Consider the following 57,285-nt stretch of genomic DNA (forward strand, 5'->3'; position numbering starts at 1 on the left):
CCGGTCGCGGCGACCTTCTCGGCGAAGGCGGCGGGGATCGCGTAGCTCACGCGGTGCCCCCGGTCGACGAGCTCGCGGATCACGTCGAGGCTGGGGTTCACATGCCCGTGCGCGGCGATGGAGAACATGGCGATGTGGGAGCGGGGGGTCGTGGTCATGCCCTCCACCCTAGGCAAGACGAAACGTCTCGTCTAATCAATTTCGCTGGTAGCGGGCCAGGACCCGGTTGCCGTCCGACACCAGGCGCTTTCGCAGCTCCGCCAGGTCGATCGCGCCGCTGTAGTACTCCTGGAAGGCGGGGGTGGCGACCTTGTCCTTCCACTCCGGATAGCCCCGCACCGACGGGGCGGGCGCGGGGCGCAGCTGCCGGGCGACGGCCGCGCCGGTGGCCCAGCCGTGTGCGGGGGTGTGCAGGGCGGGGTCGCCGAGGGCCGCGGTGGAGGTGGGGAGCATCCAGTCGCCGCGCGCGAGCCGGACCGCGTTGCGGGGCTGGAGGAAGAAGTCGAGGAACCGGGCGGCCTCCTTCTTGTGGGGGCTGTCCTCGGCGATGGAGAGGGTCTGCGGGCTGACGCCCTGTGCGAGCCCGGCCGCACCGGCGGGCGCGGGAAGGACGACCCAGTCGAAGCCCTTCGGCGCCTGCCGGGCGATCTGCTGCCGGTACGAGAAGCCCAGCGGGACCATCGCGTACCTGCCGCCGAAGAAGCCGGGCAGGGTGTCCGAGCCGCCGCTGCCGAGCGTGGCGCGGGAGGCCGTGCGGTCGGTGTCGGTCATGGCGCGGATGGTGCCGGGCACCACGGCGTCGCCGTCGTCGAAGCGCAGCACGGCCTTGCCGTCGGGCGCCCGGTGGAAGAGCCGGCCGCCGGCCGAGAGACCGAGGTTGAGCGAGACGGAGACCGGCTCCTTGAGCGGCCAGGCGACCGCGTACCGGCCCTCCCCCATCACCGCCGTCAGCCTTCTGCCGATCTCCCGGAACTCCGGCCAGGTCCAGGGGTCCTCGGCGGTCGGGATGCGCACACCGGCCTCCTTCAGGAGCTTCCGGTTGGCCATGATCATGCGCGGTTCCTGGAGGAACGGCACCCCGTAGATCCCGTCGCCGAAGGTGGTCGTCCCCCAGCTGTGCGCGGGGATGTCGGCGCGCAGCCGGGCGGACAGCAGGCCGCGCAGATCGGCGAGATAGCCGCCGTAGGCGAAGTCGGCGAGGTCGTCGGAGGCGTCGTGGATGAGGTCGGGCGCCTCGCCGCCCTCGAAGGAGGTGAGCAGCTGGTCGTGGACGGAGTCCCAGCTGCCCTGGACGTAGTCGACCTGGATGCCGGGGTGGGCCGCGTTCCACTCCTCCACCAGCTGCTTGTTGGCGTCGACGGACTCCTGCTGCCAGGCGAGGGACTGGAAGCGGAGCCGGATCACACCGTCGTCGGCTTCGCGCCCGTCCGGGCCGGAACAGCCGGTGAGGAGCAGCGTGAGCACGGCCGCCGCGGCCGTGAACAGGCTTCCGTATCTCATGACTTCACCGCCCCGGCCAGCATGCCGCCGGTGATCCGCCGCTGGATGACGGCGAAGACGACGAGGGAGGGCAGGGTGGCCAGGAAGGCCGCGGCGGCGAGCGGGCCGAGGTCGGCGACGCCCTCCGCGCCGAGGAAATGGGTGAGGACCACGGGCAGGGTCTGTTTCCCCGGGGTCTTGAGCAGGACCAGGGCGAAGAAGAACTCGTTCCACGCGGTGACGAAGGCGAAGAGCGCGGTGGCGGCGATGCCGGGGCCGAGCAGCGGGGCGGTGACCGAGACGAGGGTGCGCAGCCGCCCGGCGCCGTCGACGGCCGCGGCCTCCTCCAGCTCGACCGGGACGGCCCGGACGTAGCCGGTCAGCATCCACAGCGCGAAGGGCAGCGACCACACCACGTACACCGCCGTCAGTCCGGCGAGGCTGTCGACCAGGTGCAGGTTCTTCAGGACGAGGAAGAGCGGGATGATCAGCAGCACGAAGGGGAAGGCCTGGCTGACCACGACCCAGCCGGTGGCGGCGGCGGTGAGCCGGGAGCGGTGGCGGGCGAGCACGAAGGCCATCGGGGTGGCGAGGAGGACCGCGACCAGGGCGGCGGCGAGCGCCGCCAGCAGGCTGTTCCCGGCGGCCCGCAGCAGCGGCTGCTCGTCGAAGGCCTGCCGGAAGTTGTCGAGTGTGGGGTCGCGCGGGATCCAGGTGGGGTGCAGGGAGCCCAGCTCCGTGGCGGGCTTGAAGGCGGTCGAGACCAGCCACAGGAAGGGGAAGGCGAGGAAGACCAGGTACGCGAGGAGTGCGAGGTACTGGCCGAACCGCGCGGGGCCGCTGGTGCGGAAGGCGCTCACCGGTCCTGGTCCTCCTTCAGCCGTCCGACGAGATACAGGGCGAGGAGTACGGAGACGACGGCGACCATCACGCAGCCCATGGCGGCGGCGTAGCCGAACTGCCCGTAGCGGAAGGCCTCCTCGTAGGCGAAGAGCATGGGCAGCCGGGTGCGGCCGCCCGGTCCGCCGCCGGTCAGCACATAGACCAGGGCGAACGAGTTGACGTTCCAGATCAGGTTCAGGGCGCTGATGGCGAGGGCGACCGGACGCAGCGCGGGCCAGGTGACCGCGCGGAAGCGCTGCCAGGCGCCGGCGCCGTCGAGGGCCGCCGCCTCGTGCAGTTCGCGCGGGGTGTTCTGGACGCCGGCGAGCAGGGCGACGGTGGTCTGCGGCATGCCGGCCCAGACGCCGACCACGACGACGGCGGGCAGGGCGGTGGCCAGTCCGCCGAGCCAGACCCGGCCCTCGCCGAGGCCGAGGTCGCGCAGGGTCTCGTTGAGGACGCCCGCGTCCGGGTTGTAGACGAGCCGCCACATGATGCCGACGACGACCTCCGGCATCGCCCAGGGGACGATCGCGAGGGCCCGGGCCAGCCAGCGCAGCCGGAGCCGCTGGTTCAGCAGCAGGGCGAGGCCGAGGGAGAGCAGGAACTGCGGGACGGTGACGCCGACCGCCCAGACCAGGCCGATGCGGAAGGAGTCCCAGAAGAGGGTGTCGTGCAGCAGGTCCCTGAAGTTGAGGGAGCCGATCCAGCCGGTGGCCTGGGTACGGCCCGACTGCGCGTCCGTGAAGGCCAGCGCGACACCGTAGAGGAGGGGGCCGACGCTCAGGAACAGGATCGGCAGCAGCGCGGGGAGGACCAGGAACCAGGGCCCGTGCAGGGGTCCCGGGCGGGGGCCTGGCCCGCTCCCGGGAGCCCTGCGCCCCGTGGACCGCCCGGCCGCGGTCGTCACCGTCACAGACCTGCCCCCTTCGTCGGGTCGGGCCGGTCGTGCCGCGTGCTCCGGCCGGTCCTCGCCTCGCGTCGGTCATGCCGTCCAGGGCGGTCATCGTCCTGAGGGGCCGCCGGTTCGTCAAGGCGACCTGCGCGGATGCGAGACTTTGGCGGAATCGCACCTGCTGTGGGGAGAGAACGATGGACGAGGCACGGGCACGGGAGATCCTGGCCGCCGTCGGACTGCGGGCGGCCGAGGCGTCGCTGCTCGCGCTGGGCGAGAATGCGGTCTTCGCCCTGGGTGACCTGGTGGTCAAGGTCGGCCGGGACGCCGAGCTGCTGCCGCGCGCCGAGCGGGAGCTGGCCCTGGCCGGCTGGCTGGCGGAAGCGGGCGTCCCCGCCGTACGGGCCGCGGAGCCGAAGCCGCGGACGGCCGAGGGGCACCCGGTCACCCTGTGGCACCGGCTGCCCGAGGCGGTCCGGCCGGCCGAGCCGCGCGATCTGGCGCCGCTGCTCCGGCAGGTGCACGCGCTTCCCGAGCCGGCCGGCCTGGCGCTGCCGCGGCGGGAGCTGCTCGGCGGGGTGGAGCGCTGGCTGCGGCTGGCGGGCGATGCGATCGACCCGGCCGACGCGGCCTTTCTGCGCGAGCGCCGCGACTCCTTCGCGCCGGCGGCCGCCGCCCTCACCCCGCATCTGACGCCGGGCCCGATCCACGGCGACGCCCTGCCCCGCAATGTGCACGTCGGAGCTGACGGCCCGGTCCTGGTGGACCTGGAGACCTTCTCCTCCGATCTGCGCGAGCACGACCTGGTGGTGCTGGCGCTCTCCCGCGACCGCTACGGCCTCGACCCGGCCGCCTACACCGCCTTCACCGAGGCGTACGGCTGGGACGTGCGCGACTGGGAGGGCTGCGCCGTGCTGCGCGGGGCGCGCGAGACCGCGAGCTGCGCCTGGGTGGCGCAGCACGCCCCGACGAACCCGAAGGCGCTCGCCGAGTTCGAGCGGCGGGTCGCCTCGCTGCGGGACGGCGACCCGGAGGTGCGCTGGTACCCCTTCTGAAGATCGACCTGCCATCATGAGCGCCTGTCGAACCGACCGGTAACGAACGGGGTGTTGTGATGCGGATGGAGCTGTCGGACGTCACGCTGGACGTCGAGGTGAGCGGCGAGGGACCGGCCGTGCTGCTGGTGCACGGCTTCCCGGACTCCCACCATCTGTGGCGGCATCAGGTGCCGGCCCTGAACGCGGCCGGGTACCGGACGATCGCGCCGACCCTGCGCGGCTTCGGCACCTCGGACCGGCCCGAGGGCGGCCCGGAGGCGTACTCCCCGGCGGCCTCGGCGGCGAACCTGGTGGAGCTGCTGGACCGTCTGGGGACCGACCGGGCCCATCTGGTCGGCCACGACTGGGGGTCGGGCATCGTCCAGGGCCTCGCCCAGGCGGTGCCGGACCGGGTGCGGAGCCTCGCCATCCTGTCCGTCGGGCACTTCGCGGCGATCCGGGGCGCGGGCTGGGAGCAGAGGATGCGCTCCTGGTACATGCTGCTCTTCCAGCTGCCGGAGCTGGCCGAGAACTGGCTGTCCCACGACGACTTCGCCAACCTCCGCGAGATGCTCGGCGAACACCCGGACGCGGAGGCCGTCTTGGAGCCGCTGCGGGCACCGGGGGCGCTGACGGCCGCGTTGAACATCTACCGTGCTGGCGTCCCGGCCGAGGTGCAGTTCGCCCCCGCGCTGCCGCTGCCGCCGCTGCCGGAGCAGGTCCCGGTGATGGGCGTGTGGTCCACCGGCGACCGCTTCCTCACCGAGCGGCAGATGGCGGGCACGGCCGAGCACGTCGCCGGGTCCTGGCGCTACGAGCGGGTGGAGGACGCGGGCCACTGGCTCCAGCTGGACCAGCCGGCGAAGGTCAACGAGCTGCTGCTCTCCTTCCTCAAGGACAACAGCTAGGGGCGAGACGCCCCCTGCGTCCGGCCCGCCACCGGCGCCGGGGTGCGCAGCGGCCAGACGGGGTCGACGACCGCGTCAGCGCTGCCCTTGCGGCGCAGGAAGGACTGGAAGTCCTCGGCCCACTCGCGGTACCAGCCGATCTGCCGCTCGTGCAGCTCGGCCGGGCCGAGGGCGGCGACCGAGGCGTGCCGCTCGGCTATCGCGACGGCCACCTCGACCGCGGCCAGCGCGTCGGCGGCCGCCTGGTGGGCGCCGGTGAGGACCACCCCGTACTCCGCGCAGACCGCTTCGAGGGTGCGCTTGCCGCGGCGGTAGCGGTCGACGGCGCGGTCGATGGTGTACGGGTCGATGACCGGGCCTATCGAGGCGCCGCCGAGCCGCTCGCTCAGCGAGGGCAGGCCGTGCCGCCGCAACTCGGCGGAGAGCAGGGTCAGGTCGAACGAGGCGTTGTACGCGACGACCGGGACGCCCTCGTTCCAGTACCCCGTCAGCGTGGTGGCGATCTCGTCGGCGACCTCGCGCACCGGCCGGCCCTCGGCCGCCGCGCGCTCGCTGCTGATGCCGTGGATCGCGGAGGCCTGCTCCGGGATGCGGATGCCCGGGTCGGCGAGCCAGTCGTGCCGGCGGACCACCCGGCCGCCGTGGACGCCGACGATCGAGGCGGTGACGATCCGCGCCTCCAGCGGTTCGGTGCCGGTCGTCTCCAGGTCGAAGCCGACCAGCGGTTCCGCATGCCAAGCCATCGGGTCCTCCTTACGTGATCTCCCCCGTGGTGATGCACACCCTCGCACGCGCCACTGACAATCCCGCCCGGGGCCGTCGGGAAGCGGCCCGCCGAGGGCCGCCGGCGTCAGGAAACGGGGCGGGAATCCAGCCACACGGACTCGAATTCCTCACGGTATGTCGGGAAAAGTCCGTGTTCTCCGTCACGGTCGGGGCCCTGCCCCGCGCGCAGCACGTTCCGCCCGCCGCCGCGCAGCACCAGGACCGGCGCTTCCATGCCGCGCGCCTTGCGGAGGTAGGACTGGACGACGGCCACCCCGTCCGGGCCGTCACCGTCGACCAGGTAGGCGGTGAAGCGCGGGGTCTCGTCGAAGACGTGGATCTGGAAGGCGCCCGGGTCGCGCAGCTTGGAGCGCACCCGCCGCATGTGCAGGATGTTCATCTCCACCGAGCGGCTCAGCTCGCCCTTCTTCAGTCCCAGTTCCCGCTCGCGCCGTTTGACCGCGCTGCTGGCCGGATTGAGGAAGAGCAGGCGGATCCGGCAGCCGGACTCGGCGAGCCGGATCATCCGGCGCCCGGAGAAGTTCTGCACCAGCAGGTTCAGGCCTATGCCGGTCGCGTCGAGCCGGCGGGCCCCGCCGAACAGGTCCTCGGCCGGCAGCTGCCGCTGGAGCCGGACCCGGTCGGGATGGACCGAGACCACGTCGGCGTAGCGGTCGCCCACCAGGTCCTCGACGGCGTCGACCGGCAGCCGGTCGGCCGAGGGCACCCCCGCCCCGCTCCCGAGGATCTCCAGGAGCCGGGCGGAGGCACGCTCCGACTGGGCGAGCACGGTCAGCGACAGGGCCCGGTTGCGGGAGACGACGTTGCGCGTCACCTCCAGCTCGTCCAGGGCCAGTTCGACCTCGCGCCGGTCGTCGAAGTAGGGCTCGAAGCAGGGCCAGTGCTGCACCATCAGCTCCCGCAGCTGCGGGAGGGTGAGGAAGCTGAGCACGTTGTCGTCGGCCGGGTCGAGCAGATAGCCCTTGCGCCGCGAGACCTCACGGACGGCCACGGCACGCTGGACCCACTCCTGGCCGGCCGGCCCGGCCGCGGCCACCACCCACTCCTCGCCGTGCACCGGCTCGTAGACCGGCCGCAGCACCGCCGCGACGACGGCCCGCAGCCGCTGCTCGACGAGGTTGAGCCAGATGTAGGCGCGACCGGCCCGCTGGGCCCGGGTGCGCACCTCGCTCCACGCCTCGGCGCCCCAGTCCAGCTCGGCTCCGATCTCGACCGGGCGGGCGACGGAGACCGCGCCGGGCGGTACCTCCACGGGGTCCGCAGGTTCCGATTCGTGGCCCGCGTCCCCTGGGGGCAGCTCCAGCCCTCCCGAGCTCACCCGCGCACCGCCTTCTGTTCCCCTGACACCCAACGATCAAGGAAGGGTACTCCGGGAGCGGGAGGCGATGCAGCAGGATCGACCGGCCCGTTGCTCAACTGCCCTGAACCGGCGCCCCGTTCCGGCCGGCGAGATCTGCCGGAGTGAGCGGATTCATAGCGGTTACGTCCCGGGGTGCGAGCTGGAACCCCTGCCAGTGGACGGGCATCGGCTGCTGGTCCTCGTCCCGGGCGATGTGGTGGAACCCGATGTTGACCCACACGGCCGGGTTGGTCAGGGTCTCGCCGTTGACCCATTTGTCCACGCTGTCCGGGGCGTTGCGGCCGCAGTTCAGGATGTTGTTGCTGGCGAACTGCTCGCAGGCCCGGGCCTGGGTGAAGTAGACGTCGTGCTTCGTGAAGGGGCGGCCGGAGTAGGTGTTGGTGTGCCCCGGCACGATCTCGTACGAGCGGGCGTGGCCGTCCTTGTTCTTGCCGGTCGCGCTCACCACCCGCCACCAGCGCATGTTCTTCGCGTCCCCGGCGAGCTCCTTGGTGACGGGGGTGCGGGTGGTCTTCACGGTCGGGCCGCCGCCCCGGACGGGCGCGGTGACCTTGGAGTCGTACTGCTCGATCCGGCCCTTGGAGCTGCCGTCCAGGCCGAAGTCCAGCTTCCAGAAGACGTTGTGGGCGTGGCTGGTGGCGTAGTCCCGGGCACCCTTGCCGATGGGCCAGCCGCGGCCGTCGGTGGCGTTGTAGTCGACCGGCGAGAGGCTGCCGGTGGCGCCCACGTTGGCGCCTATGGTGCCGTCGGAGGAGAAGCGCCACTCGGTGATGTACTCGTACCAGCCGACCTTGTTCACCGTGTAGACCAGCAGGTCCTTGCCCTGGGCCTGCCACACCTTGCCGCCCTCGTCGGCGGCCATCCGGTAGGCGTGGCCGCGGGCCCGGGTGGTGGTGCACAGGCCGTTGACCTTGCCGACCTCGGGCACCTTCACCGAGGTGATGGTGCCGCCCGGGCACTCGCCGGGCTTGAGGTTCTGCAGGCCCCAGCCGAAGCCGGCGCCGGTGAGGTCGTCGTACTCGGCGTTGCCGTCGTCGTACGGGACGTGGATCTGGGCCAGCTTGGCGCTGTTGAGCACCCGGATCGGGGCGGGCTCGCCGGGCGGCTGGTAGGTGACCTTGTCCAGGACGAGCCCGGAGTCGGTGTCGTAGCGCCAGCACATGCGCCAGACGGTGCCGCCGTCGAGCTTCTGTTCGATGCGGTAGGCGGCGGAGCAGTCGGGGCGCGGCGGCGCGGGTGCGGCGCTCACGGGCGTGGCGGCCGTCGTGGTGGCGACGGCGGTGCCGAGCAGGGCGCCGGCGGCGAGGACGGCGCCTCGCCTGCGGGCACGCCGAAGTCGCGGTACGGACATGGGTGCGTACTCCCTCGGTACGGGTGTGCGGTGGTTCCCGGTCGGTGGTCGGCCGACGCGGGGTGGTGCCGGTCGGGGTCAGCCGACGCGGGTGACGGTCCTGGCGCTGAGGTCGACGATCAGGTTGCGGGTGTCGATCCAGGCGCCGTTGAGGACCTTGGTGACGAGCCGGACGCACCGGTGCTCGCCGCACCCGGCGAGCTGTGCGGGCACGTTCGCCTCGCGGTAGGTGCGGTAGACGTCGCCGTTGAACCAGAGCTGCTCGGGCGAGGTGAGCTCCTTGCCCGTGGCGTCCTTGTAGTCCTCCCTGACGCCCTTGCCCAGCGGGCTCGCCAGGATCAGCCGCAGGGCCTCGCGCAGCTCCTCGGGGTTGGCCGAGGGCTGCACCCCGCGCTGGGTGCCGGACTGCTCGACCTTCCCCGTGGCGAGGTTGACCGTACGGGTGATGAGCTCGTCGCGCCCGTAGTCGTAGAAGCGGACCTCGGCGCGGCGCGGCCCGTCGGACTGCTCGCCCGGCTGGGGGTCGGCCAGCTCGGTGGCCAGGTGCTGGGGGCCGCGGCCGCCCCGCACGTCCCTCTGGGCGTTCCGCTGCGCCGGGCCCTGCGGGGCCAGCGCAAGGGCCTCGGCCCGCTTCAGCTCGTCGTCGGTGAGCGGGTCGGTGCCGATCCCCTTCTCCCCCTCGGGCGGCGCCGAGGCGAGCGCCGCCGGCCCCGGCGCGGGGCCGTCCTCCCCCGCCGCCGATCCGCCGCCCTGCGGCCCGGCCCCGTCCGCCCGCTGCCCGCCCTGGGCCGCGGCGCGGCCGGGGGCCTCGTCGGCGCCCGCGCTGCCCGGCAGGGCCACGGCGACGGCGACGGCGGTCCCCGTCACCGCCATGGCCGTACCCGCCACCACCTTGCCCAGGTGACGGCGCACTATTTCGTACACACTTCCCCCCTTGAAGCAGGATTTCCCCGATTTCTCTGCGGTCACCCGGTAGGACGGGTCGAAGTCCTAGGAGGTTGCGCCTGTTTCGGGCAGGATCTGGCCGGAGTACAGCCCTTGCACCCGGAGCAGAAGTGGAAGAGTGGGTCTATGCAGGTCTGGCCGGGTCAGGCGTATCCCTTGGGCGCCACCTACGACGGCGCGGGAACCAATTTCGCGGTCTTCTCGGAAACCGCACACAGGATCGAGCTGTGTCTGCTCCATGACGACGGCTCGGAGACGGCGGTGGAGCTGCGCGAGACCGACGCGTTCGTGCGGCACGCCTATCTGCCGGGCGTGATGCCCGGTCAGCGCTACGGCTTCCGGGTCCACGGCCCGTACGCCCCGGAGCGCGGACTGCGCTGCAACGCGGCGAAGCTGCTGCTCGACCCCTACGCGCGTGCGGTGTCGGGCACGGTGAACTGGGGCGAGTCGGTCTACGGCTACCACTTCGGGCGGCCGGACTCGCGCAACGACCTCGACTCGGCGCCGGACACCATGACCTCGGTCGTGGTGAACCCCTACTTCGACTGGGGCGACGACCGGCGCCCGCGCACCGAGTACCACCACACGGTGATCTACGAGGCCCATGTGAAGGGCCTGACGATGCTCCACCCGGACCTGCCCGAGGAGCTGCGCGGCACCTACGCGGGTCTCGCGCACCCGTCGGTCATCGGCCATCTGAAGGAACTGGGCGTCACGGCGCTGGAGTTGATGCCGGTCCACCAGTTCGTCAACGACCACCGGCTGGTGGACGCGGGACTGTCGAACTACTGGGGCTACAACACGATCGGCTTCTTCGCCCCGCACAACGCCTACGCCTCCTGGGGCGACCGGGGGCAGCAGGTCCTGGAGTTCAAGTCGGCGGTGCGGGCACTGCACCAGGCCGGCATCGAGGTGATCCTCGACGTGGTCTACAACCACACCGCCGAGGGCAACCACCTGGGTCCGACGCTGTCCTTCCGGGGCCTGGACAACCCCTCGTACTACCGGCTCGCCAACGACCCCCGCTACTACACGGACACCACCGGCACCGGGAACTCGCTGCTCATGCGGTCCCCGCACGTACTGCAGCTGATCATGGACAGCCTGCGGTACTGGGTGACGGAGATGCACGTCGACGGCTTCCGCTTCGACCTGGCGGCGACCCTGGCCCGCCAGTTCCACGAGGTGGACCGGCTCTCGTCCTTCTTCGACCTGGTGCAGCAGGACCCGGTGGTCAGCCAGGTGAAGCTGATCGCCGAGCCCTGGGACCTGGGCGAGGGCGGCTACCAGGTGGGCAACTTCCCGCCGCAGTGGGCCGAGTGGAACGGCAAGTACCGCGACTGCGTGCGCGACCTGTGGCGCGGCGAGCCGCGCACGCTGGCCGAGTTCGCCTCGCGCCTGACCGGCTCCTCCGACCTCTACCAGGACGACGGGCGGCGCCCGCTGGCCTCGGTGAACTTCGTGACCTGCCACGACGGCTTCACCCTGCGCGACCTGGTGTCGTACAACGACAAGCACAACGAGGCGAACGGCGAGGACAACCAGGACGGCGAGAGCCACAACCGCTCCTGGAACTGCGGCGCCGAGGGCGACACCGACGACATCGGCATCGGCGAGCTGAGGGCCCGCCAGACCCGCAACTTCCTGGCGACGCTGATGCTCTCGCAGGGCGTGCCGATGCTCAGCCACGGCGACGAGTTCGGGCGGACCCAGGGCGGCAACAACAACGCCTACTGCCAGGACAACGAGGTCTCCTGGGTGCGCTGGCCGAAGCCGGGCGGCGAACCGGAGTCCACCCTCCTGGAGTTCACCCGGGCGATGGTGAAGCTGCGCCGGGACCACCCGGTCTTCCGGCGCCGGCGCTTCTTCCACGGACGTCCGGTCGAGGGCACCCACGACGAGCTCACCGACATCGCCTGGTTCACCCCGGAGGGCGAGGAGATGACCGCCCGGGACTGGCAGGCGGGCAACGCCCAGGCGCTGACCGTCTTCCTCAACGGCAACGCGATCTCCGAGCCCGGTCCGCAGGGCGAGCGGATCTCCGACGACTCCTTCCTGCTGATGTTCAACGCCTCGTCGCAGGAGCTGGAGTTCGAGGTCCCGGACAGCCACGGCGAGTCCTGGAAGGTCGTCGTGGACACCTCCCACCCGGAGGGGATGCCGCCCGACGTGGGCCCGATGGTGACGGCCGGCGAGCGGGTGACGCTCGCCCCGCTCACGCTGACGGTGCTGCGAAGGCCGGCCTGACCTCCCTCGTACGGACCCGGACCGTCCACGACAGGACGGCGCAGGCCACGGCCGCCCCGGCCGCCACTCCGAAGGCGGCCGGGGCGCCGTGCGTCTCGGCGAGGCGGCCCGAGACGGCCAGCGCGAGGGCCTGGCCGCCGACGATCCCGCTGGTGAGGAAGGCCATGGACTCGGCGAGCCGGGCGGGCGGCACGATCCGCTCGGTGAGGCCGAAGACGGTGATGAGGTGCGGCGCGTAGGCCACCCCGAGGACGACGACGCCCGCGTAGAGCCCGCCGAGCGTGTCCACGAGGACCAGCGGCGCGGCGAGCACCACGAGGGCCGCTGTGGCGGCGCGCCAGCGGGTGGTCAGGGCGATCCGGGCGGGCACGGCGGCCGTGGCGAACCCGGCGGCGGCGCTCGTCACCCCCATGGCGGCGTAGACGAGACCGGCCTGGTCGGGTGCGCCGAGCCGTTCGGTGAGCTCGGTGATCCCGGCCTGGGAGGCACCGAACATGGCGCCCTGGAGGACCATCGTGGCCCGCAGGGCGTAGCCGGCGGCGGGCAGCCGCGTCCGTTCGGCGGCACTCGTTCGGGTGGCCTTGGAGACGGCCGCCGCCCGGGCGGTGGGGTGCAGGGCGAAGGCGGTGCCGCAGCTCGCGAGGAGCGCGGCGGCGGTCAGCAGGGCGGCGGCCGGGTGGGCGAGGGTGGCGGCCAGGCCGACCAGGGCGGGGCCGAGGACGAAGGAGATCTCGTCGAGGGTGCCCTCGAAGGAGAGCACGGTGCCCACCGCGCGGTCGTCGGCGCCGGCCGCGCGGGCCAGGTTCACCGAGCGGGTCCTGGCGAGCGGGCCGATCTGCGGGACGGTCGCCCCGGCGAGGACGCCTAGCAGCACCAACGCCCCGGTGCCGGCCCGGTCGAGGGCGGCGAGCACCAGGGCCGTGACGGCGACGGCGTTGGCGAGGGCGGCGGCCAGCACGACGGGCCGCTGGCCGCGCCGGTCGGCGAGCCGCCCGATCACCGGGCCCGCGAGGGTCTGTCCGGCGGCGAGCGCCCCGCCCGCGAGGCCCGCGGTGGTCAGCGAGCCGCTGGTCTCGGCGACCAGGAGCAGGCTGCCGAGCTGACACATGGCGGTCGGCAGTCGGCCGAGGAAGGAGACGACCGGAAGGACCGGTCCGAGCAGGGACAGCGTGTCGCGATACATCCGGAGCATCACGCGAACGTAACGCGATGCACTCGAACGGGCGCATGCGTCGATGACACAGAAGCCGCCGCGGCGGGTACGTACGTTCGCATGACGTCCTCTTCGCCGGGCGGGCCCGGGCACCTCACCGAGCGGGCGCTGCCCACCGCCACCTACCGGCTCCAGCTGCAGCCGGAGTTCCCGTTCGCCGCCGCCGAGCGGGCCGTGCCGTACCTCGCCGAGCTCGGGGTCTCGCATCTGCACCTCTCGCCGGTCCTTCAGGCCGTGCCGGGTTCGACGCACGGGTACGACGTGACCGACCACCGCGCCGTACGGGCCGAGCTGGGCGGCGAGGCGGGCCTGCGGGCGCTCGCCGCGACCGCGCGGGCGCACGGCCTCGGCCTGGTCCTCGACCTGGTGCCCAACCACATGGCGGCCTCGCCCCGGCACAACCACGCGCTGCGGGCGGTGCTCCGGGACGGCCCGGACTCGCCGTACGCCCGCTGGTTCGACATCGACTGGGCGGCGGGCGACGGGCGGATGCTGCTGCCGGTGCTGCCCGCGCGGCTCCCGGAGGTACGCGACCGGATGACGGTCGCGGACGGCGTCCTGGTCCTGGACGGCCAGGAGTTCCCCCTCCGCGCGGGCACCGAGGGGCTGCCGCTCGACGAGCTGCTCGACGCCCAGTGGTACCGGCTCGCCTGGTGGCGGCTGGCCCGCACCGACCTCAACTACCGCCGCTTCTTCACCATCTCGGACCTGATCGGGGTCCGGGTGGAGGACCCGGAGGTCTTCGCCGCCACCCATGCGAAGGTCCTTGAGCTGGTCGCGGACGGCGTCGTCGAGGGCCTGCGGATCGACCACCCGGACGGGCTCGCCGACCCCGAGGGCTATCTGGAGCGCCTGGAGGCGGCGACGGGCGGACGCTGCTGGACGGTGGTGGAGAAGATCCTCACCGGACCCGAGCCGCTGCCCGCGTCCTGGCCGGTGGCGGGCACCACCGGCTATGACGCGCTGCGGTACGTGGACGGCCTCTTCACCGACCCGCTGGGCGCCGACGAACTGGCCGACGTGTACCGCGAGTTCGCGGGCCGGGCGGGCGACCGGGGCGGCTACTGGGAGGCGACCGCGCGGCGCGCCGCGTACAAGGTGGTCACGCACGAACTGGCCTCGGAGACGGCCGCGCTGACCCGACTCGCCGACCGGATCTGCTCCGCCGACCCGGGCCTGCGCGACCACGCCCCCTGGGCGCTGCACACCGCGGTGCGCGAACTCCTCGTCCGGGTGCCGGTGTACCGGACCTACCGCACGGGCGGCGAGCAGGTGCTCACCCCGGAGGCGGCGCGCGGCGCGAAGGCCGCGTTCGCGGTGCCGGAGGAGGCGACGGCGGTGGACGTGGTGCGGGACCTGGCGCTCGGGCTGCGCGGCGACGGACCCGACGAGCGCGCGTTCCGCGCGCGGTTCGCCCAGACCTCGTCGGCGCTGCGGGCCAAGTCGGTGGAGGACACGGCCTTCTACCGCTACACCCCGCTCCTCTCGGCGAACGAGGTGGGCGGCGACCCGGGCCGCCCCGCGGTGCCGCCGGACGAGTTCCACGCGTACTGCGTGCGCATCGCCCGGGACTGGCCGGGCACGGGCACGGTCCTGACCACCCACGACACCAAGCGCAGCGCCGACGTACGGGCCGGGATCGCCGTCCTCTCCCAGTGCCCGCAGCGCTGGGCCGAACTCCTGCAGGAGGTCTCCGGGGTGCCCGCGCCCGAGCCCCATCTGGCGTGGACGGCCTGGCAGACCGCCTTCGGCTTCGGCACCCCGGACGCGGCCCGCCTGGGCCCCGCCGTCCTCAAGTCCGTACGGGAGGCGGGCCTGCACACCAGCTGGACGGAGCCGGACGAGACGTACGAGCGGGCCGTCGCCGACTTCGTGGCGGCGGGCCCCGGACGCATCCCGCTGCGCACCGCCTCGGCGGCGGCCTTCGCCCTGGAGCCGCACATCCGCACCCAGATCCTCGGGGCGACGCTCGTCCATCTGACGATGCCGGGCGTCCCGGAGCTCTACCAGAACACGGAGCGGGAGTACCGCGCCCTGGTCGACCCGGACAACCGGGCGCCGTTCGCACCGGGCCCGGACGACGACAAGACCGCCCTGGTCCGCGCCGCGCTCCGGCTGCGCCGCAGCCGCCCCGAGCTCTTCGGCGCCACCTCCACGTACACCCCGCTGACCGCGACCGGCCCGGCCGCGCCGCACTGCCTGGCCTTCACCCGCACGGACCGCGTCCTGACCGCCGTCACCCGGCTCTCCCTGAGGCTCGCGGAGTCGGGCGGCTGGCAGGACACCTCGCTCGTCCTGCCGGAGGGCCGCTGGCTCGATCTCCTGGACGGGATGCGGGAGTTCACGGGCGGCACGGAGACCCCGGTGAAACTGGCGGAGCTCTTCGAGGAGCGGCCGGTGGGGCTGCTGGTCCGGGCGGAGTGAGGGGGCCGGAGGCGCGATGACAGACTGTTGATCATGACAAAGGATCAGACCGGCCGGCTCATCGGCGCCTCCTTCGGGCTCTTCTTCGTGCAGGCGAACGCGGGCGCCCTGCCGACGCGGTTCGCCGCCCCGTTGCGCGGTCTCGCCGTGGCAGCGTTCGTCGCCCTGGTCGTCTTCGGCCGCCGCCGCGCGACGGCGGCGCCGGCGGGCGAGGCGCCGGCGGGCGAGGCGCCGGTCTCCCGCTTCGGGCGGCGCTACTGGCTGGTGGTGGCGGCCGAGGTGGTCGCGCTCGCGGCCGGACTCCTGGTGATCAGCCGGGTGCTGCACGCCCCGCACGCCGCCGTGGGGTGGATCGCCTTCGTGGTGGGCGTGCACTTCTTCGGCCTCGCGGCCGCCTGGCGCAGGCCCCGGCTGCACGCCCTGGGCGCGGCCCTCACCGCCTGCGGCGCGGCCGGCCTCGCCCTCGCGGCCGCGACCGCGTCCCCCGCCGTCATCGCGACGGTCGCGGGCATCCTGCCGGGCGTACTGCTGCTCGCCTCGGTGTGGCGGTCGGACCGGGCGAGGGAGGCGGCGGTGGTGGGCGCGTAGGGGGCGCTCGGCGGGTGGGGGCCGGCGCTCGCCGCGTAGGGCTGCCGCTCGCCGCGTAAGGGCGCTCACCGGGTGGGACCGGCGCTCGCCGCGTAGGGGGCGCTCACCCGGGGCCCCGGTCGGCCGGACAGGGCCTGCTCGCCACCGCGCCCCGCCCCACCGCGCCCGGCCCCACCCCCACCGGCCCCGCCCGCGTCGCGCTACCCCGCCGGGCGCACCAGCAGGCTCCTCGGCGCTCTCGTGATGACGCCCGTCCACTCGGGGCGGAAGCCGTCCGCCAGGCGGAGGCGGGGCATGGCCTGGAACAGGGCGCGCAGGGCGTACTCGGCCTCCAGGGCCGCGAGTTCGACGGCGGGGCACAGGCCCGTGCCGTAGGTCAGCTGGCCCGGGTCGGCGCGGAGCGGGTCGAAGCGGTCCGGTTCGCGGAAGCGGTCCGGGTCGCGGCCCGCCGCGCCGATCAGCAGGGCGACCTGGGCCCCGGCGGGCAGGACGCCCGCGCTGGTGCGCACCTCGCCGCGGGTGCGGCGCATGACGATCTGGACCGGCGGGTCGCGGCGCAGCGACTCGGTCCAGGCGCGGGCGACCAGGCCCGCGGGGGCGTCGCGGAGGGCCGCGACCTGGTCGGGGTCGGTGAGGACGGCGGCGAGGAAGCCGGCCAGGGCCTTCTCCCGCACCGCGATCTGGCCCGTGCACTGGCCGGCGAGCGCGGACGCGGCCCGGCCGCGGACCAGTCGCATCATGTCCCGGTAGGGCACGCCGACGGCGGCGGCCACGGTGCCGGCGGGCAGCCAGTGGCAGAAGTCGGCGACGAGGTCGGCCTGCGGGCGGTCGGCGATCCGGTGGGCGAGGACGAACGCGGTGCGTTCGGCGACGGCCCGCAGCTCGGCCTCGTCGACGTCCGTGTGGGTCTGGGCGCAGGGCGGGTCGCCGGGCCGGTGCCCGTGCGTGAAGCGGGCGTCGGTGAGGGCGCTCGCCACGTCGGCGTACCGGCTGAGCACCCAGGCCCCCAGCAGCGGGTCCCGGGTGAGCGGGAACTCCTCCCGCAGCACCCGGTAGGTGCGGTACGGGTCGCGGGTGGCGCCCGGCTCCAGCGGGCTGGGCGCGATCCGGCGGACCGTGCGGTCCGGTGTCCGGGTGACGGCCCCGGCGGGTGCCATCGCGGGCAGGGCGGCCCAGTGGTCCCGCCACGGTGTGCGCGGATGGTTCGGCTCGTCGCTCATCTCGCCCCCTCGTCGGTCAGCGGCGCGCGTCTCCCCAGCCCATCACCGGGCAGACCCGGTCGCAGCAGGTATACCGCCGTTCGGGTGGTTCGTGGAGGTGTCGACGCGTCAGTTCAGCGAGAGTCGGAAGCTCATCTGGCCGAAGCCCACCATGTCGCCGGCCCGCACCACGACCGCGCCGGTGACCCGGCGCCCGTTGACCGTCGTGCCGTTGGTGGACCCGAGGTCCCGCAGCACCCACAGCCCGCCCTGCAGGGAGAGCTCGGCGTGCAGACGGGAGACCGTCTCGTGGCTGAGCCGCAGCCCGTTCACCGGGTCGCGCCCGATCCGCAGCGGATGCGGCCCCGGCACCGGCAGGAGCAGCTTGGGCAGCCGCTCGGCCCGCCAGGCGCGGCGGATGCTGACGGTGAACGCGGACATCCTCTCGACCGCGCCCACGACCCGCCGGGTCCACGGCGACTCGGTCGTGAGGTCGGCCGTGAGCAGGGCGAGTTCGTCGGACCGCCGGGCGGCGAGCGCCCGCTCCATGCGGAAGAGGAAGGTGTCGTGCGACAGACGGCCCTGGGCGGCTCCCTCACGCAGCACCGCGAGCGCGCGGTCGCGCTCGGCGTCGGTGAGCCGAGGCGCGTCCGGCGGATTGGCCGGGAGCTCGAAGGGTGTCGTCACACCGTGATTGTCGGATGGACGGACCCGGGGTGTCCAGAAGGGCCCCGATATCCCGCAGGCGCCCCGCCCACCTGCGTTGATACGGTCTGCCGACTCGACTACCAGGGGGACACCCGTACATGACCGTTGTCGTTCGACCACTCGCCGGACCCGACGAGCTCGATCTCTTCCAGCGCCTCGACTACGTGCTCGACCACGAGCTCGCCGACGATCTCGCCACCGGCCGCCGCCGCCCCGACTGGATGTGGGTGGCGCTGCGCGGCGACCGGCTGCTCGGCCGGATCTCCTGGTGGGCCGGTCGGGCCGGCGCCGATCCGCAGGCGCTCGACTTCTTCGACCTGGACCCCGCACTCGACGCGGACGAGGCGGCCGGGATCGGCCTGCGCCTGTTGGAGACGGCGAGTGCCGCCGTCGTCCCGGCGGGCGCGGCCCGCCCCGAGTTCGGCCGGTTCATGCCGTCGGACTGGCGCGAGGTCCCGGAGACCCGGGCCCGTCTGGAGACCCTCTTCGGGGTGCTCACGGCCTCGGGTGCCCGCCCGCTGGTGGAGCGGCTGCGTCTGGAGTGGCGGGCGGGGTCGCCCGTGCCCGAGCCGAACGGACGGCTGGTCTTCCGGCCGGTCCGGGACCGCGAGGACCTGGTGGCGCTGATGACCCCGGTCATGGAGGGCACCCTCGACGCGCACGGGCAGGCGGACCTGGCGTCCGGGCTCTCCGCGCGCGAGGCGGCCGAGCTGCACTACGACGAGGAGTTGGCGCACTACGTGTCGCCCCGCGCGTGGTGGCGGATCGCGGAGCTGCCGGAGACCGGGGAGCCCGTCGGCTTCGTCGTCCCCGCCCGCAACAACTACCACCCGATCATCGCGTACCTCGGCGTCCTGCCCGCCCACCGCGGGAACGGCTACATCGACGACGTCCTCGCCGAGGGCACCCGGGTCCTCGCCGCCGAGGGCGTGCCGAACATCCGGGCCGCCACCGACGTCGGCAACGTCCCCATGGCCGGGTCCTTCGCCCGAGCGGGGTACGTGAACTTCGAGCGGGCGATCAACTTCGTCTGGGACGCGCCGGGCACGCGGGGCGCGTGACTGCCAGGATGGTCCCGTAGCTGTACGTCGTCGACGAGGGGACCGTCGCGTGCTGTTCGAGGTGTGGGCGCCGCACGCCCGTGACCGGGTGACGCTGGAACTGGACGGCAGCGGGCACCCGCTGGAGCGGGACGCCGAGCGCCCCGGCTGGTGGACCGGCGTCGTCGCCGCCGAGGACGGCGACCGCTACGGCTTCTCCCTCGACGGCGGGCCCGTCCTGCCCGACCCCCGGGCCCGGCGGCTGCCCGACGGCCCGGACGGCCTCGCCGCGGTCGTCGACCACTCCGCGTACACCTGGCGCAACGCCGCCCCCCGGCTGCGGATGCGCAGCGGCGTCCTGTACGAGCTGCACATCGGCACCTTCACGCCCGAGGGCACCCTGGACGCGGCGGCGGAGCGGCTCGGGGAGCTCGCCGGGCTCGGCGTCACCCATGTGGAGCTGATGCCGCTCTGCCCGTTCCCGGGGGTGCGCGGCTGGGGGTACGACGGGGTGGCGCCGTGGGCGGTGCACGAGCCGTACGGCGGGCCCGAGGCGCTCAAGCGCTTCGTCGACACGGCCCACGGTCTGGGCCTGGGCGTGGTCCTGGACGTCGTCCACAACCACCTCGGCCCGTCCGGCAACCACCTGCCGGCCTTCGGCCCGTACTTCACCGACACCCACCACACCCCGTGGGGCGCGGCGGTGAACCTGGACGCGCCCGGCTCGGACGAGGTCCGGGCGTACTTCCTGGGCAGCGCGCTCGCCTGGCTGCGGGACTACCGGATCGACGGCCTGCGCCTCGACGCGGTGCACGCGCTCGTCGACGACCGGGCGCTGACGTTCCTGGAGGAGCTGTCGGCGGCCGTCGACGAGCTCGCCGGGGAGCAGGGCAGACAGCACTTCCTGATCGCCGAGTCCGACGCGGCCGACCCGCGCACCACCACCCCGCGCCCGGCGGGCGGGCTCGGCGTCCACGCCCAGTGGAACGACGACTTCCACCACGCCCTGCACACGGCCCTCACCGGCGAGTCGCAGGGCTACTACGCGGACTTCGCGCGCGCCCCGATGGCCGCGCTCGCCAAGACGCTCACCCGGGTCTTCTTCCACGACGGGACCTATTCCAGCTTCCGGGGCCGGCACCACGGGCGCCCTGTGGACCGCGCGCGCACCCCCGCGCACCGCTTCCTCGGCTACGCGCAGACGCACGACCAGATCGGCAACCGCGCGACCGGCGACCGCCTCTCCGCGACCCTCTCCCCCGGCCTGCTCGCCTGCGCGGCGACCCTGGTCCTGACCGGCCCCTCGGTGCCGATGCTGTTCATGGGCGAGGAGTGGGGCGCGAAGACGCCCTGGATGTACTTCACCGACCACACCGACCCCGAACTCGCCGAGGCCGTACGCCGGGGGCGGCGCCGCGAGTTCGCGGCCCACGGCTGGGCGGAGGAGGACGTCCCCGACCCCCAGGACCCGGCCACCCGCGACCGCTCGGTCCTCGACCGCACGGAACGCGAACGCGACCCGCACAAGCGCCTCCTGGCCTGGCACCGCGAACTCATCGCCCTCCGCCGCACCCTCCCGGACCTCACCGACCCCGACCTGGCCGGGGTGAAGGTGGCCTTCGACGAGGAGGCCCGCTGGCTCGTCTTCCGCCGCGGCGACATCCGGGTGGCGGTGAACCTGGGCAAGACCCCGGTGGACATCCCCCTCGGCTCCAACGGCCGCGACCGGGTGCTCGCCGCCTGGGAGAGGACGCGGGCCCCCGGCCGGGACGGACTGCTGCGCCTGCCGGCGGAGTCGGCGGTGGTCCTCACCGACGGCTGACGACCGGCTCGGCGCGGCTGCGCGATCGAGCGCTGCTCTGACGAAGCGGACGGCTACTCGACGATCGCCATCTCCCGCGGCGTGTTGTTGAAGCGCCGCCCGGTGCCGTCCTCCGTCAGGGTGACGATGTCCTCGATGCGGACGCCGAAGCGGCCCGGCAGGTAGACGCCCGGTTCGATGGAGAAGCACATGCCGGGGACGACCGGCCGGGTCTCGCCCTCGATCATGTACGGCGGCTCGTGGGTGGTGACGCCGATGCCGTGGCCGGTGCGGTGGATGAAGTAGTCGCCGTAGCCGGCGTCCGCGATGACCCTGCGGGCGGCGCGGTCCACGTCCTGGCAGGCGATTCCGGCGCGGACGGCCTCGAAGCCGGCCTGCTGCGCCTCCCGTACGAGGTCGTGGACGCGCCGCTCCTCGTCGGTGGGCTCGCCGACGTGGACGGTGCGGGTGGTGTCGGAGCCGTAGCCGTGCTTGAGGCCGCCGAAGTCGAGAACGACCATGTCGCCGCGCTCGATCGTGCGGTCGCCCGCCTCGTGGTGCGGGTTGGCCCCGTTGGGTCCGGAGCCGACGACGGTGAAGTCGACCTGGGAGTGGCCGAACTCCATGAGCAGCCGGGCCAGGTCGGCGGCGACCTCCGTCTCCTTGCGCCCGGCGAAGCGGACCCCCAGGATCTCGCCGTACGCCCGGTCGGCGGCGGCCCCGGCGGCGGCGATCCTGGCGAGTTCGTGCTCGTCCTTGACCGCCCGCAGCATGGGCAGGGCCTCGGTGAGGGAGACGTACGAGGTGGCGGGCAGGGCCTGCTGGAGGCCGAGCAGGTGCATGGCCCAGGCGTTGTCGCTGACGCCGAAGCGCCCGTCGGCGTCGAGCAGCGGCGCGGTCACCGCGTACGGGTCCTTGCCGTCGGTCCAGCCGCGCAGGGTGAGCGCCGGGGCGCCCACGGCCTTCTCCGCGTCCGGGGCCTCCAGGGTCGGGACGACGAGGACCGGGTCGCGGCCGGGGGCGATGACGAGGACGGTGAGGCGTTCGGTGATCGCGGTGGGCTGGTAGCCGGTGAGATAGACCAGGTCGGGGCCGGGGGCGACGAGCACGCCGGCGAGTCCCGCCTCGGCGGCGGAGTCGGCGGCGCGGGCCATCCTGGCCCGGTAGTCCTCGGCGGTGAAGGGGGCGGGCGCGGTGCTCTCGGGCATGGGTGATCTCCTCCTCGACGTACAGCATCCTGCCCGCCCGGCGCGGTGGGCGCGACCGGTCAGCGGCCCTGCTCGGGGTTGCGCACGATCAGGCGTTCCAGGAGGTCCTGGAAGTCGTCGCCGACGACGATCCGCAGCTGCCCGTCCTCCTCGGCGTACTCGCTGAGCTGGGTGAGCGTGCCGGCCCGCCACCAGAAGACGTACGGGCTGATGGCGCCCGGCGTGTCCTCGTAGCCGGACGCGGCGAAGGAGGCCATCGCGCCGAGCGCGGGCACGATGCTGGTGTCGCGGATGGGGTGGAAGGCGAGCTGGTGGCGGAAGGGCAGGGCGACGAGCGCGCCGTCCTCGCCGAGCGGCCGGCCGGTGACGCGGCGGACGACGGCGTCGAGGTCGAGGACGCGGCTCGCCGTGTAGAAGGAGTCGCCGAGGATCACCTCGAAGCGCATCCCGTCGGCGTCCTTGACGGTCTCGTGGCCCTCGACGGGCAGGTCGCGCAGGTTGTGCAGGGCCCGTTCGCGCAGCCGGGCGGGGTCGCCGAGGCGTTCGAGGGCCTCGTCGGTGAGGGTCATGACGCTCTCGGGCAGGTCGAGGGCGAGGACCTCGTAGAGCCCGGGGGCGACCGTGCGGGCGTAGCCGAAGGTGCCGGCGTCGATGCCCTCGCCGCTGACCACCCGGGGGTAGAGCTGGGCGCGGATCTGCTCGGGCGGCAGGGTGTCGAGGGCGGACGGCCCGTCGAGGGCGCGCACCCACAGCCGGACGTGCCGGCGCACCAGCTGGGGCCAGACGGGGGTGCCGCGCGGGTCCTGGTGGCAGACGGCGGCGAGGGTGCCGAGGCCGAAGCGGCGCCCGGAGTCGTCGGTGACGGCGTCGGCGTACACGGTGACTTCGAGTCCGAGTTCGGCGAAGGCCTCGCGGACCCGCCCGCGGAAGAGGGCGGCCTCGCGCTCGGAGAAGTACGAGAACTCCGGGTCCCTCGGGGCGTCCTCGCCGTCCCGCCTGGGCCCTCGCCGGAACCACGCCACGTCCGCCCGCCTTTCGTCGCCGTATCGCGCCCGTTCCGGTCAGACTAGGGCCTGTCCGCGGGATCAGGGGCGGATCGGCCCGGCCGGCCGCTCGCGGGGCGGGGCGGCGAGGCGGGCCGCCAACTCGGCGGCGAGGCCGGTCGGTTCGCCGTTCGGGCTCAGCAGTTCGGTGCGGTGGACGAGCCGCGGGGCGGTGAGGGGGACTGCGGCGGCACCGGGCACCTGGACGGCGGCGGGGTACGGCAGCAGGGCGAGCCCGTGGCCCGCGGCGGCCAGGGCCGCGAGGGTGCGGGCGTCGGTGCCCTCGTAGCGCAGGGCGGGGCGGAAGCCGTGGCCCGCGGGTCCGCCGTGCGCGGCGCGCAGCCGGTCGAGCGGGAAGCCCGCCTCGGGGGCGTCGAGCCAGCGGGCGTCGAGGAGATCGGCGAGCCGGAGCCCGGGGCGTCCGGCGAGCGGATGGTCCGCGGGCAGGACCACGGCGAGCGGCTCCTCGGCGACCCTGCGGGCGGTGAACGGGGCGACGTCGGGCAGCCGCAGCGGGTCGCTGGGCGCGGCGATGCCGTCGACGAGCCCGAGGTCGGCGGCGCCGGTCGCGACGACGGCCGGCACCTCGTCGCGGGGCAGCGTCCGCAGGGTGACCCCGGTGGCGGGCAGCGCGGCGAGGGTGCGGGGCGCGAGGGCCAGCGGCGCGGCGACGAGGGTGAGCGTCTCGCGGGGCGCCGCGGCGAAGCGCGCGAGGTCGGCGCGGGCCGCGTCGAGCCGCAGCAGCAGCGAGCCCGCGTGTTCGAGGAGCCGCTCGCCGGCCGGGGTGGGGCCGACGGGCCTGCGGGTGAGCAGCGGCAGCCCGAGGTCCGTTTCGAGGGCGGCGATGTGCTGGGAGACGGCGGACTGGGTGTACCCGAGCTCCCGGGCCGCCTCCGAGAAGGAGGCGAGCCGGGCGACGGTGAGGTAGGTGCGCAGGAGGTGCGGGTCCATGGGGGCAGGGGCCGCTCAGGACGCGTCGGGCGCGGTCAGCAGGGCGCGGGCGTAGTGCGCGAGAGAGCGGTTGTAGCGGGGCAGGAGGGGGGCCAGGGCGCCGAGGGCGAGGGAGGCCGCCTCGCGGTCGCGGCCGGTGTCGGCGAGGGCGAGGGCGAGGAAGCCGTCGACGGCTCCGGCCAGGGCCTTCTCCTCGGCGTCGAGCCGCTCGGCGGGGATCGCCCGCTCCTCGGTGAGGAGTTCGACGCTCAGGTCGGGTCTCCCGAGGTTGCGCAGACTGCTGGCGAGCTGGACGACGGCGCGGCGGCGGCGCAGCCCGGTGAGCCCGCCGTCGAGGGCCCTGCGGTAGAGCCGCACGGCCTCCTCCGGGTGCCCGGTGGAGTCGTGGGCGGCGCCCCGCTCGAAGAGCGCGACGGGGTCGTCGGCGGGTCGCTCGGCGGCGAGTTCGTCGAGCCGGGCGCGGAACTCGGCGGGGTCCTCATAGGAGTCGAGCCCGGCCCAGAGGTCCTGGACTCGGCGCTCCCAGTCTCCGGTGTCGCTGCTGCTGGTCATGGAGTCAGCCTAGCGAGTACGAGATAAGTGATCGTGATGGACAGTGCAGGAATCATCGTTGGACGTGAACGGGGGCGGCCGCCCAGCATGGTCGACATGACGACCGCAGACACCCACACCCCCCACCGGCCCCTGACCTCTCCCACCTCCCGCACCTCCCGCACCCCCCGGATCGCCCTGGTCGGCGACCGCTCCCCCCATGTGAAGTCCCACGTCCGCATCCCGCTCCTGCTCGACGCCCTCGCCCGGCGGGACGGCCTCGTCCTCGACGCGTACTGGATCCCGTCCGGCGACGCGGCGGAGCCGGGCGCGGTGAGCGGCTTCGACGCGGTGTGGCTGCTGCCGGGCAGCCCGTACGAGAGCGAGGCGGGGGCGCTCGCGGCGATCCGCGCGGCGCGCGAGGAGGGCATCCCCTTCCTCGGCACCTGCGCGGGCTTCCAGCACGCGCTGGTCGAGTTCGCGCGCAACGTGTGCGGGCTCGAACACGCCGCGCACGCCGAGAACGACCCCGAGGCGGACCCCGAGGACCTGCTGCTCGCCCCGCTGGCCTGCTCGCTGATCGGCCACGAGGGGGCGGTGCGGCTGACGCCGGGCTCACTCGCGGAGTCGGTGATCGGCGCGGAGCGCACGACCGAGCGCTACCACTGCGCGTACGGCCCGGACGGGCGCCACCTGGACACGCTGGAGCGGCACGGGATGCGGTTCACGGGCGTGGACGAGGACGGTCAGATCCGGATCGCCGAACTGCCCGGCCACCCCTTCTTCCTGGCGACGCTCTTCCAGCCGGAGCTGTCGGGCGACGGCAGCAGGCCGCACCCGGTGGTGCGGGCGCTCGCGCGGGCGGCGGCCGTCCGGGCCGCGCGCTAGCGGGTGCCGTCGGGGCCGCGCGCCGGCAGGCGCCGCCGGGCCCACGCGCCAGCAGGCGCCGTCCGGGCCGCGCGCTAGCGGGTGCCGTCGGGCGCGCCGAAGTCGACCTCGGCGGCGGGCAGGACGCGGATGCTGCGGCCGGGGAAGTCGAGGTGGCGGAAGATCTCGTTGTGGTGGGCGACGGACCGGTCGGGCTCGGCGTACGGTCCGTCGCCCCCGCGCACCGAGGTGGTGTGCCCGTCGGCGACCAGGACGAGGTCGTAGCGGCGGCTGAGGGCCTGGCGGGCCGTGGTGTCGACACAGATCTCGGTGGCGAAGCCGGTGACGAGGATCTCGGTGACGCCGAGGGCGGCGAGGGTCGCGTCGAGGCGGGTGTCGAGGAAGCTGTCGGCGCTGGTCTTGGCGATCACCGACTCCCCCTCCGCCGGAGCCAGTTCGGGGACGATCCGCCAGCCGTGCGTGCCGGGCCCGAGGCCCCCGCCGTGGTGCTGGACGGTGACGACGGGGACACCGGCGGCGCGGGCGCGGGCGCGCAGTCCGGCGATCACGGCGATGGTCTCGGGGGCGCGGTGGGCGATCTCGGCGAGGGCGTTCTGCATGTCGATGACGAGGAGCGCCGGCGCGTGGGTCATGGCGCCACCGTACGGGTCAGGCGCCGCGCACCACCAGGTCCGCCCGGCCCCTCCCGCGCGCCACCAGACGGGCGTTGGCCTCGTCGGAGTCGGCGACCCAGCGCCGGGCGGTCTCCTCCTCCTTGCCGAAGCGGATGTGCCGGGCGACGAGCCGGGGCACCCGCCGGCGGGCGTCGAGGTCCAGGTACCAGGCCTCGTCGAGCAGCGGCAGCACGGCGGACCAGGGCCCCTCGTCGTGCAGCAGGTAGTTCCCCTCGGTGATCACCAGCGGGACCTCGGGCGGTACGGGTATCGCCCCGGCGACGGGCTCTTCGAGCGCCCGGTCGAAGGCGGGCGCGTAGACGGTCGTGCCGGGCTCGGCGGCCCGCACCCGCAGGAGCAGGGCGGCGTAGCCGGCGGCGTCGAAGGTGTCGGGCGCGCCCTTGCGGCCGGCCCGCCCGAGCCGCTCCAGCTCGGCCTGCGCCAGATGGAAGCCGCCCATGGGGACGAGGACGGCGCTCCCGTCGAGCCGGGCGACGAGCCGGGCCGCGAGGGTCGACTTGCCGGCGCCGGGCGGCCCGGCGATCCCGAGCACCCGGCGCCCCCCGGCCTCGGCGAGCGCCCTGGCCCGCTCGGCGAGCCGATCCAGTTCGGTGGCGTCCATGCGGGGCATTGTCGCACCGCGCGCCCATTGGCGCCCCTGGAGTCATACGTATTACGTTGCCTCCCATGACCGACCTCCCCACCTCCCCCGCCCTGCCCGCCCTGGCCCTGGTCACCCTGGTGGTCCGCGACTACGACGAGGCCGTCGACTTCTACACCCGCGCCCTCGGCTTCGACCTGGTCGAGGACACCGACCGCGGCGACGGCACCCGCTGGGTCGTCGTCCGCCCGCGCGGCGCCCACGGCACGGGCCTGCTGCTCGCCCGCGCGAAGGACGAGACCCAGGCGACCACGATCGGCGCCCAGACGGGCGGCCGCGTCGGCTTCTTCCTGCACACCGACGACTTCACCCGCGACCACGCCCGCATGACCGCGGCCGGCGTCCACTTCCTCGAAGCCCCGCGCCACGAGCCGTACGGCTCGGTCGCCGTCTTCGAGGACCTGTACGGGAACCGGTGGGACCTGCTGGAGCCGAAGCCGGCGGGGGCCGGGGGCTGAGGCTGTCTGCCGGGGGCCGCGCCGTACCGTTCTCGATCAGCGGGACCGCTCGACGGCCGACTTCGCGCGGGGCCGTGATGACGGTCCCGCACCGGGAGATGCTCGGCATCGCTGGGGGCGGCCCGCAGCTATCCCGCCTTCGAGGGCCGTCTACGAACGCCCCCCCGACAAGTCAGTGGAGGCGGCCCGCTGGGTCCTCTCGGCGCGGCGAACCCAGAGAACCGCCATGACCTCGAAGTCCCATCCACGCGCTGAAGACCCGACTGGCGGCCGAGTCCCGTGTTCACGTCGGCCTTCCTCGACCTCGGTGCGGTCGCCTCGCTCGTGGGCGGCGTGGCCGGCACCATGGCGATCTCCGCCTCGGAATGCTCCCCGAAATCAGGCTTCGCTCTCTCCCTGGATGCGGGCCCCGGCCAGATCCGTCTGCAGCCGACTGACGGAGTCGGTCGCCCTCTCAGGCACGAACGGCACGGCGGGCATCGCCCTGGGAGCCCCGGTGATGACGGGCTAGTCGACGTGGCAGGGCCGGTCACCGGTGATGCCGGCGGACATCCTACTTGCGGGCATGACGGGCGCGGCCTTGATCGGCACGGCGGCTGACCTCTACTCGGCGGGGCACACGCGGCTTGCGTCGGCCTAGGCGCTGGGGGCGGGCGTCCAGAAGACGCAGGAAGGCCCTGCCGCATGACAATGCGGCAGGGCCTTCCCTTCTTCAGGCGGGAGCTTCACGGGAGCCTAGGCATCGCCCGGCCCCGCAAGAAGCTCGGCCACCTCCGTTCGGCGCCAGTCCCATTCGGGGTGCTGCTCGATGAGTCCGACGAACTCGGCGAAGTCGACGACATCGCCGTGGTTCGTGTCGATCAGACCCGAGAAGCCCTGGAGCACATGGGCCAGGAACCCGCGGGCCGCGTCCATCGACTGACAGGACACGTAGATCGCATGGGGTGCTTCCCCGATCTTCCGCGTCGCGTCCTCGATCTCCTCGGGTTCGAAGTCCGAAAGGACGTCGCCCGAGAAGTCCAGCGCGTAGGAGTTCCCGTTCCAGTGCAGGAAGTCCCCGTCACTGAGCGGGTCCTTTTCCACCCCGAGGTTCCGGACCTTGGCCTCGATGGCAGCGCACTCACGTGCGCTCGCCATCAGGACCACGGATGGCCAGGACATGGACGCCTCCGCATTCTCATGGAGCGATCACCGCCAGGAGTTCCTCGAGATCGGTCGTGACCATCTGGCCCGCCCGTTCCTGCCCCTGGACCACCGAGCCCTTCAGCTTCTTGCTCGGCCAGATGAAGCTGATGACCGGATAGTCGGTCGCCGACTCGTACCGCTCGTGGTCGTGCTTGGAACCCTTGCCACCACCGGTCTTCACCTGGATCACCGCGTTGCGGGTCACGATGTCGAAGTCGGTGATGTCCTTGCCGTCCGCACCGACGATCTTGATCTCGACCGCCTTCACGTGGCCAGGATACCGAGCCTCGATCGCGGCGACGAGCTCGGGCACACCCGGGTCCTTGGGCGTGCCCACGTAGGTCGGGGCATCACCACCGCCACCTGTCGGGCAGGTGTCGTTGTGGACCAGGACGGGTGCCGATCCCGCCAGCACGTAGTACGTGTGCAGATCACCCACGGTCAGGTTGTGGACCGTGGCGTCCAGTGCAGTCCAGCGCTGGACCCCCGTGACCTGGACATGCGTACCGGCGCTGGTCCGCAGCCACTGACCGGGCTTGAGGTCCGTCGCGTCGGTCCACTGCCCCAGCTCGGGAACCCAGAACGGGTGCTCGGCGGTCGCCGTGATGCGGTCCGTCTTCGCGCCGGCCTTGCCGTCGGTGTCGACGGTGACCTGGACCAGGCGCTTGAGGCCCTTGCCCTTGATCCCGGCGGTGACCGTCTCGACGCGGGTCTCCCCGGTCTTCGGGTCGGTCGCGAGGACCTTGTCGCCCGCCTTGACCTTGTCGATGGCCTTGGTGGAGCCGTCCGCCATCAGCACCTTCGTGCCAGGCATGAAGCTGTTGCAGCCGGGCGAGTCGGACGCCTTGCCGGAACCGCCGCTGCCGCTGGAACCACCGTTGTTGCGGGAGGAACCGCCGGAACCACCGCCGGGCTTGGAGGTGTTGGCCTTGCCACCACCGGAGCCCTTGCCGGAACCGCCGCGCTTGCCGTGGCTGGCCGCGGACGAGGACTTGGGCGCAGCCTTGGCCTGCGCCTTCTTGTGGACGGGGTTACCCGTCTTCCGCTTCGCGGCGGCCGCTGCGTCGGCCTTTCTCTTGGCGGCCTCGGCAGCCTTCTTCTTGGCCCGTTGCGCGGCCTCCTTCTTGGCCTTCTCGATCGCCAGCTTCTTGGCTCTCAAGGCTGCCGCCTCGGCAGCCTTGGCTGCCTTGAGCACGGCCTCGGCCGCCCTCTTCGCGGCCTTGAAGGCCTGGATGGCGTCGATGGTGCGGTTGATGGCCTTCAGAACCGACGGGATCTTGCCCAGCTTCGTCCACGGAATGGCGTCCAGGATGATGCTGCCGCACGACCACATGTCACCGCCGAAGCAGGCCATGGCGTCGTTGATACCGATGAAGTCCTTCAGCGTCTCCCACGCCACCGAGAGGATCACGGAGGTGAGGGACTTGCCCTGCATCGCTTGTGCCTGAGCAACCTGCGCCGCGGACAGACCGGCGCCCGCAAGGGCCGCGGCCCGCTCCGAAGCCGTCAGAACGATCGACAGACCGCTGGCGTCGGAGAAGGTCACCGGGTTGTTCTGCGCGTAGGCGTAACCGTTGGACTGCTGCAGGTCGTTCGGGTCCAGCAGCGGGTCGGCCGACAGGAAGCGTCCGACGACCGGGTCGTAGAGACGGGCGCCCAGCGGCTGGAAGCCGGAGGCGTCGTCCCTGGTCTTGCCCAGGAAGCCCTTGTGGGTCTGGAGGTTCTGACCGGCCGTGTCGGCGCCGCGCTGGTTGCCGAACGGGTCCTGCTTGCGCACCCGGACCGGCATGCCGCTGTAGAGGCCGACCTCGGTGTACGCGCTGCCCTGGTGGTCAACGGTCTGAGCGGTGAGGGTCTCACCACCGGTGCCGTTGGCGTAGCGCAGGACCGAGCCACCCGGGGCGGCGTAGGTGCGCTCGGTACGGACCAGGACGCCGCCCTGCTGGACGGTGACCTGAGCCTCGCCCACGTTCAGCGTGGCCTGCTTGCCCTGGATGGTCAGCAGGCGGTTGCCGTCGGGGCCGTAGATGTGACGGGTGTCGTTCTGCGGCAGCCACTGCTGAGCCGTGGAAGCGGCGTCGCAGGTGGCGAGCACGATCGGCGTCTGGTTCACGTTGGCCGCGCCCTGCACCGCGAGGCACAGGCCGGAGGCGACGTGGGTCAGCTGACCGGACGCGTTGCGCCTGAGCTGCTGCGAGGTCGCGGCCGCAGTGGTCGTGCCGCACTTCTGCAGCTGGACCGCCGAACCGGCCGTGTTGGCCGCCGGCTGGAGGCACCAGGTGTCGTAGACCTCGAGGGTGCCGACGTTGGCGTCCGCCTGGCCCGGGGCCGGGTCGAAGTGCCAGGCCTGCGCCACCGTGCCGTTGCACGCGTAGAGCCAGACCGGCTGAGCCGCCGCCGCGAGACCCGACTTGAGGTCGAGGCACTTCTGCCCCAGACCCACGTACGGGGACTTGCCGCCCGAGCCCTGGCCGGTGATCCGGTCGACCTGACCGTCGTAGGTCCAGGTCAGGTCCTGCTTGTCACCGTTCTGGATCGAGGTGATCGACTTGGTCTCGCCGGTCAGCTCATACAGACGCGTGGCCTCGGCCGTGACCTGCGCCCCCGCGGGGGTCTTGTAGGCCTTCGACACCTTGGTCAGCGTATGCGGCTGGTCCTTGGCGGCACCGGTGCCGTACTGGTACGTGCTGACGGCGTTCTTGGTGGTGTCGCCGGTCAGATCGTTCTCGGTCAGCTTGGTGCGATTGCCCAGCAGGTCGTACTCGTACTCCTGCCAGTAACCGGAACCGTCAGCACCAGCGGCGACCCGCATCGTGCCGTCGGTGTTCTTGTTCAGCGTGCCGTCCGCGTTGCGCGGGTTGACACAGGCCGTCTGGTCCTTGGAGGTCCAGGCCGACTTCAGCTGGCCCAGCGGGTCGTAGACGAAGCACTGGCGCTCCTCGATCCCGACGGACTTCTCCTGGATCGAGGTGACGTTGCCGGCCGGGTCGTAGGTGTACGCCCGGTTGGACACCAGGTTGCCGCCGACCAGGGAAGCGGTGTTCTGCTCCCGGTAGACCGACTGCTCCTGAAGCGCACCGCTGCCCTCGTCGTACGAGTTCTGCGTCCACACCCGGTAGGGCTGCGCGCCGAGAGTGGAGCGGAGCACCTGGCCGTACGGCGAGTACGTGGTCTCGGAGCCGTACCAGTCCTTACCGGAGACGGAGAGCGGCTGGCCCTGCTTGTTGTAGCGGACGACCAGCTTCTCGGCATCGAACTTGCCGACCGCCGGGAGGCCCGCCTCTTCGAGGAGGCCGGTGTCCGTGTAGCTGTAGGTGTAGTCGTAGTCCTTCTTGAAGCCCCACGTGTCGACGATGGACTGCGGAAGGGACAACGTGGTCGAGGTCGGCTGGTAGTTCGTGTCGTAGCCGTTGACCTTCTGCGTGTACGCCAGACCGTCCGTGTAACGCGTGGCGGTGGCGGGCATGCCCTTGGCGCCGGCGACGGTGTCGTACGTGTAGTCGGCGAGCAGCGTGCCGGAGGAGCCGGTCAGGCGCTGCTGCTTCGGGCGCGACAGCTCGTCGTACCCGTTCCAGATCGTCACACCGCGCGCGTTGGTGACGGTCAGCTCGCGGTCCATGTTGTCGTACGTGGTCCGCGTGGTGCCCGAGTCAGGGTCAGTGACCGACTCGACACGGCCACGCTGGTCGTAGGTCCACGTCCAGGGGTGCGTCGGGTCGGCCGAAGGCGTCGCCTTCACCATCTGACCGCGCGTGTCGTACTGATACGCCGTCGACGTGAAGCCGCCGGGGGCCGCCGGGTTGAACGTGTCCGTGCGGACGGTGCGGCCGAGCGCGTCGGTGTAGACCCGGTAGGACGACTGGCCCTGCGGATTGACGACCTTGGACCAGTCCTCGCCGTACTCGTACTTGGTCGCCCGCTCCTCGAACGCCACCGACTGGGATTCCCCGGTCTGGGCGTTCGTGATCTTCTTCAGGTACGGGGTCTCCTTGACCACGCGGCCGAGACCGTCGTAGTCGTACCGCGTGATGTTCGGGATCGCGGTGTCGGCGAGCGGGGTGAACAGCTCGCCCGGCTTCGCCTCCTTGGTCAGGTAGGCGTTGTTCGTCTGCCAGACCTCACCGGAGCTGTTGTACAGCGTGTCGGTGACGAGGTAGCCGTCACCGCTCTCGGGCTCCTCCAGCGACTGGCGCTCGCGGCCGAGACCGTCGTAGAGGGTGACCGAGGTCTCGACCCGGTCCTCGTGGCCACGTGCGTACGTCGTGACGTACGGAGGCTTGCGGGTCCTGATCGACGGGTCGTTCGGGTCGGTCTCCTCCGCAGGGATCGTGTAGACCGCGCGGAAGTCGGGCACGGCGCCCGCCGCCGGGGTACGGCCCGGGCCCCAGGCCTCGGCGAGACGGCCCAGCGGGTCGAACTTCGCTTCGCTGACCCGGCCGTTGGGATCGGTCGTCTTGAGGGTGACCGAGCGTCCCGGCTCCAGCTCGCGGACCGTCTCGTGCAGCAGCGGGTTCTTCTCCGTCACCTTGAAGACCTGCCCAGTGGGCGGGTCGTAGGTGAAGGTGTTCGACTGCTGGTTCGGGTCCGTCTGCCGGATCACGCGGCCGATGGCGTCGAAGCCGGTGGTGCCGTTGGTCTGGAAGTCGGTGCCGTCACCCTTCAGCGACCAGGACTCGGTGGCGAGGCCACGGGACGACGTGCCGAGGGCAGTGCCATAGGCCGAGCCGTCGTACGCAGTGCGCACGCCGCCGACAAGGGACTTGAGGTCGGCCCAGTTCGCGTTCGCGCAGAGGGTCGGTGAGGCCAGCACCTGCTTGGACAGACCGATGAGGTTCTTGGTCGTCTCGTGCTGGTATTCCAGCTTGGTGCAGGACTCGTCGCCGGTCTTGCCGGTGTCGCCCAGCGACTCCACCAGCGTGGGCAGACCGTAGGTCGGCTCGAACGTCGTGTTCGTGCGGACCTCGCGCTGGGTGCGCGGGTCGTCGGAGTTGGTGCCGGAGGACTTCGTGTACGCGATCTCCTCCGGCTCCGTGACGCGCCAGGCCTTCAGCGGGTCCAGGCCGTCGTCGCGGTTGCGCCGGGCCAGCTCGGTGGCCTCGGGGATCGTGACACTTCGGCTGAGCCAGTTCGTGTCGGCGTCCGTCGCCTCAGAGTAGGCGAGCTCCTCGGCGATACGTCCGGCGAACGGCTCACGGTCGTAGACGGTCGAGCCGTCGGACGCCTTGATCACGTTGCCGTGGACGTCCTTGACCGGGACGGTGTCGCCCATGCCGCGGAAGTAGCGGTTCACCGCCTTCGACTGCTTGCTGTGGATCGCCGGGTCCTCGGTACCGGTGAGCACCGTGGTCTGCTCGAAGCCCGCGAACTGCGAGTACGTGCGCGTGGACTTCTTGGTGAACTCGGCGTCGGCGAGCTTCCAGCCGGGGTTCTTGTACTCGTACGCCGTCTTGGTGGCGTACGAGCCGTCGACGTTCGGGAGCTCCTCGATCGACTGGACCACGTACTTGTGGAACCAGTCGATGTCCTCGACCTCGGGGTCCGGGTTCCAGAACGACGGGTAGCAGAGCTCGTTGTTCGCCTTCAGGCCGGCGGTGTCCGTCTTCGACGGCAGACCGGTGCCCGAGAGGCACTTGCCCTCGATCGGCTTGTACGTGACGACGGTCTCGCCGCCGTACTCGTTGATGACACGCGCGATGCGCAGCCGGGAGAAGCCCGGGCGCTGCGGGTTGACCGCCTTGACGCGGTTCGGCATGTCCTCGACGTTCGGCTCGAAGCGCACCGGGTTCAGCGTGACGCTCGCGTCGGTGGAACCGTTGCGGGCGTAACCCGTGCGGCTGATCGACTCCAGCCACAGAGCGGTGTTCGGGCCGGTCTTCAGCTCGGCGAACGACTGCTTGAGCTGGTACTCGTCGACGACCTGACGCGCGGTGGTGTCGGTACGGCGCTGGGCCGAGGTCGTGATCTTGTCCAGACGCTTCCGCGTCCAGAAGGTCGGACCGGCGTTCCAGCACTTCTTGCCCGACTCACAGCGCAGGTCGGCCGGGGTGTCGAACCAGGGCCGGTACTGGCCCGGGTCCTTCGAGGTGAAGTTCGCCTCGGTGCAGGTCACGGAACCGACGGTGTAGCAGCGCTCGGCGACAGTGAAGCCGACACGGGCCGGAGCCGTCGCGGAGAAGATCGTGTCCTTGCGCTGGCCGTAGTAGATGTGCGACAGGTAACCGTCGCGGTCGTAGACGACCGGCGCCTTGAAGTTGAAGTTCCGCGCGTAGTAGTTCTGGTCCTTCTTCCACCACAGCGACATGGCGTTGCCGTGGACGTCCTCGACGTAGTCGAGGCCCCAGCGCCAGCCCTGCGTGCAGTAGGAGTTCTTCCAGTCCTCGGTGGTGGAGCCCTTGTAGCAGGGCTCGCCGGCGTGGTTGCCGTAGACCGGGACCGTCAGGACGGAGTCCGTGGTCGGGTCGTCGGCGGCCGTGCCGTTGTCGGACCAGCCCGGCAGCTTGTTCAGACCGAAGTGGTACTTGGTGCCGTCCTTCGTCGTGACGACCCAGTACTCACCGTCCTTGGCGCCGTTGCCCGTGGCCTGGCCCTTGACCTGCTGGACGACCGAGCCGTCACCGTTGGCCGTGAACCACTTGCCCTTCGAGGCGTCCCAGACGAGCTCGGTCGTCATGCCGCCCAGCGAGAGGGTGGCGTTCTCCGAGCCCCAGCACAGGTCCGCCGTCTTGTGGGTGGAGTTGTTGGAGCCGGCCTTCTTGGAGTCCTGACGGCAGTTGACGTACGTACGCGTGATGGAACCCGCGTTGTAGTCCCAGCCGTCACCGATCCACGAAGCCTGGTTGTTCGACGACGACGTACGGCCGTCCACCGACTGCGAGGAGTAGGAGAGGTTGACCTTCGGCATCAGGCCGCCGGCCGTCTCCGGGACCTGCACCTGGTAGCCGTAGGTGAAGGCACCCGAGGACGAGCCCGCCGACCAGGAGCCGGAAGAGAGGAGCGGCGAGGCCGTGAAGTCGCCGGACACCGACGAGCCGGTGTCGAGCAGGCCGACCGCCGAGCCGCCGGCCGCGTTGGCGACCGGCTGGACGCCGTCCTTGAAGGAGGCCTTCGTCGGCTTGGCCGTGAAGCCCTCGCCCAGCAGGCTCGCGACCGGGACCGTACCCGTCACGATGTTGCGGGTCTTCGCGTCCTTCGCCGCGGTGGACTTCGTCGGCGCCTTCGAGGCGGGGACGGTCTTCACCGTCGAGCGCAGGCGCTCGGCGTCGCCGGTCGCGTCGTCGTTGCCGGACATCGGGGCCGTGCCGCCGTCGTCCGCGCAGTCGCCCGTGGTCGGGGACGAGTACACGCACTCCGGCAGCAGCATCAGACCGAAACGCTCGGCGGCGTTCGGGCCGTAGAGGTCGGCGAAGCCCGTGGTGTCGACGGTCAGGGCGACCTCGGCGGCCGGGTCGACCGTCGCCGGCGGGGTCACCTTCATGACCAGACCGGAGACACCCGCGTCCTGCGAGGTGGTGGCCGGCGCGAGGCCGACCTGCCAGTCACCGGCGACGGCGGCGGGGTCGCCGCCCGTCGGGACACCGATGGCGACGGGCAGACCGTTGGTGACCGGCACGGTGGTGCCGGGCGTGCTGGTCGACGAGAGCGTCGCGTTACCCGTGCCCGACGGCCAGGCGACCGTGTTCTTCGGGTCGTACGGGTCGACCGGGACCTCGGGCGCCGTGCTCAGCGTCTTCTGCGCTTCGGCATCCCCGCCGAGCTCGGTGCTCTTGGGGATGTCCGGGAGGTCGACCGACGTGGTCGACTCCTCGCGGTTCATGCCCGGGCCGGGAATGGCCAGCGCCTCTCCGCCCAGGCTCGTCACCGTCAGCGTCGAGGACAGCAATAGGACGATCGCCGCGCGGCTTCGCCGCCGGCTCCGTCGTTGTGACTCTGTCACGGCTGGGCGTCCCCGCCCCAGCCATGACAGCGGACCTGAAGCACGCATGCGCGTCGACTCCCACCCTGGCAATACAGACATCGAATGAGGTGCGGAAACACCAAAATGCACACGCCTGGATCAGGCGCGTGCGTGCGTACTGTCTGTCATGAACGGCGCACGGGGCAACACCGTTCGTTCCCGGTTGCGCATGTGCGAAGTGAGCTGCGTCACGCCCCATTTCGCCGCCGATGATCACCAGGGATGATCTTCGCGATAGATGCCGCCAATCAGGACATCACCGGACTCTTAGGCGGCCCTAATCGCCCAAAGGCGCGTCTCATGACGGTCGGTCAAGCCCGTGCCACCCAAGGTTAACGGTCTTATAAAATTCTCATGTGTGGACGGCTTGTGCCGACTGTGTGATCGTGTGTCCGCTCTCTGCCCCGCGGCCTGCCGTCAGGGGCTGGTTGTGCTGTCCTCAATCCGTCTGATTCACGGGGGAGTAGACCGCCGTGTCCGCGCCGCCTTATCTCAGCCCCTTCGTGCGCACGCGCACGCGGCTGTCTTTGTCCATCGGCCTCGTACTGGCCGCCCTCACCGCTGCCCTCTTGCCCTGGTGGCAGCCCGATTCCGCGCCCGTGACGACGGCCGGTGGCAAGACCACCGCCGCCAAGCAGGCCTCCACCGGCCCCAAGGACGCGACCACCGCGAGGGCCGAGGCCGTTCGCACCGGCAAGAAGGTCCTCGTCGACACCGCCACCACGGCGACCTCGCTCACGTGGGCCCTGCCCAACGGGCAGATGCGTTCGCAGATGCATGCGCTGCCGCAGCGTGCGAAGAACGCCTCCGGCACCTGGGCCCCGATCGACAACAAGCTCACGCGCACCGCCAAGGCGCCGCGCGGGCTCGGTGTCTCGCCGGTCAACGCCGTCTACCCGGTGCGCTTCTCCAGCGGCAGCAAGTCGGCCGCCCGGGCGGACCGCTCGTTCGTCCGCGCCGAGACGCCGGGCGAGACGCTGCTCGCCGAGGTCGAGTTCGGCGGGCACACCATCGCCTACACCTGGCCGGGCGCCCTGCCCGAGCCGGTGCTCGACGGCCCCCGCGCCCTCTACTCCGAGGTGCTGCCGGGCGTCGACCTGCTGCTCGTCGCGCGCGAGGAGGGCGGCTTCGCCCAGGTCCTCATCGTGAAGACGCCCGAGGCGGCCAAGCAGGAGGCGCTGAAGTCCGTCTCGTACGGGCTGCGTTCCGCCACCGCCACCTTCCGGCACGACACCAAGTCCAACCGGGTGCTCGTCCTCGACAAGGGCGGCAAGGAGATCGGCTCCATCCCGACCCCGTTCGCCTGGGACTCCAGCGGCCGTGACCCGGAGCTGCCCGCGGGCACCCCGAACCACACCGCCACGGCCGGCCCGGCCGACGTCCTCAAGCTGTCCGGCCTGACCGGCATCGAGCCCGGTGCCAAGTCCGCCCAGCTGCCCGTGCGGCTCGACGGTGACAAGACGGGCGCCGCGCGTATCGCCCTGAACGTCGCGGGCTCCGGGCTGCTGTCCGCCAAGGACGTCACGTACCCGCTCTTCGTCGACCCGACGATGAACTCCGGCTGGCAGGCGTGGACGACGGCCTACCGTCCGTACCCGAACTCCAGCTTCTACAACGGCACCAACTTCTCCTCCGGCACCTCCGACGCCCGCGTCGGCTACGAGTCGGACACCGGTGGTCTGGGCCGTTCGTTCTGGCGCATGGACTTCAACCCGAACCTGGAGAAGGCCACCGTCACCTCGGCGGCCTTCAAGGTCCTGAACAACCACTCGTGGTCCTGCACCGCCCGTGAGTTCCAGTTCTACCTGACCGGCGGCATCTCCTCCGGTACGACCTGGAACGCGCAGCCGTCCTGGTCGACGCTGCTGCAGAAGAAGTCCTTCGCGCACGGCTGGTCGACGTCCTGCCCGGACGACTACGAGACGTTCAACAACTCCGCCGTCGTCGCCGCCGCCCAGAAGGCCGCCACCGGCGGCTGGTCGAACATCACCTTCGGCATGCGCGCCACCAGCGAGTCGGACACGCAGACCTGGCGCAAGTTCCGCGCCACCTCCGCGACCCTCGAGGTGGACTACAACACCGCGCCGAACGAGCCCACCAGCGGCACCTCCAACCCCGGCGGTGCCTGTGTGCTCGGCCCCGGTGCCGGTGTCACGGTCGGCAAGACCAACATCGTCCTGAAGGCCTACGCCTCCGACCCCGACGGCAACCTGAAGTACCTGCGCTTCAAGTTCTGGAAGGCCGGTACGACGGTCCCCGCCGGCACGCTCGTCACGCCGAGCGGCGGCTGGGCGTCCACGACGATCCCGTCGACCTCGCTCGAGGACAAGGCCACCTACTACTGGGCCGTGCGTGCCGAGGACGCGGTCGGCGCGACCTCCTCGTACTTCCCGGCGAACACCGCCGAGAACTGCGCCCTCACCGTCGACGGCTCCGCTCCCCCGCCGCCGACCGTGGACGAGGACACCACCCCGTTCAAGCGCGCCACCTCCGACGGCGCGACCTGGGCGGACGTGAAGTTCGGCGGCACCGGCAACATGACCATCACCTCCGAGGGCGCCGCGAAGTTCCGCTGGGGCTGGGAGGGGATGTCGTACGTCGACGTCACCGCGACCAACGGCTCGTACACCCTCACCGGTCTCAAGCCGCCGCACGCCGGCCCGAACTGGCTGCACCTGTTCGCGCTCGACTCGCTCGGCAACGTCAGCGCCCGTACCGACTACGCCACCTACGTCCCGCCGCGCGACACCGCGGACGGTCCGGGTGACGTCGGCGGCGACGGCATCGCCGACCTGATGATCATCGACGCCAACGGCAACCTGTTCTCCTACCCCGGTTCCCCGGACGGAGAGCTGTACGGCGGTCTGACCGGCTCCTACACCATGGGCGCCGACGGCAAGCCGGTCCTGGCGCCGAAGGCCCCGTGGTGGAACGGCACCAAGGCCGCGCTGATCTCGCACTACCAGGACGTCTACCCCGGCGACGGCACCACGGACCTGTTCGCGGTCGACCCCGACGGCACGTTCTACCTGTACCCGGGCGACGGCTACGGCACGTTCAACGTCGACGACCGTCTGAAGATCCGTCTTCCCTCCAACACGCCGGCTCCGTCGACGTGGTCGGAGATGAAGGCCGTCGGCGACATCACCGGCGACAAGCTGACCGACGTCGTGTTCACCACCGGCACGCAGTTCTGGCTCCTCTCCGGCTACACCGGGGCGACCTTCCAGACCGCCACGCTGATGGAGGGCACCGCCTGGGCCCCGCGTGACATCGTCAACATCGCGGACGTCGACCTCGACGGCACCCCGGACATGCTCTGGCGCAGCCTCGACTCCGGCACGATCTACATCCGCCACGGCAAGCCCGGCCCCGTCGCCGGCAGCGTCGACATCAACTCGCTGAAGACCGCCGCGGCCTCCCGCGAGGGTGTCGACACCTCGTACGGCACCAACTGGACGACGACCAACATCACCGCGGTCATCGGCATCCCCGACGTCAACGGCGACAAGATCCCCGACCTGTGGGTCCGCTACGGCTCCGACGGCACGATGAAGGTCTACCACCCCAGCACCACCAACACCGGCGCGGCCGTCAAGACGGTCCTGTCCGTGAACTGGGCGGGCATCAAGTCCTTCGGCTGATCCCGAGGGCACCCGCCCACCCGTCCCACCACGACGAGCCCCCGACGCCTCCCAGGCGCCGGGGGCTCGTCCCGTTCCCCGTCACCGCCGCGCGGAGGCACGCCCCGCGAGGAACTCCTCGAACGTGACCGTGCCCTCCGCCCGCTCCGGTACGAGGTGGCCGCCGGCGCGGAAGCCGCGGTAGGCGCGACCGGCCAGGGGGACCTCCAGGACGCGGCGGTGGCGGCCGGTCGCGCGCTGGTGGGCGAGGGCCAGGTCGCGCAGGGTGCGGACCTCGGGGCCGCCCATGTCGGGGACGCGGCCCGCGGGGGCGGCCGGGGCGAGGGCGGCGAGGCGGGCGGCGACCTCGGCGGCCTCGACGGGCTGGTCGCGGACGCCGGCGGGGAGCAGGGTCACCGGCAGCCTCGCCGCGCCTTCCAGGACGCGCAGCACGAGGTCGTGGAACTGGGTCGTGCGCAGCACGGTCCAGCCGAGGCCCGACTGCTCGACGAGTCGTTCGACGGCGAGCTTGCTGCGGTAGTAGCCGAGCGGGACCCGGTCGACGCCGACGATCGAGATGTACAGCAGGTGCCGGACGGCGGCCCCGCGGGCCGCGTCGATCAGATGGCGGGCCGCCTGCTCGTCCCCGCCCTTCGGCGAACTCGCGCAGTGCACGACCGTGTCCACCCCGGCCACCGCCTCGGCCAGCCCCGGACCGCCCGCGCGCAGGTCCACGGCGTACGGCCGGGAGCTCCGGCTCAGCACCCGCACCTCGTGCCCGTCCGAGCGCAGCCGCTCGGTGACGAGCCTGCCGAGGGTTCCGGTGCCGCCGGTCACCAGGATCGTGGTCATCGCTTTCGCCGTCCTTCCGTCGGGGCGCTCCCCGGTGGAGCGTCCCTCGGGGTACGACCGGCCCGGCCCGCCGGAATGTGACACGGGCGCCGAACTCTGCCCGACCGGTCGTTGCACGCTGCCCTCCGGCACCTGGATCCGGCACCGGCCCGCCCGGTAGGCAGGAGGGGTCGGAACACCCGGAGGAAGAGGCCGCCTTGCACGACCGCGACAACGCCCGGGCGACGGGCCCGCGCACCACCCGAGCCGCGTCCGGGCGGACCGCCCCGGAGGCGCCCCTGCAGCGGCTCCTCGCCCTCCAGGGCACCGCCGGGAACGCCGCCGTCGTCCAGCTGCTCCGCCAGACCGGGCACGCGCCCGCGGGCCGGGAGCAGCACCAGCACGGTGCGGGCTGCGGCCACGAGCCGCCCGCGCAGGTGCAGCGGTCCGCCGTCCACGACGTGCTGCGTTCCGGCGGGCAGCCGCTGGACTCCGCCACCCGCGCGGACATGGAGGCGCGGCTCGGCGCGGACTTCTCCGATGTGCGGATCCACACCGACTCGGCCGCCAAGGCCTCCGCCGCCGAGGTCGGGGCCCGCGCCTACACCTCCGGCAACCACGTCGTCATCGGCGAGGGCGGCGGCGACCGCCACACCCTCGCCCACGAGCTGACCCATGTCATCCAGCAGCGCCAGGGCCCCGTGGCGGGCACCGAGAACGGCTCCGGTCTGAAGGTGAGCGACCCGTCGGACCGCTTCGAGCGGGAGGCGGAGGCGAACGCGACCCGGGCGATGAGCGGGGCGGCGCCGGTGCAGCGGGTCGAGGACGCGGAGGGGTCCGCCGCGGTGGGAGAGCCCGTCGTGCAGCGGGTCTTCGATCCGAACGGCAACCGTGTCGACTACGACCAGAACCTGTGGCACGGCTCCGGAACCAGGATGGAGGCGAGTCTCCACCACGGGCAGATGCCCCAGGGCCAGGCTCCCGAGGTCAAGCCCGCCTGGTGGCCCGACGCCACCAACTACCAGAACCGGCCGAACGGGGACCCGGACACGGCGCGGTGGTTCCAGAACTACATGGTCCAGGGACACCTGCTCAACCACCACCTCGGCGGCACCGGCAGGTCGATGGAGAACCTGACCCCGCTGACGAAGAGCGCCAACGGCAACCACCACAACGCGTCGGAGTTCAACCTGAAGCGGGAGCTCAGCCAGCCGGGCATGCAGGCCCACTACACCGTGACGCCCGACTACAGCCAGCGGGTCTCCGGAACGGAGCTGGGCGCGCCGCCCGGAGTCGCGCTGGACATCGACACGAACTTCGCCGACAAGATCCCCTACAAGCTGGACTGCGGGGTGACCGTGTTCAACACGACGGCGGGGACCTCGTACGGCGAGGAGTGGGTGGTCTGGAACAAGGGGCCCCAATAGACGGTGTGCCAGGATGCGCTGACCCGAAGCCTTTCGCAGCGGAAGCGAGGAACCATGAGCAGCACCCCCGTCCCGGCCCGGTCCACGTGCGGTCACGGCGGGCTGATCTGATGGCCTACCTCGACGAGCTGTTCTCCCTCGCCGGCCGCACCGCCCTCGTCACCGGCGGGAGTTCCGGCATCGGCAAGGCCATCGCGCGGGCCCTCGCGCGGGCGGGTGCGTCCGTGGTGGTCGTGGCGCGGCGGGAGGCGGAGCTGAAGGCGGCCGTCGACGAGCTGACCGCGGTCGGGGCCGAGGCCGCCTGGGTGAGCGGGGACCTGGGCAGCCGGGACGGGGTGAAGGCCGCCGCGGAGGAGGCGGTGGCGGTGTTCGGGGAGCCGGACATCCTGGTCAACTCCGCCGGGATCAACCTGCGTCCGCCGCTCTCGGAGCTGTCGGAGGACGTCTGGGACACGACGATGGCGGTCAATCTGGAGGCGCCGTTCCTCCTCGGGCAGCGGTTCGGGCCGAAGATGGCCGAGCGCGGGTTCGGGCGGATCATCCATGTGACCTCGCAGCAGGCGCACCGCGCGTTCGTGCAGTCGGGGGCGTACGGGGTGTCGAAGGGCGCGCTCGAGTCGCTGGCGCGTTCGCAGGCCGAGGCGTGGTCCCCGTACGGCGTCACCTGCAACACCCTTGTTCCCGGGTTCGTGATGACGCCGCTGAACGAGCGCCTCTCGTCCGATCCGGCCAGGGTCGCCGAGCTCGCCGCCCGGACGATGGTCGGGCGCAACGGGCTCGCCGAGGACTTCGAGGGGGCCGCCGTGTTCCTGGCGAGCCGGGCCTCCGCGTACCTCACGGGGCAGGCGGTGTTCGTCGACGGCGGGCTGTCCGCCCACTGACCTCCCCGCCCCCGACCCGGTTCTTCCCCGTGGCCCCCGCCTCTCGAACGCCTGTCGTAGCCCGTTGCTAAGGTTGCGGTAGCGACGGAAGGCGGGGGCCATGACCATCGACGCGCACTTGAAGACCTCGGAAGAGGATCTGACGAGGCTCGCGGACGATCTCGATGCGATGCAGCGTCATATCGACGGCCAGGTACGGCGGATGGACGGCATCGTCGACCGGATCGAGGCCGGCTGGAAGGGCGAGACCGGCGCGGCGTACCGGTCGCTGCACCGGGCCGCGTCCGAGGACGCCGTACGCATACGCGAAATCCTCGTCGTCCTCGAACAGGCCGTGCGGTTCAGCCGCGACGGCTTCACCGAGCAGGAGATGGAGAACCTGCGGCGGCTGCGGAAGATGGAGAGCTCCGTCGACGCGGCGGCCGAGGCCGCCAAGCTCCAGGCGTCGCCCGAGGCCCCGGCCGCCGGGCAGCGCAGCGGCATCCTGGACATCTGAGCACGCATCACCAAGGAGTACGGGGGCTCTCTTGACCGACGACCACATAGGCGTCGACTTCGGCACGCTCGGCGATCTCGCCACCGAGCTCGAAGACATCCTCAAGCAGCTCAACAGCAAGCTGGAGACGCTCTACCAGCGCACGGAGAAGGTCGTGCTCGCCTGGGACGGCGAGGCCCGCGACGCCTTCGTCGACGAACTCGACCAGTGGGACCGGCAGATGCAGGACCTCCAGGCCGCCCAGAAGTGGCTGCACGAGGTCGTCACCAACGGCCAGGCCAACTACGGCGCCGCCCACCGCGCGGTGCTGCGCGGCTGGGGGGCGGCCTGATGGGGACGCCCGCCGCGCCCACCGCACCGGGCGCCGGATTCGACGTCACGCCCTCCCAGTTGAACGGGGTGGCGGGGACCGTCGCCCTCCAGCAGGGCAACCTGGACAAGGGCGCCAGGGACTTCCTCCACGCCGTCGCCGAGTACATGGACTGCGGCGGGTACGGGCCGGCGGCCCGGGCCGTCTCCGCCTCCTATGTGAAGGTCGGCAACAAGTTCCTCGACACGTGGGCCAAGGCCGTCGCCGGCATCGGAGGCGTCGCCACCGGCTTCGTCGTCACCGCCAACAACTACGCGCGGGCCGAGGCGGCGAGCCATCCCTCGGGCGCCGCCCAGCCGCAGCAGTTCCCGCTCCCCCACGTCACCGACGCGCCGCCGCACTACTCCCGGATCACGGATCTGAAGTGGGGCGACATGGACGACTACTCGGGCAACTTCATCTCCTGGCTGCTCGAAGGCGTCCCCGACTGGGCGATGGATGTCGTCCGCAAGCTGCTCCACCACGTCTTCCGCTGGGGCAAGGCCGCCGACATCCTGCCGCTGCCCGACTACCAGGAGATCGACAAGCTGGCTCTCGCCTGGCTGCAGCCCGGCTTCAAGGTCGGGGAGGTCGAGGGCATGCTCAACCAGGCCGTCGGCTCCATCTCCGACCCGAACAACGGCGAATGGCAGGCGGCCATGCGCACCTTCACCAGCTCCCTGTGGGGCACCACGGCCTGGGGGCAGTCCACCGCCGGATACGAGTGGAAGCACGATGCCGGCGGCGCCGGGACCTCCGCCGCCACCAGCGCCAGCCATCCGGTCATGTCGGTGCTCCACGACACCACCCAGGAAGTCAGCCAGGCCCTGCGGGCGTTCGCCGAATCGGCCTCGAAGATGCGCCACGAGCTGTGGCGGATCTGGAAGAAGGCCGTCTGGGACGCGCTGCCGCACATCAAGGACGGCATCGACCTGGGCGACGTCAAGAAGATCGGCAAGAGCATCCTCTCCCTCGGCCGCGACCTCGGCATCAACATCACCCTGGAGATCGACCAGGCCGCGATGAGCCGGGCCGTCACGACGTACGAGAACGAGCTCCAGGCGGTGGTGCAGCGGCTCGACAAGCTGATACCGGCCCTGGAGGAGGCCGACAGGGCCGTCCCCACGTACCAGTCCGAGCAGGCGAGGGCGCAGGCCTTCGGGGCGCGCTCGCTCAACGAGTTCCGGCACGAGCACAAGTTCATGGTGCCCGGGCAGAACGAGGACGACTTCTACTACCCGATCGACCTGGCGAGCCAGGAGGGTCTGTACGACAGCCACCCGATCGACAAGCACGTCGGGCTCACCGACGACCAGCTGCGCATGCGGCTGCGCGACCAGCCGGGGGCGCCCGCGGCCTCCTCCTTCACCGACCTGGCCTCGGCGCAGAAGTACACGCAGGCCGTGATCAGCGACGACGCGAACGAGAACCGGATCTCGGACTGGATCGACAGCACCCGCAAGAAGATGCAGACGAACCCGAACTACGATCCCAACAAATCCGAGATCCAGCCCCCGCTCTATCTGGAATTCCCGGGACAGGACGTCGGGCGCAGCGTGTCGCGTGACGATTACACTAACGACGGCATGAACGCCAAGGCCGAGGGCAAGAGCTTCGTCCAGGTGCGGCTCATCTACAAGCACGATCTCGACCCGCCGTTCATCGTGCTCACCGCCATGCCGCACAAGGGACCGTGAGAGAGGTGTGTGCCATGTTCTCGGACGGGCCGGTGGTCCGGCTCCTCGACCTCGCCGTGTCGGTACGGGACTCGGCCGGCCGCCTCTCCCTCGACACCGAGCTCAGGCGGTACGTGCGCCTGGTGCGGGGCGATGCGCTCGCGCAGTGGAACTGTTCGGCGTACGCGGCGGCCGGAGCCCTCGATGTGGCGGCCGACGGGCTCGCCGAGGCGCCCGCCGCATTCCGGGAGAAGGCCGCCCGGGCCGCCGGCGACACGGATCCGGCGGAATTCCTCCGCACCCTCGCGAAATCCCTGCGCGAGCAGGACCGGGCCGGGGCGGCGGAATTCTCGGAACTTCCCCTGGAAGGGTGGGAATTCCTGCGGACCTTTCCGCTTCTCTTCGGTCTCGACGCGATCCTCGTGGACGAGCCGGGCCCGGTCGGCGAGGCCGTGCGGACCCTCCTCGGCAACGAGCACCCGTTCTGCACGGAGCTCGCCGCCGGCTACGCCTCGGAGGCCCAGCGGGCCCGGGTCCTCTTCCCCGGCCCGGAGGGGCTGCGGCCCCGGCTGTCCTGGGCGACCCGGGAGGCCCTCGTCTCGATCACGACCACCGTCGACGACCACATGCAGCGGGAGCACTGAATGACCGCGCGCCGCAACCGCGCCGCGACCTACCCGGACCGGGAGACCGCCCAGTGGGCCACCCAGCAGGTGGTGACCCGCAACGAGCAGGTGATCCACCGCTGGCTCGCCCAGTCCACCCGGCAGCGGCTCGTCATCGAGGCGGCCTGGCCCTCGCGCCCGGAGCCGGTCGGGCGGGTGCTCACCGACCCGATGGCCCTCGCGGGCCGCGCCGCCGTCGAGGTCCGCGCCGCGCGCGTGGTGCTGCGGCGCAGCGAGACCAGCCCGCTCGGCTTCACCGTGCACTCCACCGTCCCGATCGACCTGTAGGGAGGCCGCAGCCGATGCCCCTCAAGCCCCTCGAACACGACCGGAAGTACGGTGAGCTAGACCAGGTCGTCCGTGCCCACCTCGGGCGGCGCCACGACGACCCCGAGGCGCTGGAGGCGTACCTCCGGCACTGCTGGCGCACCCGGCCGTGGGCGATCGGCATCGCCGAGCACCAGCTGCGCGAGTACGCGCAGAACCCGCCGGGCCGGCTGCGGCTGAGGCTCGGCGAGTACTACCCGGTGCCGGACGTGGGCGTGCCCGACGACGAGCTCCAGGACTGGCTGCGGGGCCTCGCGGACCGGCTCAGGGCCAGCGTCGAGAACGGCCAGGCCCCGCCGCCGGCCACTCCGCGCACCCACTGGGAGTGGGGCGCCCGCTTCCCGGAGCTGGCCCAGCTCCTCGGCGGCTGGTTCGGCCAGGACCTGCCGGAGGAGTTCGGCGACCACGACGCGGCGCTCGCCGACTACCGCGCGGGCACCGACGCGGGCCTGGTGGCCCAACTGGTCGGCGAGCTCCGCGACCTGCTGTCCCTCCCCCTGGACGAGTCCGACCTGGCCCTGGCGCTCAGCGAGCTCGGCATGGAGGTCGACCCGCCCGAGCCGCTGGGCCCGGGCGGCTGGCTGGCGGAACTGGCGGACCGGCTGCGCTGAGGGGCTACTCGGCGGCCGGTTCGGCCAGCCGTGCCCGGAGTTCGGCGTTCTCCGCCTCCAGGTGGGCGATGCGCTTGCGGGCGAAGTAGAGCTCGACGACGGCGTCCTGGAACTCGCCGACCAGCTCCTCGGGGGTGAGCTGCACCATCTCCTCGTCCTTCCCTACGCCGGGGCGAGCCGGGTACGGGTGCCCGCGGCGCCGCGCCACCACAGTTCGCCGTTCTGGGCGTAGAGGGTGCCGCCGCCGGCCGAGGAGACCGTGCCGGTGGGCGGGGTCGCGGTGTTGCCGATCTCCACGGTGCCGTCGACGAGGAGGCCCGGCTTCGTGGTGCGCTGGACGATGTGGACCTGGGCGCGCGGGGTGGCGCCGCGGTCGATGCCGATGCCGATGAGGCCGGTGCCCTTGACCGTGAGGTCGTCGAGGCCCGCGTTGTTGCGCAGGACGAGGAGGGCGCCGGAGGTCGGGCCGTGGGTCGCGGTGACGTAGATGCCCTGGGCGGCCGTGCCGGGCTTGGCGGGGTCGGTGGCCCCGGGCGTCTGGAGGTCGATCGAGAGGGCGGCGGCGTTGGCGTCCGAGGCGTCGGTGTAGCCGCGGTGCGCGATCTTCAGGGTGCCGCGGCCGGTCTCCGTGCCGGACAGGTACATCGCGGAGGTGCCGGGGTTGTCCGAGACGACGTTGAGGGCGACGCCGGTGCCGCTGGTGCCGGCCTGGTAGAGGGTTGCCGTGTGCTCGGTGGCGGAGGTGGTCTTGAGGAAGGCCGAGTTGCCGGCCGAGTCGGTGGTGAAGCGGTCGGCGTGGACCTCGCCCGCGAAGGGCGTCACCGTCCCCGCGGTCTCCGCCGCGGCGGCCTCGCCCCCGGTCGCCCCGACGGCGACGGTCACGGCACCCGCCGTGAAGCCGCCCATGAACAGTCTGCGCGTGACAGCCACGTGCCCCACCCCTGGTCGTTGGTCCCGCCCTCCCCGAACGGGCTGTCCGGGGAGGGGAGATGCCATTCTGCCAGCGGCGGGGCAGCTGTGACAGGAGTGCCTGCCGTGACCTGGGAGGTCAGCGCAGGTCGAACCGGTCCAGGTCCATGACCTTCGCCCAGGCCGCGACGAAGTCCTTCACGAACTTCTCCTTGGCGTCGTCGGAGGCGTACACCTCGGCGACGGCGCGCAGCTCGGCGTTGGCGCCGAAGACCAGGTCGGCGCGGGTGCCGGTCCACTTGACCGCGCCGGAGGCGTCACGGGCCTCGAACGTGGTCTGGTCGTCGGAGGTGGACTGCCAGACGGTGTCCAGGTCGAGCAGGTTGACGAAGAAGTCGTTCGTCAGCTTGCCCGGGGTCTCGGTGAGGACGCCGAGCGAGGACTGCGGCTGGGTGATGCCCAGGACGCGCAGACCGCCGACGAGGACCGTCATCTCCGGGGCGGACAGGGTGAGCAGGTTCGCCCGGTCGACGAGCAGGTACTCGGCGGGGAGGCGGTGGCCCTTGCCGAGGTAGTTGCGGAAGCCGTCCGCGGTCGGCTCCAGGGCGGCGAAGGACTCGACGTCCGTCTGCTCCTGGGAGGCGTCGACGCGGCCCGCCGAGAAGGGGACCTCGACCGCGAAGCCGGCGTCCTTGGCGGCCTTCTCGACGGCGGCGCTGCCCGCGAGGACCACGAGGTCGGCGATCGAGACCTGCTTGCCGCCGGCCTCGTTGAAGGACTTCTGGACGCCCTCCAGGACGCGGAGCACCTGGGCCAGCTCGTCCGGGTTGTTGACCTCCCAGCCGTTCTGCGGCTCCAGGCGGATGCGACCGCCGTTGGCGCCACCGCGCTTGTCGCTGCCGCGGAAGGAGGAGGCGGCGGCCCAGGCGGCGGAGACCAGCTGGGTCACCGTCAGGTCGGAGCCGAGGATCTTCTCCTTGAGGGAGGCGATGTCCGCGGCGTCGATCGGCTCGCCCTGGCGCGCCGGCAGCGGGTCCTGCCAGAGCAGCTCCTCGCTCGGGACCTCCGGGCCGAGGTAGCGCACGACGGGGCCCATGTCGCGGTGGGTGAGCTTGTACCAGGCGCGGGCGAAGGCGTCCGCGAACTGGTCCGGGTTCTCGTAGAAGCGGCGCGAGATCGGCTCGTAGACCGGGTCGAAGCGCAGCGCGAGGTCGGTGGTGAGCATCGTCGGCAGGTGCTTCTTCGCCGCGTCGAAGGCGTCGGGGATGACCGCCTCGGCGTTCTTCGCGACCCACTGGTGGGCGCCCGCCGGGCTCTTGGTGAGCTCGTACTCGTACTCGAAGAGGTTCTTGAAGAACCCGTTGCCCCACTGGGTGGGCGTCTCGGTCCAGGTGACCTCGAGGCCGGACGTGATCGCGTCCTTGCCGGAGCCCGTGCCGTAGGAGCTCTTCCAGCCGAGGCCGAGCTGCTCGATCGGCGCGGCCTCCGGGTCGGCGCCCACGTGGTCCGCGGGGCCGGCGCCGTGCGTCTTGCCGAAGGTGTGGCCACCGGCGATGAGGGCGACGGTCTCCTCGTCGTTCATCGCCATGCGCCCGAAGGTCTCGCGGATGTCGCGGGCGGCCGCGATCGGGTCCGGGTTGCCGTTGGGGCCCTCGGGGTTGACGTAGATGAGGCCCATCTGGACGGCGGCGAGCGGGTTCTCCAGCTCGCGGTCGCCGGAGTAGCGCTCGTCGCCGAGCCACTCCGTCTCGGGGCCCCAGTAGACGTCCTCGTCCGGCTCCCACTCGTCGACGCGGCCGCCGCCGAAGCCGAAGGTCTCGAAGCCCATGGTCTCCAGGGCGACGTTGCCGGTGAGGATCATCAGGTCGGCCCACGAGATGGCCTTGCCGTACTTCTTCTTGACCGGCCACAGCAGTCGGCGGGCCTTGTCCAGGCTCGCGTTGTCCGGCCAGCTGTTCAGCGGGGCGAAGCGCTGCTGACCGCCGCCGGCGCCACCGCGGCCGTCGCTGATGCGGTACGTGCCCGCGCTGTGCCAGGCCATCCGGATCATGAGCGGGCCGTAGTTGCCGAAGTCGGCGGGCCACCACTCCTGCGAGGTGGTGAGCACCTCGGCGATGTCCTGCTTGACGGCGGCCAGGTCGAGCGCGTTGAACGCCTCGGCGTAGTCGAACTCCTCACCGAGGGGGTTCGCCACGGCGGGGTTCTTGGCGAGGATCTTCAGGTTGAGCCGGTCCGGCCACCACTGGCGGTTGCCACCGCCCTGCGTGGGGTGCGCGGCGCGGCCGTGGACGACCGGGCAGCCGCCGCTCTTGCCCTCCGCGGCCGCCTCGTCCTCGGTGACAAGCGGATCGTGCTTCTGCTCAGACATCGGTCTTTCCTTCCGAACCATTCGGATCACGGAGCTCGGGAACTGCTGAGGCGTCGGTGTGACCGGCGCGCACCCTCTTGGCTACTACTGGAGTCGATCCTATGGTGGACAGAGTCCAAGTCAATACGACAGCCGGACTCGTACGGATTACTCGCGCCGCACCGGCGCTGACTCGCGCTGACATCGCGCTGCAAGGGCTGGTGACCATGAGCAACCTTCTGGAGCGGCTCCGCCGACGCGGCTGGCGGATGACCGCACAGCGCCGGGTGGTCGCCGAGGTCCTCTCCGGGGAGCACATCCACCTCACCGCCGACGAGGTGCTGGCACGCGCCACGGCGAGACTGCCGGAGATCTCCCGCGCGACCGTGTACAACACGCTGGGCGAGCTCGTGGCGCTCGGCGAGGTCCTGGAGGTCTCCAGCGTCGGCCGCGCCAAGCGCTACGACCCCAACGCCCACGAGGCCCACCAGCACCTGGTGTGCTCGGGCTGCGGCGCGGTCCGTGACGTGCGGCCGGACGGCGACCCGCTGACGGGCCTCGCGGACGGCGAGCGCTTCGGCTTCACGGTGACGGCGGTGGAGGTGACGTACCGGGGGCTGTGCCCGGACTGCGCGTGAAGCGGGGGCGGGTACGCGAAAGGGCCCCCTTCCGGGGGCCCTCTCCCAGCTGCCTCAGTTCTCCGTCGGCTCCGCGGGCTCCAGCCTCAGCGAGATCGAGTTGATGCAGTACCGCTGGTCGGTCGGGGTCGGGTAGCCCTCGCCCTCGAAGACATGCCCCAGGTGCGAGCCGCAGCGGGCGCAGCGCACCTCGGTGCGGATCATGCCGTGGGAGGTGTCGGCGACCAGCTCGACGGCGGAGCTGTCCTTCGGGTCGTAGAAGGACGGCCAGCCGCAGTGCGACTCGAACTTCTCGGTGGACGTGAAGAGCTCGGCGCCGCAGGCCCGGCAGGAGTAGACGCCCTTGGTCTTCGTGTCCGTGTACTCACCGCGGAAGGCGGGCTCGGTGCCGGCGAGCCGGAGCACCTGGTACTCCGACGGAGTCAGCTCGGCCTGCCATTCCTCGTCCGTCTTCTCGACCTCGTACGCCATGAGCTCGCTCCCTCTGCTACTTCGCCGACTCGTCCAGGCGGTCCAGGATCCTCGGGCCCAGGTCGGTCACGTCGCCCGCGCCCATGGTGAGAACCAGGTCGCCGGGCTTCGCCATTCCCGCGATCACCTCCGGCACCGCGCCCTTGTCGTGGACCGGCGTGACGTCGGCGCCGGCGGCGCGCGCCGCGTCGATGATCAGCTCGCTGGTGATGCCGGGGATCGGGTCCTCGCGGGCCGGGTAGATGTCCAGGACCACGGAGCCGTCGGCCAGCGCGAGGGCCTCGCCCATCTCGCGGCCCAGCTCCTGGGTGCGGGAGAAGAGGTGCGGCTGGAAGACGACCAGGAGCCGGGAGGCCCCGGCGGCGCCGCGCATGGCCTCCAGGTCGGCGGTCATCTCGGTGGGGTGGTGCGCGTACGAGTCGATGACCTGGACGCCCGCGGCCTCGCCCTTGAGCTGGAGGCGGCGGCCGACCCCGGTGTACGCGGTGAGGGCCTGGGCGAGCTCGGCCGGGTCGATGCCGACGCGGGAGCCGGCGACCAGGGCGGCGGCCGCGTTGTGCGCGTAGTGGCGGCCGGGCACGGAGACCGTGAAGGTGTGCTCGGTGCCGTCGAGGGCGACGGTGACCTCGCTCTTCATCCCGTTCGGGACGATCTTGAGGATGCGTGCGTCGGAGTCGTCGGACTCGCCCACGGTGACGACCGTCAGGCCCTCGCGGCCGGCGACCCGGCGGGCCAGCTCGCGGGCGCCGGAGTGCTCGCCGACGACCAGGGTGCCGCCGGGGCGAATCTTGGCGGCGAAGGCCTCGAAGGACTCGTAGATCTCGTCCATGGAGGCGTAGTTCGCGTGGTGGTCCAGCTCGACGTTGAGGACGATGGCGACCTCGGGGTCGTACTTCTGGAAGCTGCGGTCGCTTTCGTCCGCCTCGGCCACGAAGACGCGGCCCTCGCCGTGCAGGGCGTTGGTGCCGGGGCCCGCGAGGTCGCCGCCGATGGCGTACGAGGGGTCGAGGCCGAGCTCGGTGAGCGCGACCGCCAGCATGGAGGTGGTGGTCGTCTTGCCGTGCGTGCCGGCGACGGCGATGGCGCTCAGGCCGTCCATGAGGGAGGCGAGCGCGTCGGAGCGGTGCACGACGGGGATGCCGAGCTCGGCGGCGCGGGCCAGTTCGGGGTTGTCGGCGCGGATGGCGCTGGAGACGACGACGGCGGAGGCGTCGTCGGCGAGGTGCTCGGCGGCGTGCCCGATGTGCACGGTGGCGCCCAGGGCCCGCAGGGACTCGGCGGTCGCGGACTCCTTGGCGTCGCTGCCGGCGACCTTGGCCCCGCGCTGGGCCAGGATCTTCGCGATGCCCGACATTCCGGCACCGCCGATGCCGATGAAGTGCGGCCGTTCCATGGCGGCAGGGATGGCGGGTGCCATGCGGATCTCTCCCCTGGGTGCGTCTGTTCTGGAAGCCCCCAGCCTAGTGCTTCGGGGCGGGCCGCCCGGCGCATGACGCCCGGGCGGCCCGGCCGGGACCGCGCCGCTACTCGCTGTGCGCGAACAGCTTCAGGACGGGTACGCCGACCTTGTGGCGGGCCCGGGAGGCCCAGTCGCGGTGGAAGAACTCCTCCACGTAGTGCGGGGCGGTCAGGACGATCACCTCGTCGGCCCCGGCCTCCTCCACGACGGACTTCATCTTGTCGAGGGGGTGGTCCTCGACCACCTGTCCGACCGCCTCGCAGCCGGCGGCTCTCAGTGCCCGGAGGGAGTGCTCCAGGGCCTGCTCGGCCGGCCTGCGGGCCTCCTTGCCCTCCGGCTGGTCGCCCTCGTGCGCCGCCTCCTTCAGTTCGCCCATCGCCACGTCGTCGATGGCACGCAGCAGTACATCGGCCTGGTCACCGCGCGGCTGCATCAGGACGATGAACGAGACGCCCTCGTCGCCGTGCAGGGTGGTGACGAAGTCCACGTCGACGGCCGTCAGGGGCTTCTCGATCATCAGAACGCTTGTGAACACCTCAGGAGCCCTTCTGCGGAAACCATCCTTCCCCGTGCCCGCACGGGGACTGCGTGAGTAAGTGTGCCCAGCGGAAGCAAAGCGGAACGACAAATTCCGCCGATTGTCAGATCCGACGGTAGCGGGTGAAGAGGAAGCCGTCCTGCTCCAGCACCGACGCCACGGCGAAGCGTCGCGGAACCTCCACGGAAGGGCCTTGGGCGATCCGCTGCGCGGTCCCCGCCGTCATCGTCGGCGAGACGCTCAGGCACAGCTCGTCCAGCGCCCCGGCGGCCACGAACTGCCCCAGCAGCCTGGGCCCGCCCTCGGTCAGCTGGCGCCGCAGACCGCGCTCGCCGAGCTCCGCGACGGCCCGCGCGGGCTCGACCCCGCGCCCCTCGCCCGCGAACAGCACCTCCGCCCCGGCCCGCCGGGCCGCCTCGACCCGCTCGGCGGGCGCCTGGGCGCCGGTCAGGACCAGGGTCGGCACCAGCGGCTCGGTGAAGAGCGGAAGCGAGAAGTCCAGGTCGAGCGAGGCGGTCACGACGGCGATCACCGGCGCGGGCCCCTGCCCCGCCGCCGCCCGCCGCTCCGCGAAGGCCTCCCGCGCCCGGGCCGGGCGGTAGCCCTCCAGCCGTACGGTCTCCGCGCCGACGACGACCACGTCGGCCAGTCCCCGCAGGGTGCCGAAGATCCGCATGTCGGTGTCGGAGGACAGCGGCTGGGAGCGCCCGTCGTGCTGGCCGGCCCCGTCGAGCGAGGAGACCATGTTGGCCCGCAGCCAGGGACCGGAGGCCGCCTCCGCGGGGTACGCGTAGGCATCGGCGAGCTCGTCGAGGGACCACTCCCGGTCCGAGGCGGCGGTCATGCCGGCGGCATGGTCGGTGGCTGTCATGTCCGTCACAGGGAACAGGCGTCGCATCCTCGCAGTCTGACATGGCGCTTACAGTGGGGAACTGTGTCGACCCGTGCCATAACCGAAGCGGCTTCCACCGAAGCCGCCCCGCTCTCGCTCTGCTCCCGGGAGCCGCATGTCCCCGCCGACCGGCTCGTGGCGGAGATGGTGCCGCCGCCCCGGTTCGACTCGGTGCGCTTCGACACGTACATCCCGGACCCCAACCAGCCCAGTCAGATCGACGCGGTCAAGGTCCTCTCCTCCTTCGCCGAGGGCCTCGGCGGCGCCCACGCCTCCGGCTCGGGCAAGCGCCGCTGGTTCTCGAAGAAGCCCGCGGCCCCGGCCGGCCCGCGCGGGATCTACCTCGACGGCGGCTACGGCGTCGGCAAGACCCACCTGCTGGCCTCGCTGTGGCACGCCACCCCGGCCGAGCCCTCGCTCAAGGCCTTCGGCACCTTCGTGGAGCTGACCAACCTGGTGGGCGCCCTCGGCTTCCAGCAGACCGTGCAGACCCTCAGCGGGCACCGGCTGCTGTGCATCGACGAGTTCGAGCTGGACGACCCGGGCGACACCGTCCTCGTCTCCTCGCTCCTCGGCAAGCTCGTCGAGGCGGGCGTGGCGCTCGCCGCCACCTCGAACACCCTGCCGGGCAAGCTGGGCGAGGGCCGGTTCGCCGCCGCCGACTTCCTGCGCGAGATCCAGGGCCTGTCGGCGCACTTCCGGCCGCTGCGCATCGACGGCGAGGACTACCGCCACCGCGGCCTGCCCGAGGCCCCCGCGCCGTACTCCGACGAGGTCGTCACGAAGGCCGCGTACGCGACCCCGGGCGCCTCGCTCGACGACTTCCCGCACCTGCTGGAGCACCTGGCGAGGGTGCACCCGAGCCGCTACGGCGCGCTGACCGACGACCTGGCGGCCGTCTGCCTCACCGATGTGCGCCCGGTGCCCGACCAGTCGACCGCGCTGCGGCTCGTGGTCCTCGCCGACCGCCTCTACGACCGCGAGATACCGGTGCTCGCCTCCGGCATGCCCTTCGACAAGCTGTTCAGCGACGAGATGCTGAACGGCGGGTACAAGAAGAAGTACTTCCGGGCGATCTCCCGCCTCACCGCGCTCGCCCGGGACGCCAAGGGGCTGGCCGCGCAGTAGCTTGGGGGCCATACCCCACCGAAAGGGAAACGACATGGCCACCGTGCGTCACGCCCACACCGTCTGGGAGGGCGACCTCCTCAAGGGGAAGGGCGTCGTCAGCCTCGACTCCTCCGGCCTCGGCACATACGAGGTCTCCTGGCCGGCCCGCGCCGAGGAGCCGAACGGCAGGACCAGCCCCGAGGAGCTGATCGCCGCCGCCCACTCGTCCTGCTTCTCGATGGCCTTCTCCAACGGGCTGGCCAAGGCAGGCAACCCGCCGGAGCGCCTGGAGACCAAGGCCGACGTCACCTTCCAGCCGGGCGAGGGCATCACCGGCATCCACCTGACGGTGCGCGGTACCGTGCCCGGCCTCGGGGCGGACGAGTTCCAGGAGCTCGCCGAGGACGCCAAGAAGAACTGCCCGGTGAGCCAGGCGCTGACGGGCACGACGATCACGCTGACGGCCGAGCTGGTCTCCTGACCCCTTGCGCCGCTTGAGGCGACGTGACCCGCATGGTTCACGGGCCACCACCGTGCGTGGTACACACATGCGGGTCACACGTCACACCACCCCTGTCCGCCAACAGAAGTGGGTCGTTGCCTCATGTCCGCAACACGACGTCAGATCCTCGCCGGCACCGCCGGCAACCTGGGCATCGCCTTCACCGGCGCCCTCTCCGAACTCTTCGCCGGCACCGCCGCCGCCTCGCCCCTCGGCGGCCGCTCCGGCTACGGCCCGCTGGTCCCCGACCCGGCCGGCCTGCTCGACCTCCCGGCCGGCTTCTCGTACAAGGTCCTCTCCCGCCAGGGCGACCCGCTCCGCTCCGGCGAGGGCCCGGTCCCCAGCAACCACGACGGCATGGGCGCCTTCGCGGGCCGCCGCGGCCGGGTGCACCTGGTCCGCAACCACGAGAACCGGGTCACCGGGAAGATCGCGGTCCCGACGGTCGAGGGCCTCACCTACGACCCGGCCGCCAAGGGCGGCTGTACGGCACTCGAACTCGACGCCCGCTCCCACGTCCTCGGCGAGCGCGTCGCCATCGCCGGCACCGCCGTCAACTGCGCGGGCGGGCCGACCCCTTGGAACACCTGGCTCACCTGCGAGGAGACCGAGGACCGGGCCGGGACCAACGGCTACACCAAGGACCACGGCTTCGTCTTCGAGGTCGACGGGGCCGACCCGCACCGCACCGGCGCGGTCCCGCTGACGGCGATGGGCCGCTTCCAGCACGAGGCGATCGCCGTCGACCCGGGGACCGGCGTCGTGTACGAGACGGAGGACGCCTTCCAGCACCCCTTCGGCCTCTTCTACCGCTTCCTGCCCCACAAGCCGCTCGGCGGCACCGGTTCGCTGCGCGCGGGCGGCAGCCTGGAGGCCATGCGGGTGCCGGGCGTGCCGGACCTGTCGGCCGTCCAGGAGCCGGGGACGCGCTTCGAGGGCGTGCGGTGGGTGCCGGTGCCGGACCCGCTGGCCGTCGAGACCCCGGTCAGGCTCCAGGACTTCGGGCCCGGCGGCATCACGCACGCGCAGAAGCTGGAGGGCTGCTACTGGGGCCCGGGGCGCGGCGGGGCCCCGGGGGCGGTGTACTTCGTGTCCTCCTTCGCCCGCGCCAAGGACGGCTCCGCAGCCACCCACTTCG

Annotated in this window: 49 protein-coding genes (2 of these 49 only partly in view); 22 read left to right on the top strand and 27 right to left on the bottom strand. The window is 72.2% G+C overall.

The window, feature by feature from the left end:
- The 4 genes in view from mgt to ACH414_RS28050 are tightly spaced (at most 37 nt apart) and all read right to left on the bottom strand, a layout consistent with a single transcriptional unit that may run on beyond the window.
- On the bottom strand, positions 1-158 hold the beginning of the coding sequence (mgt, locus tag ACH414_RS28035; protein WP_398943833.1) for a macrolide-inactivating glycosyltransferase. It extends 1,036 nt beyond the left edge of the window; the window shows 158 of its 1,194 coding nt (coding positions 1-158); its start codon is at positions 156-158; its stop codon lies beyond the left edge, outside the window.
- Between the two features lie 37 nt (positions 159-195).
- Positions 196-1,500, bottom strand: a complete 1,305-nt coding sequence (locus ACH414_RS28040) for an ABC transporter substrate-binding protein (protein WP_398943835.1) — start codon at positions 1,498-1,500, stop codon at positions 196-198.
- Positions 1,497-2,339: a carbohydrate ABC transporter permease gene (locus ACH414_RS28045; protein WP_382545862.1), complete on the bottom strand. Its 843-nt coding sequence runs from the start codon at positions 2,337-2,339 to the stop codon at positions 1,497-1,499. Before ACH414_RS28045 ends, ACH414_RS28040 begins: the two co-directional genes overlap by 4 nt.
- Positions 2,336-3,277 carry a carbohydrate ABC transporter permease gene (locus ACH414_RS28050; RefSeq protein WP_382545859.1) on the bottom strand — a complete coding sequence of 314 codons (942 nt, stop codon included), beginning with the start codon at positions 3,275-3,277 and terminating at the stop codon, positions 2,336-2,338. Before ACH414_RS28050 ends, ACH414_RS28045 begins: the two co-directional genes overlap by 4 nt.
- 176 nt (positions 3,278-3,453) lie before the next feature.
- Here ACH414_RS28050 and ACH414_RS28055 point away from each other — a divergent pair, with 176 nt between their 5' ends.
- Both ACH414_RS28055 and ACH414_RS28060 read left to right on the top strand, forming a co-directional pair.
- Positions 3,454-4,311 carry a phosphotransferase enzyme family protein gene (locus tag ACH414_RS28055; RefSeq protein WP_382545856.1) on the top strand — a complete coding sequence of 286 codons (858 nt, stop codon included), beginning with the start codon at positions 3,454-3,456 and terminating at the stop codon, positions 4,309-4,311.
- A gap of 59 nt (positions 4,312-4,370) precedes the next feature.
- On the top strand, positions 4,371-5,201 hold the full coding sequence (locus ACH414_RS28060; RefSeq protein WP_382545853.1) for an alpha/beta fold hydrolase: 831 nt from the start codon (positions 4,371-4,373) through the stop codon (positions 5,199-5,201).
- Here ACH414_RS28060 and ACH414_RS28065 read toward each other — a convergent pair.
- The 4 genes from ACH414_RS28065 to ACH414_RS28080 form a co-directional block, all read right to left on the bottom strand.
- Complete coding sequence (locus ACH414_RS28065) at positions 5,198-5,944, bottom strand: 3'-5' exonuclease (RefSeq protein ID WP_382545851.1); 747 nt, start codon at positions 5,942-5,944, stop codon at positions 5,198-5,200. The two genes, ACH414_RS28060 and ACH414_RS28065, sit on opposite strands and share 4 nt — an antisense overlap.
- A gap of 107 nt (positions 5,945-6,051) precedes the next feature.
- Positions 6,052-7,305, bottom strand: coding sequence for an SAV2148 family HEPN domain-containing protein (locus ACH414_RS28070; protein ID WP_382545848.1), 1,254 nt, complete (start codon positions 7,303-7,305; stop codon positions 6,052-6,054).
- Between the two features lie 94 nt (positions 7,306-7,399).
- On the bottom strand, positions 7,400-8,698 hold the full coding sequence (locus tag ACH414_RS28075) for a copper amine oxidase (protein WP_382545845.1): 1,299 nt from the start codon (positions 8,696-8,698) through the stop codon (positions 7,400-7,402).
- Positions 8,699-8,776: 78 nt separating this feature from the next.
- Positions 8,777-9,622 (bottom strand): Tat pathway signal sequence domain protein, encoded by an 846-nt coding sequence (locus tag ACH414_RS28080; protein ID WP_382545842.1) that lies wholly within the window; start codon positions 9,620-9,622, stop codon positions 8,777-8,779.
- 147 nt (positions 9,623-9,769) lie between these two features.
- Between ACH414_RS28080 and glgX the strand changes: the two genes are divergently transcribed.
- Entirely contained in the window at positions 9,770-11,890 is a 2,121-nt protein-coding gene (gene glgX / locus ACH414_RS28085) for a glycogen debranching protein GlgX (protein WP_382545839.1), read from the top strand.
- Here glgX and ACH414_RS28090 read toward each other — a convergent pair.
- Entirely contained in the window at positions 11,859-13,073 is a 1,215-nt protein-coding gene (locus ACH414_RS28090; RefSeq protein WP_386567480.1) for an MFS transporter, read from the bottom strand. The two genes, glgX and ACH414_RS28090, sit on opposite strands and share 32 nt — an antisense overlap.
- 90 nt (positions 13,074-13,163) lie before the next feature.
- Here ACH414_RS28090 and treY point away from each other — a divergent pair, with 90 nt between their 5' ends.
- Together treY and ACH414_RS28100 are read left to right on the top strand one after the other, a co-directional pair.
- Entirely contained in the window at positions 13,164-15,527 is a 2,364-nt protein-coding gene (treY, locus tag ACH414_RS28095) for a malto-oligosyltrehalose synthase (protein ID WP_382545836.1), read from the top strand.
- A gap of 33 nt (positions 15,528-15,560) precedes the next feature.
- Positions 15,561-16,115, top strand: coding sequence for a hypothetical protein (locus ACH414_RS28100; RefSeq protein ID WP_391770057.1), 555 nt, complete (start codon positions 15,561-15,563; stop codon positions 16,113-16,115).
- Between the two features lie 200 nt (positions 16,116-16,315).
- Here ACH414_RS28100 and ACH414_RS28105 read toward each other — a convergent pair whose 3' ends face one another.
- Together ACH414_RS28105 and ACH414_RS28110 are read right to left on the bottom strand one after the other, a co-directional pair.
- Positions 16,316-17,335, bottom strand: a complete 1,020-nt coding sequence (locus ACH414_RS28105) for a cytochrome P450 (RefSeq protein ID WP_398943839.1) — start codon at positions 17,333-17,335, stop codon at positions 16,316-16,318.
- A 108-nt stretch (positions 17,336-17,443) separates the two neighbouring features.
- Positions 17,444-18,001 carry an FHA domain-containing protein gene (locus tag ACH414_RS28110; RefSeq protein ID WP_382545828.1) on the bottom strand — a complete coding sequence of 186 codons (558 nt, stop codon included), beginning with the start codon at positions 17,999-18,001 and terminating at the stop codon, positions 17,444-17,446.
- 119 nt (positions 18,002-18,120) lie between these two features.
- On the opposite strand from ACH414_RS28110, the gene ACH414_RS28115 reads away from it, so the two are divergent.
- Together ACH414_RS28115 and treZ are read left to right on the top strand one after the other, a co-directional pair.
- Complete coding sequence (locus ACH414_RS28115) at positions 18,121-19,083, top strand: GNAT family N-acetyltransferase (RefSeq protein WP_382545826.1); 963 nt, start codon at positions 18,121-18,123, stop codon at positions 19,081-19,083.
- A gap of 49 nt (positions 19,084-19,132) precedes the next feature.
- On the top strand, positions 19,133-20,884 hold the full coding sequence (gene treZ / locus ACH414_RS28120) for a malto-oligosyltrehalose trehalohydrolase (protein ID WP_398943841.1): 1,752 nt from the start codon (positions 19,133-19,135) through the stop codon (positions 20,882-20,884).
- Positions 20,885-20,937: 53 nt separating this feature from the next.
- Here the strand turns inward: treZ and ACH414_RS28125 are convergent, their stop codons facing one another.
- The 4 genes from ACH414_RS28125 to ACH414_RS28140 form a co-directional block, all read right to left on the bottom strand.
- Positions 20,938-22,071 (bottom strand): aminopeptidase P family protein, encoded by a 1,134-nt coding sequence (locus tag ACH414_RS28125; RefSeq protein WP_398943843.1) that lies wholly within the window; start codon positions 22,069-22,071, stop codon positions 20,938-20,940.
- Between the two features lie 59 nt (positions 22,072-22,130).
- Positions 22,131-23,093 carry a hypothetical protein gene (locus ACH414_RS28130; RefSeq protein ID WP_382545817.1) on the bottom strand — a complete coding sequence of 321 codons (963 nt, stop codon included), beginning with the start codon at positions 23,091-23,093 and terminating at the stop codon, positions 22,131-22,133.
- Positions 23,094-23,156: 63 nt separating this feature from the next.
- Positions 23,157-24,065: a LysR family transcriptional regulator gene (locus tag ACH414_RS28135; protein ID WP_386567404.1), complete on the bottom strand. Its 909-nt coding sequence runs from the start codon at positions 24,063-24,065 to the stop codon at positions 23,157-23,159.
- Positions 24,066-24,080: 15 nt separating this feature from the next.
- Positions 24,081-24,617 (bottom strand): tetratricopeptide repeat protein, encoded by a 537-nt coding sequence (locus ACH414_RS28140; RefSeq protein ID WP_382545813.1) that lies wholly within the window; start codon positions 24,615-24,617, stop codon positions 24,081-24,083.
- Between the two features lie 96 nt (positions 24,618-24,713).
- On the opposite strand from ACH414_RS28140, the gene ACH414_RS28145 reads away from it, so the two are divergent.
- Positions 24,714-25,484 (top strand): hypothetical protein, encoded by a 771-nt coding sequence (locus tag ACH414_RS28145; RefSeq protein WP_398943845.1) that lies wholly within the window; start codon positions 24,714-24,716, stop codon positions 25,482-25,484.
- A 74-nt stretch (positions 25,485-25,558) separates the two neighbouring features.
- Here ACH414_RS28145 and ACH414_RS28150 read toward each other — a convergent pair whose 3' ends face one another.
- Positions 25,559-26,116, bottom strand: coding sequence for a cysteine hydrolase family protein (locus ACH414_RS28150; RefSeq protein ID WP_398943847.1), 558 nt, complete (start codon positions 26,114-26,116; stop codon positions 25,559-25,561).
- Between the two features lie 16 nt (positions 26,117-26,132).
- On the bottom strand, positions 26,133-26,768 hold the full coding sequence (locus ACH414_RS28155; RefSeq protein WP_398943849.1) for a nucleoside/nucleotide kinase family protein: 636 nt from the start codon (positions 26,766-26,768) through the stop codon (positions 26,133-26,135).
- An 83-nt stretch (positions 26,769-26,851) separates the two neighbouring features.
- On the opposite strand from ACH414_RS28155, the gene ACH414_RS28160 reads away from it, so the two are divergent.
- A complete protein-coding gene (locus ACH414_RS28160; protein WP_398943967.1) occupies positions 26,852-27,256 on the top strand; it encodes a VOC family protein in 405 nt (134 codons plus the stop codon).
- Positions 27,257-27,991: 735 nt separating this feature from the next.
- On the opposite strand, the gene ACH414_RS28165 is transcribed toward ACH414_RS28160, so the two are convergent.
- Both ACH414_RS28165 and ACH414_RS28170 read right to left on the bottom strand, forming a co-directional pair.
- Complete coding sequence (locus ACH414_RS28165) at positions 27,992-28,417, bottom strand: hypothetical protein (protein ID WP_398943850.1); 426 nt, start codon at positions 28,415-28,417, stop codon at positions 27,992-27,994.
- 16 nt (positions 28,418-28,433) lie between these two features.
- Positions 28,434-36,254, bottom strand: coding sequence for a ricin-type beta-trefoil lectin domain protein (locus ACH414_RS28170; protein WP_398943969.1), 7,821 nt, complete (start codon positions 36,252-36,254; stop codon positions 28,434-28,436).
- Positions 36,255-36,868: 614 nt separating this feature from the next.
- Here ACH414_RS28170 and ACH414_RS28175 point away from each other — a divergent pair.
- Entirely contained in the window at positions 36,869-40,039 is a 3,171-nt protein-coding gene (locus tag ACH414_RS28175; RefSeq protein WP_386567391.1) for a DNRLRE domain-containing protein, read from the top strand.
- 81 nt (positions 40,040-40,120) lie between these two features.
- On the opposite strand, the gene ACH414_RS28180 is transcribed toward ACH414_RS28175, so the two are convergent.
- On the bottom strand, positions 40,121-40,870 hold the full coding sequence (locus ACH414_RS28180; protein ID WP_386567388.1) for an SDR family oxidoreductase: 750 nt from the start codon (positions 40,868-40,870) through the stop codon (positions 40,121-40,123).
- 197 nt (positions 40,871-41,067) lie between these two features.
- On the opposite strand from ACH414_RS28180, the gene ACH414_RS28185 reads away from it, so the two are divergent.
- The 8 genes from ACH414_RS28185 to ACH414_RS28220 all read left to right on the top strand — a co-directional run bounded on the left by ACH414_RS28185 (position 41,068) and on the right by ACH414_RS28220 (position 47,281).
- The gene (locus ACH414_RS28185; RefSeq protein ID WP_382545791.1) at positions 41,068-42,276 is read left to right on the top strand and encodes a DUF4157 domain-containing protein; all 1,209 of its coding nucleotides are present in this window, start codon (positions 41,068-41,070) and stop codon (positions 42,274-42,276) included.
- 110 nt (positions 42,277-42,386) lie between these two features.
- Positions 42,387-43,157, top strand: coding sequence for an SDR family NAD(P)-dependent oxidoreductase (locus ACH414_RS28190; protein WP_398943852.1), 771 nt, complete (start codon positions 42,387-42,389; stop codon positions 43,155-43,157).
- A 100-nt stretch (positions 43,158-43,257) separates the two neighbouring features.
- Positions 43,258-43,653, top strand: coding sequence for a WXG100 family type VII secretion target (locus ACH414_RS28195; RefSeq protein WP_398943854.1), 396 nt, complete (start codon positions 43,258-43,260; stop codon positions 43,651-43,653).
- 31 nt (positions 43,654-43,684) lie between these two features.
- Positions 43,685-43,984 carry a WXG100 family type VII secretion target gene (locus ACH414_RS28200; protein WP_382545783.1) on the top strand — a complete coding sequence of 100 codons (300 nt, stop codon included), beginning with the start codon at positions 43,685-43,687 and terminating at the stop codon, positions 43,982-43,984.
- Positions 43,984-45,699, top strand: a complete 1,716-nt coding sequence (locus ACH414_RS28205; protein WP_398943856.1) for an RNase A-like domain-containing protein — start codon at positions 43,984-43,986, stop codon at positions 45,697-45,699. Before ACH414_RS28200 ends, ACH414_RS28205 begins: the two co-directional genes overlap by 1 nt.
- Before the next feature lie 14 nt (positions 45,700-45,713).
- Entirely contained in the window at positions 45,714-46,322 is a 609-nt protein-coding gene (locus tag ACH414_RS28210; RefSeq protein ID WP_398943858.1) for a hypothetical protein, read from the top strand.
- Complete coding sequence (locus tag ACH414_RS28215) at positions 46,323-46,631, top strand: RNase A-like domain-containing protein (RefSeq protein ID WP_382545774.1); 309 nt, start codon at positions 46,323-46,325, stop codon at positions 46,629-46,631. It begins immediately after the preceding gene.
- Positions 46,632-46,645: 14 nt separating this feature from the next.
- Positions 46,646-47,281 (top strand): contact-dependent growth inhibition system immunity protein, encoded by a 636-nt coding sequence (locus ACH414_RS28220; protein WP_382545771.1) that lies wholly within the window; start codon positions 46,646-46,648, stop codon positions 47,279-47,281.
- 4 nt (positions 47,282-47,285) lie between these two features.
- Here ACH414_RS28220 and ACH414_RS28225 read toward each other — a convergent pair whose 3' ends face one another.
- From ACH414_RS28225 to katG, 3 genes are all read right to left on the bottom strand, one after another.
- Positions 47,286-47,429 carry a hypothetical protein gene (locus tag ACH414_RS28225; protein ID WP_382545768.1) on the bottom strand — a complete coding sequence of 48 codons (144 nt, stop codon included), beginning with the start codon at positions 47,427-47,429 and terminating at the stop codon, positions 47,286-47,288.
- Positions 47,430-47,443: 14 nt separating this feature from the next.
- Entirely contained in the window at positions 47,444-48,211 is a 768-nt protein-coding gene (locus ACH414_RS28230) for a hyaluronoglucosaminidase (protein ID WP_382545766.1), read from the bottom strand.
- 118 nt (positions 48,212-48,329) lie between these two features.
- Entirely contained in the window at positions 48,330-50,558 is a 2,229-nt protein-coding gene (katG, locus tag ACH414_RS28235; RefSeq protein ID WP_386567380.1) for a catalase/peroxidase HPI, read from the bottom strand.
- 206 nt (positions 50,559-50,764) lie between these two features.
- Here katG and ACH414_RS28240 point away from each other — a divergent pair, with 206 nt between their 5' ends.
- Positions 50,765-51,175, top strand: coding sequence for a Fur family transcriptional regulator (locus tag ACH414_RS28240; protein WP_382545760.1), 411 nt, complete (start codon positions 50,765-50,767; stop codon positions 51,173-51,175).
- A gap of 54 nt (positions 51,176-51,229) precedes the next feature.
- Here the strand turns inward: ACH414_RS28240 and msrB are convergent, their stop codons facing one another.
- From msrB to ACH414_RS28260, 4 genes are all read right to left on the bottom strand, one after another.
- Positions 51,230-51,646, bottom strand: coding sequence for a peptide-methionine (R)-S-oxide reductase MsrB (gene msrB / locus ACH414_RS28245; RefSeq protein ID WP_398943862.1), 417 nt, complete (start codon positions 51,644-51,646; stop codon positions 51,230-51,232).
- Positions 51,647-51,662: 16 nt separating this feature from the next.
- On the bottom strand, positions 51,663-53,063 hold the full coding sequence (gene murC, locus ACH414_RS28250) for a UDP-N-acetylmuramate--L-alanine ligase (protein ID WP_398943864.1): 1,401 nt from the start codon (positions 53,061-53,063) through the stop codon (positions 51,663-51,665).
- Positions 53,064-53,169: 106 nt separating this feature from the next.
- Positions 53,170-53,640 (bottom strand): indole-3-glycerol phosphate synthase, encoded by a 471-nt coding sequence (locus ACH414_RS28255; protein WP_382545752.1) that lies wholly within the window; start codon positions 53,638-53,640, stop codon positions 53,170-53,172.
- A gap of 106 nt (positions 53,641-53,746) precedes the next feature.
- Positions 53,747-54,541, bottom strand: coding sequence for a pyrimidine reductase family protein (locus ACH414_RS28260; protein WP_382545749.1), 795 nt, complete (start codon positions 54,539-54,541; stop codon positions 53,747-53,749).
- 36 nt (positions 54,542-54,577) lie between these two features.
- Here ACH414_RS28260 and zapE point away from each other — a divergent pair, with 36 nt between their 5' ends.
- The 3 genes from zapE to ACH414_RS28275 form a co-directional block, all read left to right on the top strand.
- Entirely contained in the window at positions 54,578-55,663 is a 1,086-nt protein-coding gene (gene zapE / locus ACH414_RS28265; RefSeq protein WP_382545746.1) for a cell division protein ZapE, read from the top strand.
- Positions 55,664-55,697: 34 nt separating this feature from the next.
- Positions 55,698-56,126 carry an OsmC family protein gene (locus ACH414_RS28270; RefSeq protein ID WP_382545743.1) on the top strand — a complete coding sequence of 143 codons (429 nt, stop codon included), beginning with the start codon at positions 55,698-55,700 and terminating at the stop codon, positions 56,124-56,126.
- Positions 56,127-56,249: 123 nt separating this feature from the next.
- Positions 56,250-57,285: the 5' portion of an alkaline phosphatase PhoX gene (locus ACH414_RS28275; protein ID WP_398943867.1), read on the top strand. It continues 347 nt past the right edge of the window; only the first 1,036 of its 1,383 coding nucleotides appear in the window; it begins with the start codon at positions 56,250-56,252; its stop codon lies off the right edge, out of view.

The sequence above is a fragment of the Streptomyces sp. NPDC020422 genome (assembly GCF_044386705.1).
Lineage (GTDB): Bacteria > Actinomycetota > Actinomycetes > Streptomycetales > Streptomycetaceae > Streptomyces.

Bases quoted from the DNA above. Each gene is read 5' to 3' on its own strand.
- ACH414_RS28220 (WP_382545771.1), top strand. From the start codon at position 46,646: ATGCCCCTCAAGCCCCTCGAACACGACCGGAAGTACGGTGAGCTAGAC.
- ACH414_RS28195 (WP_398943854.1), top strand. From the start codon at position 43,258: ATGACCATCGACGCGCACTTGAAGACCTCGGAAGAGGATCTGACGAGG.
- ACH414_RS28090 (WP_386567480.1), bottom strand. From the start codon at position 13,073: ATGTATCGCGACACGCTGTCCCTGCTCGGACCGGTCCTTCCGGTCGTC.
- ACH414_RS28225 (WP_382545768.1), bottom strand. From the start codon at position 47,429: ATGGTGCAGCTCACCCCCGAGGAGCTGGTCGGCGAGTTCCAGGACGCC.
- ACH414_RS28155 (WP_398943849.1), bottom strand. From the start codon at position 26,768: ATGCCCCGCATGGACGCCACCGAACTGGATCGGCTCGCCGAGCGGGCC.
- ACH414_RS28060 (WP_382545853.1), top strand. From the start codon at position 4,371: ATGCGGATGGAGCTGTCGGACGTCACGCTGGACGTCGAGGTGAGCGGC.
- ACH414_RS28215 (WP_382545774.1), top strand. From the start codon at position 46,323: ATGACCGCGCGCCGCAACCGCGCCGCGACCTACCCGGACCGGGAGACC.
- ACH414_RS28135 (WP_386567404.1), bottom strand. From the start codon at position 24,065: ATGGACCCGCACCTCCTGCGCACCTACCTCACCGTCGCCCGGCTCGCC.
- treY (WP_382545836.1), top strand. From the start codon at position 13,164: ATGACGTCCTCTTCGCCGGGCGGGCCCGGGCACCTCACCGAGCGGGCG.
- ACH414_RS28100 (WP_391770057.1), top strand. From the start codon at position 15,561: ATGACAAAGGATCAGACCGGCCGGCTCATCGGCGCCTCCTTCGGGCTC.
- ACH414_RS28180 (WP_386567388.1), bottom strand. From the start codon at position 40,870: ATGACCACGATCCTGGTGACCGGCGGCACCGGAACCCTCGGCAGGCTC.
- ACH414_RS28065 (WP_382545851.1), bottom strand. From the start codon at position 5,944: ATGGCTTGGCATGCGGAACCGCTGGTCGGCTTCGACCTGGAGACGACC.
- ACH414_RS28115 (WP_382545826.1), top strand. From the start codon at position 18,121: ATGACCGTTGTCGTTCGACCACTCGCCGGACCCGACGAGCTCGATCTC.
- ACH414_RS28240 (WP_382545760.1), top strand. From the start codon at position 50,765: ATGAGCAACCTTCTGGAGCGGCTCCGCCGACGCGGCTGGCGGATGACC.
- katG (WP_386567380.1), bottom strand. From the start codon at position 50,558: ATGTCTGAGCAGAAGCACGATCCGCTTGTCACCGAGGACGAGGCGGCC.
- ACH414_RS28040 (WP_398943835.1), bottom strand. From the start codon at position 1,500: ATGAGATACGGAAGCCTGTTCACGGCCGCGGCGGCCGTGCTCACGCTG.
- ACH414_RS28125 (WP_398943843.1), bottom strand. From the start codon at position 22,071: ATGCCCGAGAGCACCGCGCCCGCCCCCTTCACCGCCGAGGACTACCGG.
- glgX (WP_382545839.1), top strand. From the start codon at position 9,770: ATGCAGGTCTGGCCGGGTCAGGCGTATCCCTTGGGCGCCACCTACGAC.
- ACH414_RS28170 (WP_398943969.1), bottom strand. From the start codon at position 36,254: ATGAACCGCGAGGAGTCGACCACGTCGGTCGACCTCCCGGACATCCCC.
- ACH414_RS28140 (WP_382545813.1), bottom strand. From the start codon at position 24,617: ATGACCAGCAGCAGCGACACCGGAGACTGGGAGCGCCGAGTCCAGGAC.
- ACH414_RS28150 (WP_398943847.1), bottom strand. From the start codon at position 26,116: ATGACCCACGCGCCGGCGCTCCTCGTCATCGACATGCAGAACGCCCTC.
- ACH414_RS28210 (WP_398943858.1), top strand. From the start codon at position 45,714: ATGTTCTCGGACGGGCCGGTGGTCCGGCTCCTCGACCTCGCCGTGTCG.
- ACH414_RS28190 (WP_398943852.1), top strand. From the start codon at position 42,387: ATGGCCTACCTCGACGAGCTGTTCTCCCTCGCCGGCCGCACCGCCCTC.
- murC (WP_398943864.1), bottom strand. From the start codon at position 53,063: ATGGCACCCGCCATCCCTGCCGCCATGGAACGGCCGCACTTCATCGGC.
- ACH414_RS28270 (WP_382545743.1), top strand. From the start codon at position 55,698: ATGGCCACCGTGCGTCACGCCCACACCGTCTGGGAGGGCGACCTCCTC.
- msrB (WP_398943862.1), bottom strand. From the start codon at position 51,646: ATGGCGTACGAGGTCGAGAAGACGGACGAGGAATGGCAGGCCGAGCTG.
- ACH414_RS28145 (WP_398943845.1), top strand. From the start codon at position 24,714: ATGACGACCGCAGACACCCACACCCCCCACCGGCCCCTGACCTCTCCC.
- ACH414_RS28105 (WP_398943839.1), bottom strand. From the start codon at position 17,335: ATGAGCGACGAGCCGAACCATCCGCGCACACCGTGGCGGGACCACTGG.
- ACH414_RS28165 (WP_398943850.1), bottom strand. From the start codon at position 28,417: ATGTCCTGGCCATCCGTGGTCCTGATGGCGAGCGCACGTGAGTGCGCT.
- ACH414_RS28055 (WP_382545856.1), top strand. From the start codon at position 3,454: ATGGACGAGGCACGGGCACGGGAGATCCTGGCCGCCGTCGGACTGCGG.
- ACH414_RS28075 (WP_382545845.1), bottom strand. From the start codon at position 8,698: ATGTCCGTACCGCGACTTCGGCGTGCCCGCAGGCGAGGCGCCGTCCTC.
- ACH414_RS28260 (WP_382545749.1), bottom strand. From the start codon at position 54,541: ATGCGACGCCTGTTCCCTGTGACGGACATGACAGCCACCGACCATGCC.
- ACH414_RS28205 (WP_398943856.1), top strand. From the start codon at position 43,984: ATGGGGACGCCCGCCGCGCCCACCGCACCGGGCGCCGGATTCGACGTC.